This is a genomic window from Bacillus cereus group sp. BfR-BA-01331, from assembly GCF_022663915.1.
Classification (GTDB): Bacteria; Bacillota; Bacilli; order Bacillales; family Bacillaceae_G; genus Bacillus_A; species Bacillus_A mycoides.
Map to the genome: position 1 here is coordinate 1 of NZ_JAKUGJ010000003.1, position 57,197 is coordinate 57,197.

Below are 57,197 nucleotides of genomic sequence, written 5' to 3' on the forward strand. Positions count from 1 at the left end.
AAAGGAAGGGGACAATTTATGTCAATTTAATTAGGGATGGAAAGCTGTTCAAGACACTGGGGAATGTCTTATAAATTAGGGAGGAACAGCTCCGATACGTATACTATAAAAGGTAGATGTGATCCTCGTGTGAAAATGGAGTGAAAGAGAGAGGGAGTTTTAAATAAAAGATAGAGTTAAACAAAAAAATAAGACCATCACATATAGGATGGTCAAAGGAAGGGGACAATTTATGTCAATTTAATTAGGGATGGAAAGCTGTTCAAGACACTGGGGAATGTCTTATAAATTAGGGAGGAACAGCTTCGATACATATACTATAAAAGTTGGATGTGACCTTGGTGTGAACATAGAGTGAAAGAGAGAGGGAGTTTCAAATAAAAGATAGAAAGAATAAAAAAATAAGACCATCACATATAGGATGGTCAAGGGAAGGGGACAATTTATGTCAATTTAATTAGGGATGGAAGCTATTCAAAGACACTGGGGAATGTCTTATAAATTAGGGAGGAACAGCTTCGATACATATACTATAAAAGGTGGATGTGATCCTCTTGTGAACATGGAGTGAAAGATATGGGAATTTGAAAAGGGATAAAATAGTTGTTGTAAGAGTCATAGTATAAGTGGAGATATAATAGAAAATATTCTTTTGTAAAACGATAGGAGTCTGAATATAAATAAAAGTTGAAATCTATGAAAAAAAGGATTATGCTCAACTATATTATAAGAATATAAGGTTTATCCCGCTACTTGTAGGCTCTTAAAGAGTCTTTATTTATGAGGGGATAAAAGCTTCACTTGATAAAGGGAGTTAGTGATATGGAAGTAGCAAAAAAACAAGGGTTGTATAATCGTTTTATACGATTGAATCCACCACAAATTTTAGCATTAGGCTTTTTTTGTTTAATTGTGGCCGGAGGATTGTTATTAAAGTTACCGTTTGCAACGAAAGTACATATTAGTTGGGTAGATGCTTTCTTTACAGCTACGTCGGCAGCGACTGTAACCGGTTTAGGTGTTGTAGATACTGCGAGTACGTTTACGATGTTTGGTGAAATTGTTATTATGTTTTTAATTCAAACGGGTGGTCTCGGTCTTATGACGATAGCCATTTTAATTGTTTGGGTATTAGGGAAAAAAATTGGTTTACGCCACCGATTATTAATTGGAGAAGCATTTAATCAAACAAATATTGGTGGTCTTGTGAAATTAGTAAAACGTGTTTTTATTTTTTCTATTTGTATTGAGCTAATTGGAGTTATCTTTTTATCGATTCGCTTTATTCCAGAGTTTGGTTTTGGAAAAGGTTTATACTATAGTATTTTTCACGTTATTGCGTCATATAATAATGCCGGCTTTGCGCTTTGGCCAGATAATTTAACAAGATATGTAGGAGATCCTATTATTAATATTGGGATTTGTTCTTTAATTGTAATAGGAGGGTTAGGGTTTACGGTATTAATTGATATATGGTATAGCCGTAGTTTCCGAAAATTATCACTGCACTCCAAAATCATGATTGTTGGAACGATAGCACTTAATGTTATTGCGATGATTGTGATTTTTGTATTGGAATATAATAATGTGAAGACTTTGGGGCACTTATCTTTAAATGAAAAATTATGGGCTTCGTTCTTCCAAGGAATTACACCTCGTACAGCTGGTTTTAACACGGTAGATTATGGGGGGATGGAAGAGTCATCGATACTATTTACAATGGTATTAATGTTTATTGGTGCGGGAAGTGTATCGACAGGCGGTGGAATTAAGTTAACGACATTCGTTATTTTAATTACGTCAGTTCTTTCTTTCTTTAGAAAGAAAGAGGATTTTGTTTTGTTTCAGCGTACGATTAAAATGTCGACAGTAACGAGAGCGTTAGCAATTGTCGTTGCTAGTCAAATACTTATTTTTACAGCGGTATTTGTATTAATGCTTACAGAAGACTTCAGTTTTATTCAGTTATTATTTGAGACAATTTCGGCGTTTGGTACAGTAGGGTTAACAATGGGGATTACTGCGAAGCTATCGGCGTTTGGAAAATGTATTATTATGTTTGTTATGTTTTGTGGATTAATCGGACCGTTAACACTTGTGTTCTCTTTGGCACGACCAGCAAAACAAAAAATTAAATATCCATCAGAAGATGTATTTACAGGATAAGGTATCCCGCATAAAGCGAGATACCTTTTTCTTTTTAAAAAAGAGAGAATAATAAACCAATAAGCGCCACTCGGAATAAAATCGCAATGAGTGCAGCGATACCACCCACAATGGCAGCGGTACCGCCAGTTACAGTAGCCCCGCGATTATAAGCGTAAATACCAAGTAGAACAGACACAAGACCAAATAGTGTTGGGAATGTGAATAATGATAATATTGCTAAGGCAAGAGCAATGAAACCAGCAGTCGATCCAGCTGCAGACGATCTTACATCATCGTTATCTTTATCATCATAATCGATACGCTGTGGTGCAACTTCAGCTGCGTATTCTTCTTTATAATCACTATCTATTCGATCTCTTTTTTTATATTCATCAAATTTCTCAGTCAAAGTAAGGACTCCTTTCATAACAAGGTTCAATAGTAGTATGTTTCTCTTTTTCCTTTTTATCCGAGCATGTACAGGGAGTAATATCCAATTGGAAAGTGGAAAATGTTTTTTCAAAATAGGAAAACTTAGTATGACTTCCTCTATTTTGGAAAGTATAAAAAAGAATAATGAGGAAAGGGTGTAGTACATAATGGAACATCCAATTGAAAATTTAATGAAAACAGCAATGACAAATTTAAAAGAGATGGTAGATGTAAATACGATTGTTGGAAGTCCGGTTTCAACAGCTGACGGAAATGTAGTATTAACAGTATCTCAAGTGGCTTTTGGTTTTGGAGCTGGTGGAAGTGACTTTAAAGGTGATTTTATTTCCGAAAAACATAACGGCGGACAAGGGCAGCATAAAGAGAACAAGCAAAGTCATCCATTCGGAGGCGGAAGCGGGGCTGGGGTTTCTATTAGCCCAGTTGCTTTTTTAGTAGTTGGTTCTAACGGTGTGCAAGTGTTGCATCTCAATAGTAGTACACATTTAATTGAAAAAGCGTTAAATACTGTGCCAAGCACTGTGGATAAATTTGTGAATGGTCGCCAAAAGTGAACTTGCATTTTTTAGGAATTATGATATATTAGAAAAAGTGCGCTTTATGACGATCGGAATAATTGAACTGTAAATATATATGATGTGTGGAATAAGGGAGAGGAATTTATGATTAATATCAAAAACTTAGTAGTTGGCTTATGTATGTTAGTAAGCGGTTTTGTTGTATATGTAATAAAAGAAAAAGCTCCATTCTAAAACAGACAAACCGTTAATGTCTGTTTTTAATTTGTAAAAAATGTTGACAAGTTATTGTATTGGTGTTAGAATTTTAATTCGTGTCTCGGTTAAAGCTAGTGTAAAGTAAATAAATCTTATGAATATAATACGAAAAGTTTGCGAAAGATCGGGTAGTCTTACCAACAACTTTTGTGAACAAACCCTATAAATTGTATATGTAAGCTTTATATGTATACTAGTGAATCAAGGAGCGGTCAGTGGAACCGTAATGATGAGAGAGAGGTAGGGCTTTCATCCAGTATATGTTACTTTCCCGTTAGGTGAATATAAAAAAGAGGGCTCCTTTTGAAAAGGAGCCCTCTTTCTATAAATAAATTGAAACTATAATCAGTGGGACCATTCCATTCCCTTTACATGTTAGCTCACAAATAATGTGATAAAAATGATTAAGTGCGGTTTTCAACTTGCTGACAAATTTCATCTGTTGTTAAACCATGTGCTTTAATTACAGATCCTTTTATCGATGTATCTGCAATGCCCATCATATTAGAATCTTGCCCGGTTACAACGCAACAATCACACCCATGTGCATCATTTTCAGAGTTAAGTGAAACGACTTCATGTCCTTGTTGCTGAAGAGCTTGTTGAACATCTGTTAAAGAGTTCTCAACACCAATTCTAGCCATAATTTTCACCTCCTACCATCTAGTTGCTAGTATGCTCAAGTCCATAGCATATATTTATGAAAAAATGGTAGGAAGAGAATATTTGTTTAGTCGTTATATACACCAGTAAGCATTTGACTAACGAATTGATCATTTAATGTATCTTGTGCTGAGCTGTTATTAGACTGAATATCGATTGAAGCTGTGTAGTTGTTATGTTTCCTACTATTTGGTTCTACTTCAACGTAATTATTGAATTTACAAAATCCTTTCGTATCCATTAGATCAAATAGTTGTAGCATTTCTACTACCTCTTGTCTCGTTCCTTTAATTTGTACACACGCCATTGTTATTTCCTCCTTCAATTTGACAAATTGTTTTTTAAAAATAGGATTATGATTACTAAATGAAAAATATGAATGTTATTTTTAGACAGCGTTATTTTTGTTATTTTCCCCCTTTTTCACCAAAAGTCGTTGTATATTCCCGGATTTATAAAATCGGACGTCCGTTTATTGAATACAATAGATTCGTATCAATTGGCGAAAACCCTTCTTTTAAACAAATATTTTTTTAGTAGAATTTGACGAAAAAATTTTTTGACTTTTTGTAAACGTTAACAATGTTATTAAATCAATATAAACAAAGATGTACGTACGATTAAAAATTAAAAATTTTCTAAAAATTCACTTGATTTATTTGAAAAGGAGAGTAGACTAGGAAACAATAAAAAACTCATAGAACATAGGGGGCGCTTTCAAGTGAACGAGCAGTGGATTTTCTTAAATGGAGAATTTGTTCCAAAAGACGAAGCAAAGGTTTCAGTATATGATCATGGCTATTTATATGGCGATGGAGTGTTCGAAGGAATTAGGGTATATAGCGGTAATGTTTTCCGTTTGAGAGAGCATCTTGTCCGGTTATATGAATCAGCGAAATCCATCATGTTAGAAATTCCATATACGTTAGAAGAAGCAACGAAAATCGTTGTTGAAACGATTCGACAAAACAAACTATCTAATGGATATATCCGCCTCGTTGTATCAAGAGGACCTGGGAACTTGGGATTAGACCCCGATTCTTGTACGAAACCAAATGTAGTAGTAATTGCAGAGCAATTATCTTTATTTCCACAAGAATATTATGAAAAAGGGATTCCGATTATAACAGTTGCAACGCGTCGCAATCGCCCGGATGTTTTATCGCCCCAAGTAAAATCTTTAAATTACTTAAATAATATTTTAGTTCGCATTGAGGCGAAATTAGCTGGAGTACAAGAAGCACTTATGTTAAATGACCAAGGATATGTAGCTGAAGGCTCTGGAGATAATGTATTTATTGTGAAGGGAAATAAATTAATTACACCACCAAGTTCTGCTGGAGCGTTAGAAGGTATTACACGAAACGCGATTTTAGAAATCGGCGAAAAACTTGGATATGACGTAAGAGAAGAATTATTTACAAGGCATGATGTATATGTAGCTGATGAAGTGTTTTTAACAGGAACAGCTGCTGAAGTAATTGCTGTTACGACAGTAGATGGAAGAACGATTGGTTTAGGTAGAACAGGGCCACATACGAATCGTTTATTAGAAGAATTCCGTAAATTAGTTGTAGAAGATGGAGAGAAAATTTACGAAGAAAATAAAGTTGGATAATAGCTCTTATGACATGATAAAGCGTTGATAGGGAGGAGTAGTTGACTGTGAAGCCTCACAGAGAGTCGGTGGTTGCTGGAAACCGATGGTTCACGTCGACGAACATCACCCTTGAGTGCTAAGCTGAAACGTTTGTTTAGGCTTAGACGGTAGCTCCGTTATTAGCTAGACTCATATCCCGAGTCACTGAGGCAAGAGTAATCTTGCAAAGAAGGGTGGTACCGCGAAATCTTTCGTCCCTTCAGCACATAGCTGGAGTGTGGACGTAGGATTTTTTTATTTTATAAATGTTTTAAAAAAGGGGGCTTATAAGAAAAATGTCTTCAAAAACGGAAGAGAAACTGGCAACTGGTGCACAGCTATTGTTAGAAGCGCTAGAAAAGGAAGGAGTAGAGGTGATTTTTGGTTATCCAGGTGGTGCGGTTTTACCTCTATATGATGCGCTTTATGATTGTGAAATTCCGCATATTTTAACGAGGCATGAGCAAGGTGCAATTCATGCTGCTGAAGGATATGCAAGAATTACAGGAAATCCAGGAGTGGTAATTGCAACAAGTGGACCGGGTGCTACAAATGTTATTACTGGTCTAGCTGACGCGATGATTGATTCATTGCCACTTGTTGTATTTACAGGGCAAGTAGCAACAACGTTAATCGGGAGTGATGCTTTCCAAGAGGCTGATATTATGGGGCTTACGATGCCGGTGACAAAACATAATTATCAAGTACGAAAAGCATCGGATTTACCCCGAATTATTAAAGAAGCATTTCATATCGCTAGAACAGGAAGACCAGGCCCAGTCGTAATTGACCTTCCGAAAGATATGGTAGTAGAGAAAGGTGAGCGATGTAGTGATGTACAAATGGATTTACCAGGATACCAGCCTAATTACGAACCGAATCTACTACAAATAAACAAATTATTACAAGCGATTGCGACTTCAAAAAAACCGTTAATTTTAGCTGGAGCAGGTGTATTGCATGCGAAAGCATCGAAAGAATTAACAAGTTTTGCTCGCAAATATCATATTCCAGTTGTTCATACATTACTTGGTCTTGGTGGGTTTCCGCCAGATGATGAACTATTTCTAGGGATGGGAGGAATGCACGGTTCATACACCGCAAATATGGCGTTATACGAATGTGACTTACTTATTAATATAGGTGCAAGGTTTGATGATCGTCTTACTGGAAATTTAGCTTATTTTGCTAAAGAGGCGATTGTCGCACATATAGATATTGATCCAGCGGAAATTGGGAAAAATGTGCCGACTGAAATCCCTATTGTTGCGAGTGCAAAGCAAGCATTAGAAGCTCTACTCAACTTTAAAGAAGGGGAAGTACATCACAATGATTGGCTTTCGTTATTGAATAGTAGAAAAGAAAAATACCCTCTTTCTTACAAAGAACATGCAGAGCGTATTAAACCTCAATATGCAATTGATATGCTATACGAAATTACGAAAGGGGAAGCGATTGTAACGACAGATGTTGGGCAACATCAAATGTGGGCAGCTCAATATTATCCGCTGAAAAATCCAGATAAATGGGTAACTTCTGGAGGCTTAGGAACAATGGGCTTCGGATTTCCAGCAGCAATAGGTGCACAAATCGCAAAGCCTGAAGAACTAGTTATTGCAATTGTCGGTGATGCTGGATTTCAAATGACCCTGCAAGAACTTAGTGTGTTAAAAGAGCATTCTTTACCAGTTAAAGTTTTTATTTTAAATAATGAAGCTTTAGGGATGGTAAGACAATGGCAAGAGGAATTTTATAATGGGCGATATTCGCACTCCTTACTTTCATGCCAACCAGATTTTGTTGCGCTTGCCAATGCTTATGGCATAAAAGGTGTTCGTATTGAAGACCCACTTCTTGCAAAGCAACAATTACAGTATGCAATTGAGTTAAGAGAGCCTGTTGTAATTGATTGCCGCGTACTTCAATCCGAAAAGGTAATGCCGATGGTTGCCCCAGGAAAAGGCGTTCATCAAATGGAGGGAGTGGAGAAAAGGTGAAGAGAATTGTAACAGCGACAGTTCGAAATCAAAGCGGTGTGTTAAATCGAATTACAGGTGTTATGACACGTAGACATTTTAATATTGAAAGTATTTCAGTAGGTCATACGGAATCATCGGATATTTCGAGAATGACGATTGTTGTACACGTTGAAAATGAACAGCAAGTTGAGCAGTTAATTAAACAACTTCATAAGCAAATCGATGTACTGAAAGTATCAGATATTACAGAAGAAGCGATGATCGCTAGAGAACTTGCACTTATTAAAGTAGCAACGTCTGTAGCAAGAGCAGAATTATATAGTTTAATTGAACCGTTCCGAGCCGCTGTAATAGACGTTGGGAAGGATTCCATAGTGGTGCAAGTAACAGGTACCCAGGAGAAAGTAGAAGCGTTAATTGAATTACTTCGTCCATATGGTTTGAAAGAAATTGCTAGAACAGGTGTAACAGCATTTACACGTAGTATGAAAAAACAAGATAAACAAGTTATGTTAATTCAATAATTATTTAAAAAATAGGGGGAAATGAAAATGGCGAAAGTTTATTATGAAAAAGACGTAACGGTAAATGTATTAAAGGAAAAGAAAGTAGCAATCATCGGATATGGATCGCAAGGCCATGCGCATGCGCAAAACTTACGTGATAACGGATTTGATGTGGTAGTAGGACTGAGGAAAGGGAAGTCATGGGATAAGGCGAAAGAAGACGGTTTTTCTGTATATACAGTAGCGGAAGCAGCAGAAAAAGCAGATGTAGTAATGATTCTACTACCTGATGAATTACAGCCGGAAGTATATGAAGCTGAAATTGCACCAAACTTACAAGGCGGCAATTCTCTCGTTTTCGCGCATGGATTTAATGTTCACTTTGATCAAGTAAAACCGCCAGTTAATGTAGATGTATTTCTAGTAGCACCGAAAGGTCCAGGACATCTAGTACGTCGTACGTTTGCGGAAGGGGGAGCTGTTCCTGCATTATTTGCAGTATATCAAGATGCAACAGGAGTTGCGACTGAAAAGGCACTTTCATATGCAGATGGAATTGGGGCGACGAGAGCAGGTGTATTAGAAACAACGTTTAAAGAAGAAACAGAAACAGATTTATTTGGAGAGCAAGCTGTACTTTGCGGCGGAGTAACTGCACTAGTAAAAGCTGGGTTTGAAACGTTAGTTGATGCTGGTTATCAACCGGAAGTTGCATATTTTGAATGTTTACATGAACTAAAACTAATCGTTGACCTTATGTATGAAGGCGGACTTGAAAATATGAGATATTCAGTTTCAGATACAGCGCAGTGGGGCGACTTCGTATCAGGACCACGCGTTGTAACGGAAGATACGAAGAGAGCGATGGGTGCAGTGCTAGCAGAAATTCAAGATGGTACATTTGCAAGAGGCTGGATTGCAGAGCATAAAGCAGGAAAACCAAATTTCCATGCGACAAATGAGAAAGAAAATGAACATGAAATCGAAGTAGTTGGACGTAAATTACGTGAAATGATGCCTTTCGTACAGCCCCGAGTAAAGGCAGGGGTCAAATAATATGAAGCAAATTTTGTTCATGGATACGACGCTACGTGATGGCGAACAATCACCAGGAGTTAATTTAAATGAACAAGAGAAATTACAGATTGCGAGGCAACTAGAGAGACTTGGTATTAATGTAATGGAAGCTGGATTCGCAGCAGCTTCTGAAGGTGATTTTCAATCGGTAAAACGTATCGCAAATACCATTCAAAATGCTACGGTTATGAGTTTAGCTAGAGCGAAAGAAAGTGATATTCGAAGAGCCTATGAAGCTGTGAAAGGCGCTGTCTCTCCTCGTTTACACGTATTTTTAGCTACGAGTGACATTCATATGAAATATAAGCTTTGTATGTCAAAAGAAGATGTATTAGATAGCATACATCGCTCGGTTACGCTCGGGAAATCACTATTTCCAACAGTTCAATTTTCAGCAGAAGATGCAACAAGAACATCGAGAGCATTTTTAGCGGAAGCAGTAGAAGTCGCGATTCGCGCAGGAGCGAATGTAATCAATATTCCTGATACAGTTGGATATACGAATCCAGAAGAATATTATTCTCTCTTTAAATACTTACAAGAATCCGTTCCGTCGTATGAAAAAGTAATTTTCTCTTGTCATTGTCACGATGATCTTGGGATGGCAGTAGCGAATTCGTTAGCTGCGGTTGAAGGCGGAGCGTTACAAGTAGAAGGAACGATTAATGGAATTGGAGAAAGAGCGGGGAATGCGGCGCTAGAAGAAGTCGCGGTTGCTCTCCATATTAGAAAAGATTTCTATGAAGCAGAATCCTCTATGACATTAAAAGAAATTAAAGCGACGAGTACGTTAGTAAGTCGGTTAACGGGTATGGTTGTACCGAAAAATAAGGCGATTGTTGGAGCAAATGCTTTTGCTCACGAATCAGGTATTCATCAAGACGGTGTATTAAAAGAAGTAACGACGTATGAAATTATTGAACCATCACTAATTGGAGAGTCACAAAATTTATTTGTATTAGGAAAGCATTCCGGGCGCCATGCGTTTACTGAAAAAATGAAAGAACTTGGTTATGAGTTTACAAAAGAAGAACGAGATGTGGTGTTTGAAGCATTTAAAAACTTGGCTGACCGTAAAAAAGAAATTACAGAAGAAGATTTACGTGCGCTTATGCTTGGTGAAGCAGCATTTGCGGCCCAGCAATATAGCATTACTCAATTGCAAGTACATTTCGTATCAAATAGTACACAGTGTGCAACGGTTGTACTAAAAGATGAGGAAGGAAATATGTACGAAGATGCAGCAACTGGTTCTGGAAGTATTGAAGCGATCTATAATGCAATTCAAAGAATTTTAGGATTAGAATGTGACTTAGCGGATTATCGCATACAATCTATAACGCAAGGTCAAGATGCACTTGCACATGTTCATGTTGAATTAAAAGAAGGAACTCATCAAGTATCAGGTTTTGGTGTTGCGCAAGACGTATTAGAAGCATCGGCGAGAGCGTATGTTCATGCGGCCGGAAAATTAAAATCTTTTATTACTCTTGTGAAATAACTGTTTGATAAGTGAGGGGATCGTCCCTTACTTATCAAAATATATTTCTGGAAATTCAGATAAAAAGGAGTGTTTTAATTGGAAAAACGTATCGTTTGTTTAGCGGGTGATGGTGTTGGTCCGGAAATTATGGAAAGCGCGAAGGAAGTATTGCATATGGTAGAGAGGCTATATGGACATCACTTTCATTTACAAGATGAGTACTTTGGCGGAGCGGCTATCGATTTAAATGGGCAACCATTACCACAGCGAACACTTGCCGCTTGTTTAGCTAGTGATGCGGTTTTACTTGGAGCGGTTGGTGGACCGCGGTGGGATGATGCGAAAGAAAGGCCAGAGAAAGGATTATTAGCTTTAAGAAAAGGACTTGGTGTATTTGCGAACGTTCGTCCTGTAACAGTAGAAAGCGCAACTGCACATTTATCGCCATTAAAAAACGCAGATGAAATTGACTTCGTTGTCGTTCGTGAACTAACAGGCGGTATTTATTTCTCTTATCCGAAAGAAAGAACGGAAGAATCGGCAACTGATACACTTACGTACCATCGTCATGAAATTGAACGTATCGTGTCGTATGCTTTTCAATTAGCGAGTAAGAGAGAGAAAAAAGTAACCTCTATTGATAAAGCGAATGTTTTAGAATCTAGTAAATTGTGGAGAGCTGTTACGGAAGAAGTAGCTCTTCGTTATCCTAATGTTGAATTAGAGCACATTTTAGTAGATGCAGCTGCTATGGAGTTAATTCGAAACCCAAGGAGATTTGACGTTATCGTAACAGAAAATTTATTTGGTGATATTTTGAGCGACGAGGCTTCTGTATTAGCAGGGTCATTAGGAATGCTTCCATCAGCGAGCCATGCGGAAAACGGGCCGTCTTTATATGAGCCTATTCACGGATCAGCGCCAGATATTGCAGGTAAAAATAAAGCGAATCCAATTGCGATGATGCGTTCAGTAGCGATGATGCTTGGGCAATCATTTGGATTAACGAGAGAAGGGTATGCGATTGAAGAGGCAATTTCTGCAGTTCTTCAATCTGGGAAATGTACAGCTGATATTGGGGGAAATGAGACGACAACTTCATTTACGAGGGCAGTTATTCAAGAAATGGAAGAGCAGGCACTAGTAGGGAGAGGAAGATAATGGGGAAAAGGTTACTAGATAAGCTTTGGGAAAGACATGTAGTTGTAACGAATGAAAATGGATTGGATTTATTATATATCGATCTTCATCTCGTTCATGAAGTAACGTCACCGCAAGCCTTTGAAGGCTTGCGGCTTGCAAATCGAACTGTTCGGAGACCGGAATTAACGTTTGCAACGATGGATCATAATATTCCAACGAAAGATGTTTGGAATATTACCGATCGCATTGCGAAGCAGCAATTGGATACACTTCGTGACAATTGTAAACAATTTAAGGTGCGATTAGCTGATATTGGTGATGAAGAGCAAGGAATCGTTCACGTTATAGGACCAGAACTTGGGCTCACACAACCGGGGAAAACGATTGTATGCGGTGATAGCCATACAGCGACCCACGGTGCTTTCGGTGCTTTAGCGTTTGGTATTGGTACGAGTGAAGTAGAACATGTATTAGCAACTCAAACGCTGTGGCAACGAAAACCGAAAGCGATGGGGATTGAATTAAAAGGAAAGTTACCGAAAGGCGTTTATGCAAAGGATATTATTTTGCATCTTCTCTCAAAGTACGGTGTAGCGGTTGGAACGGGGCATGTAATGGAATTCTACGGAGAGACGATTCGGGATATGGGTATGGAAGAGAGAATGACACTTTGCAATATGGCAATTGAAGGGGGGGCGAAAGCTGGCATCATTGCACCAGACGAGAAAACATTTTCTTATGTAAAAGGGCGTGAATATGCACCGAAAGACTATGAAACGTTTACGAGAAAATGGTCGGAGCTTTATACAGATTCAGATGCAATTTATGATTTACATATTTTGGTGGATGTTACGGATTTAGCACCGTATGTCACTTGGGGAACAAATCCTAGTATGGGTGTTCCTATTGATGAAAAATTACCAGAGAAGCATAACGAAAATGATGAAAGAGCATTTTCATATATGGGATTGAGCCCTGGGCAAAGTACGTTTGAAATTCCTGTTAAGCATGTCTTCATTGGTTCTTGTACAAATTCACGTTTATCTGACTTAGAAATTGCTGCATCTGTTGTAAAAGGGAAAAAGGTAAAAGAAGGTGTGCGAGCACTCGTTGTACCAGGATCAAAAAGTGTGAGAGAGCGGGCGATGCAAAAAGGCTTACATCGCATATTTGAAGAAGCGGGATTTGAATGGAGAGAGCCTGGATGTTCAATGTGTCTTGGGATGAATCCAGATCAAGTACCTGAAGGAGAACATTGTGCTTCTACTTCAAATCGTAATTTTGAAGGAAGGCAAGGGAAAGGAGCACGAACACATTTAGTAAGTCCAGCTATGGCTGCAGCAGCTGCGTTATATGGTCATTTTGTTGATATTAGAAAGGAGAGTTACGATGGAACCATTTCATATTCATAAAGGTACTGCCGCAGTACTTATGAATGATAACATTGATACAGATCAAATTATTCCGAAGCAATATTTGAAGAGAATTGAAAGGACGGGATTTGGAAAATATTTATTTGATGAGTGGCGTTACGATAATGAGCGCCATGAAAATCCTAATTTCCCCCTTAATGCACAAGAACGAAAAGGAGCAAGTATATTAATTACAGGTGATAATTTTGGATGTGGTTCTTCAAGAGAACATGCTCCGTGGGCGCTTGCGGATTATGGTTTCCGCGTTATTATCGCCGGAGGATTTGCAGATATTTTTTATATGAATTGTATGAAGAATGGTATGTTACCGATTGTAATGGATAAAGAGATGCGTGAACAACTTGCCAAAACGAATGCGAGAGATCAAATGGAAGTTGATTTAGAGAATGAAGTAATTATTACGAATACGCACAGGTTTCATTTTACAATCGAGAAAATGTGGAAAGAAAAATTATTAAATGGTCTAGATGAAATCAGCATTACAATGCAATATGAACAAGAAATTGAAGAGTATGAAAGAAAAGTAGCTTCACATTAACTAAAAGTAGAATATTCGAAATGTATTTACATTCAGAATTAACTGTTATATAATATGTAAAAAATCAGAGGAGAAAGGGAGTAAGTATTATGAATATCGTGCAATCTATTAAAATGCTTACAAAACTACATCATCATACATGAAACCCTTGAACCTAACGTGAAAACGTGTAGGCACAAGGGTTATTCCCGTTGTACCTACACTCTACTAAAGAGCCTTGTAGGTATTTTGTCTACAAGGCTCTTTTTATTTTCTGTTTGTGTGGATGGAATGGGCATAAATTAAAGAGGGAAGGGTGTGTGAATTCAGATGACAAAGTGGAAACGGGCAAATCCGAATGGAACGAGAGATTACTTATTCGAAGAATGTACGTTAATTGAAGAAGTGGAACAAAAATTAAGACGGACCTTTTTAGAGAGAGGTTATGAAGAAATAAGGACACCTACAATTGAATTTTATGATGTTTTTGCATTTCAAAACAGGCCGATAGATGAAGAAAAGATGTATAAATTTTTCGATGAAAAAGGACGGATTATCGTTTTACGCCCAGATATGACAATTCCTTTAGCAAGAGTAATTGGAACACAGAGAGGAGATATTCCTCTTAAAGTAACTTATAGCGGGAATGTATTTCGGGCGAATGAGTCCCTTACTGGGAAATATAATGAAATAGTGCAAAGTGGTATTGAAATTATCGGGATTGAAAATGTAAGGGCTGAAATTGAATGTGTGATAAGCGTAATTCAAGCACTTCAAAAATTAAAGGTGCAATCTTTCACAATTGAGATTGGGCAAGTGCAGTTATATAAATGTATCGTAAAAAAGCTCCCCATTAATGATGAAGAAGAGAAGTTACTTAGAACGTATATTGAAAGTAAAAATTATGCCGCACTCTCACACTTTATAGAAGAAAAGAAATTAAATCGGTGTGATGAAACAGTAAGGTTACTTGAGAAACTACCAAGGTTATTCGGGAGTTTAGATGTTGTTGAGGAAGCAGAAAAACTCGCCTCAAGTAATGAAATGAAAATGGCCATTGCGAGAGTGAAAGAAATATATGAAACAATTGAACAGTTAGGATATGGCTCTTACATATCAATTGATTTAGGTATGGTTCAACATTTGGATTATTATACGGGTGTTATTTTCAAAGGGTATATATATGAAATTGGAGAAGAGATTGTTAGTGGCGGAAGATATGATGAGTTAATTGGAAATTTTGGAGAGATGATGCCAGCGGTTGGGCTCGCGGTGCAAGTAAATCAAATAGTTAAGGCACTTCAAGAGCAGCAAGAACCATATAAACGAAAGAGAATAGATATTATGATTCATTATGAGTTAAATAGATTAGCAGAAGCGGAAAGGTTACGAAATTTACTTCAAAAGGACGGGAAGAATGCCCAGTTATCTTTATTCTCTAATTTAAACGATACTTTTCAATTTGCAAACAAGAATAAAATAATGACAGTCGTTGAGGCGAAGAGTGAGTCACTAGTGGAATATGTATGGAGAGAGAAATGGATCATCCAGAAAGAAGGGGAGGCTTCATGCGTAACATTCAAATTGCGTTAACGAAAGGAAGATTAGAAAAGCATGTTATTCCACTGTTTGAAAAAATTGGAATTGATTGTTCAGAGCTCAAAGATAAAGGAAGAAAACTTGTGTTTAAAAGTAAAAACACAAACATTTCATTTATTTTAGTGAAAGCGGTAGATGTTGCTACTTATGTAGAACATGGCGTAGCTGATATTGGAGTCGTTGGAAAAGATATATTAATGGAATTTGAGAAAGATATATATGAGATGGTCGATTTAGGAGTGGGCGTGTGTAAATTTTGTGTCGCTTCTATTCCTACGTATAATCCCAAGAGCTATCGAAAAAAACGAATTGCTACGAAATATCCGCACATTACTTCTACATATTTTCATGATAAAGGGGAGGATGTAGAAATTATTAAAATAGAAGGATCTGTAGAGATTGCTCCACTTCTAGGTTTGGCAGATGCCATTGTTGATATTGTTGAAACAGGAAAAACATTACAAGAAAACGGGTTAATTGTATTTGAGGAAATGTGCTCTATATCAGCTCGAATGATTGTGAATAAGGCTGCATTGAAAACTAAAAAAGACGAAATATTCTGTATTATAAATATGATGGAACAAGAAATTTTGTCAGGGAAATAGGGGGACTTTAAATGGAGATAGTTTTTGAAGATTTCCAAGAGGCTTTATCGAAAATAAAATCGCTACGAGAAAGCGCTAATATAATAGAAGAAACTGTTCAAAGAAGTGTAAGTGAAATTGTTCAAAACGTAAGGAAGAGTAAAGATGAGGCTTTATCGTTCTATACAAAAAAGTTTGATGGTGTAGAGACAAAAGATTTTCGTGTAAGTGAGGAAGAAATAAAACAAGCAAGTAAGTTTGTAGAACAAGCTTTTTTAGAAGCGTTAAAAGAGGCGAAGAAAAATATTATCTCGTATCACGAAAAGCAAAAAAGACAATCTATGTTTGATTGCGTGAGTGAAGGGGTAATTAGAGGGCAGCTTATTCGTCCGTTAGAAAATGTAGGTGTATATGTGCCGGGCGGGACTGCTTCGTATCCTTCATCAGTATTAATGAATGTATTGCCAGCAAAACTCGCAGGAGTGAAAAAAATTGTAATGGTAACACCGCCGAAGCAAGGAGGAATTGATCCGCATATTTTAGCTGCTGCAAGTCTTGCAGGTGTAGATGAAATATATATGGCCGGTGGTGCTCAAGTAATTGCTGCTCTAGCATATGGAACGGAATCGATTCCTAAAGTAGATAAAATAGTTGGGCCAGGGAATTTATATGTCGCGCTAGCGAAGAGAGAAGTATATGGGATAGTCAATATCGATATGATTGCTGGACCATCAGAAATTGTAGTTATCGCAGATGAAACAGGAAATGCCGAATATATTGCTGCTGATTTATTATCACAGGCAGAACATGACGAGAGGGCAACAGCTATTTGTATTACAACAAATATAAAGCTTGCTAAAGAAGTAGAAAGAGAAATAGAAAGGCAGCTAGAGACGTTGCCTAGAAGTGAAATCGCTCGTGAATCCATAAAAAGAAATGGAGCAATTTTTATTGTCCCTTCTTTAGAAGAGGCGTTTCATTTATCAAATGAAATCGCTCCAGAACATTTAGAGTTACACATAAAAGAGCCAATGAATGCTCTAGCTTATGTAAAGCATGCTGGATCAATTTTTCTTGGTCCATATGCACCTGAACCGCTCGGAGATTATTTGGCGGGGCCGAATCACGTATTACCGACAAGTGGAACGGCAAGATTTTTTTCTCCGTTATCCGTCGATGATTTCGTAAAAAAATCAAGCTTCGTTTCGTATACGGAAGAAGCGTTAAGAAGTGTACAGCATCATATTGTAGAACTTGCAAATAAAGAAGGTTTACATGCACACGCAAGAGCAATCCAAATTAGGTTTAAGGAGGAAGAATAATGCGCGAGTCTAGTCAAGTACGTGAGACGATGGAAACAAAAATTAAATTAAGTTTGCAACTTGATGAAAGTACGAATGTTTCTGTGCAAACAGGAGTTGGATTTTTTGATCATATGCTAACTTTATTTGCTAGACACGGAAGATTTGGTTTGCAAATTGAAGCTGAAGGTGATGTATTCGTTGATGCTCATCATACGGTTGAAGATGTTGGAATTGTACTCGGAACTTGCTTGAAAGAATCATTGCAAAATAAAGAAGGGATTAACCGTTACGGCTCAGCGTATGTACCGATGGATGAATCTTTAGGATTTGTCGCGATTGATATAAGCGGGCGCTCATATATTGTATTTCAAGGTGAATTAACAAATCCGAAGCTAGGGGATTTTGACACAGAATTAACGGAAGAATTTTTTAGAGCAGTTGCTCATGCTGCAAATATTACGTTACATGCTCGCGTTTTATACGGAAGCAATACACATCACAAAATTGAAGCTTTATTTAAAGCGTTCGGTCGAGCGCTTAGAGAGGCAGTCGATAAAAATGCCAATATTAATGGTGTAAATTCAACGAAAGGGATGTTGTAATTGATTGCAATTATAGATTATGGAATGGGAAATATTCGTAGTGTGGAACAAGCATTAAAATATATTGGAACAGAGTACATCATAACGGATGATAAAAAAGAAATATTGAGAAGTGATGGAGTTATTTTACCAGGAGTAGGCACATTTCCGAAAGCGATGGGCGTTTTAGAAGAAAAAGATTTAGTATGTGTGCTAAAAGAAGTTGGGAGCTTAGGAAAACCGCTTCTGGGTATTTGCTTAGGAATGCAGCTTTTATTTGAAAAAAGTGAGGAACTACAAAATTGTAACGGATTAAATTTATTGCCAGGTGTTATTCGAAAGTTAAAAGTTCCTTATAAAATTCCACATATGGGGTGGAATGAATTAAAAAAAGAAGGAGAAATATCGCTTTGGAATGGAGTAGAGGACGGTTCTTTCGTATATTATGTCCACTCTTATTATGCAGATTGTCCGAATGAAATTGTGTATGGGGCAAGTGAATATGGAGTGAAAGTACCTGGTTTTGTAGCAAAAGGAAATATATTTGGCGCACAGTTTCATCCTGAAAAAAGTGGGGAAATTGGGATGCGAATGTTAAAAAATTTCAAAGGGGTGGTAGAAGCATGGAAATCTTCCCAGCTATCGATTTAAAAGAAGGACGATGCGTCAGGCTTTATCAAGGAGAGTTTAGTAAAGAAACGGTGATGAATGAAGATCCAGTCGCACAAGCAATCATATTTGAAAAACTTGGAGCGAAAATACTACACGTTGTTGATTTAGATGGAGCAATTGTTGGGGAGTCAGTAAATTTACCTGTCATTGAAAAAATATGCAAGGCGGTACGTATTCCGGTGCAAATTGGAGGAGGAGTTCGGTCACTCGCGGCAGTGGAGAAGTTGTTGTCAGTAGGTGTAGAAAAAGTGATATTAGGAACGGCTGCCCTTTACGATAAATCATTTTTAGAAGAAGCGGTTCGTTTATATAAGGAGCAAATCATAGTTGGAATTGATGCGAAAAATGGTTTCGTAGCAACGAGGGGCTGGTTAGATGTGTCTGAAATTTCGTACATCGATTTAGCGAAGCAAATGGAAAGTGTAGGTGTTCAAACGATTGTGTTTACGGACATTTCAAAAGATGGGACACTTGCAGGACCAAATTTTGAGCAATTAGAGTTACTGCAAAAAAGCGTGGGTATTCGTGTGATTGCATCTGGAGGTGTCGCATCTATTCAACAGGTGAAAAGATTAAATGATATGAACATATATGGCGTCATTATTGGGAAGGCACTTTACGAGAAAACGATTGATTTAGAAAAAGTGTTACAGGTAACAAAACTATGTTAGCAAAACGAATTATTCCATGTCTAGATGTGAAAGAAGGGCGGGTAGTAAAGGGTGTGAATTTTATAGGGTTACAAGACGTCGGTGATCCTGTTGAAATAGCCGCATTATATAATGATGCGGGAGCAGATGAAATCGTATTTTTAGACATTACTGCGACGCATGAAGGGCGAAAAACGATTATAGATGTTGTAGAAAAAACTGCTTCAAAAGTATTCATACCTCTCACAGTTGGCGGGGGGATTTCAAGTGTTAAAGATATGTACAATTTACTAAGAGCTGGAGCAGATAAAGTTTCAATAAACTCAGCGGCAGTGAGAAATCCGAAGTTAATCCAGGAAGGTGCGGAACATTTTGGCTCACAATGTATTGTCGTAGCAATTGATGCTAGAAAAGTAGAGGAAGATAAATGGAATGTATACGTGAACGGCGGAAGAGTCGATACAGGGATGGATGCAATCGAATGGGCGAGACGCGTTGCCCAGCTCGGGGCAGGAGAAATTTTGTTGACGAGTATGGATGCAGATGGAACGAAAAACGGATATGATCTTCGTTTAACAGGAGCAATTTCAAACAGCGTTTCTGTTCCAGTAATCGCATCAGGTGGATGTGGTCATGTGGATCACATTATAGAAGTATTTCAAAAGACAACAGTTGATGCAGCATTAGCGGCATCAATCTTTCATTATGGTGAAGCGACTGTACAAGATGTAAAGAGAAAATTAAGAGAAGCAAACGTTGAGGTGCGGTTATGAAACCTAATTTTGCAAAAGGATTGATACCAGCTGTTGTTATCGAGGAAGATACGAAAGAAGTTTTAATGTTAGCTTATATGAATGAAGAAGCGTATGACAAGACGCTGGAAACGAAAAGAACATGGTTTTATTCCCGTTCGAGACAATCGTTATGGAATAAAGGAGGTACATCGGGAAATGTCCAATATGTGCAATCACTTTATTTAGACTGTGATCAAGATGCAATCGTTGTTGTCGTAAAGCAAGTAGGGCCTGCTTGCCATACGGGAGAAAAAACGTGTTTTCACTACAAAATTATATAGGGGGATACATATGGAAGATATCCTTAAGTTATTATTTGAAACAATTGAAGAACGAAAGAAAAATCCACTCTCTGAATCATATACGAATTATTTATTTTCAAAAGGTGAAGATAAAATTTTAAAGAAAATTGGTGAGGAGTGCACCGAAGTAATTATTGCGTCTAAAAATAATGATAAAGAAGAAATAGTAAAAGAAATGGTTGATGTGTTCTATCACTGTTTTGTTCTATTAGCCGAAAAAAATATTCCATTAGAAGATGTCATGCAAGAAGTGAAAGAAAGAAATGGAAAGCTTTCGCGAGTAGGGGACAGAAGAGAAATAGATACATTATAAGGGGGAATATGGATGAAAGTGGACTATCACATTCATTTAGAAGAAGGACCATATTCAATAGGGTGGCTAGCTAAAATAAATGATGCGCTACAATATTTTGAACCGCTTAAAGAAGAAAAACATTCTATGGAATGGCTTATGAAAACACAAGAACGCCTGCAAAGACGTGTGAAGGAAGGTCCATTTACAGCGAAATGGATTGATTTATATTTAGAAGAAGCTGTGCGAAAAGGTATAAAAGAAGTTGGTATTGTCGATCATTTATATCGTTTTCATGAAGCGAAAGGATATTATGAAAAGTATGTAGATATTAGTGATTCTAAGCTTGGTCGCCTGCAAAAAGAATGGTTAGATCAAGTAAGAGTAACGTCTATTTATGATTTTACAAAGGCGATTGAAGAGGCAAAAGAGCGATGGAGTAAACGAGGGATAACGCTCAAACTTGGAATTGAAGCGGATTATTTTATCGGGGGTGAACAAGAGTTAAAAGGTTTACTAGCATTAGGAGACTTTGATTATGTAATCGGTTCGGTCCATTTTATAGATGGATGGGGATTTGATAATCCAGATACGAAAGAGTATTTTGGTACGCATGAGTTACATACTTTATATCACACGTTTTTCGCTACAGTTGAAAGTGCTGTTCGTTCCGAGCTTTTTGATATTATAGCTCACCTCGATAACATAAAAGTATTTAATTACCGGTTAGATGAGAATGAACAGCTTTCTTATTATAAGGAAATTGCTCGTGCGTTAGTGAAAACAAATACAGCAACAGAAATAAATGCGGGATTGTACTATCGATATCCTGTGCGCGAAATGTGCCCAAGTCCGCTTTATTTACAAGTATTAGCTAAGCATGGAGTTCCGATTACTCTATCCTCAGATGCCCATTATCCGAATGATTTAGGAAAGTATGTGGAAGAGAATATAAAGACATTACGCAATCATGATATTTCTCACATAGCTACATTTACGAAACGAGTAAGAACGATGAGATTGCTTGAAGAAGAAGTAATAATTTCAAAATGAAACACGATTTTTTGATGAAAATCACCCTTTTTGTTCAAAATAAGAAAGAATGAAAAGGAGGATGAAAAATGGTGAAACAACAAAATAAACAAAACGTACAAGCGGCAGATCAAGCCTATACTTCTGAAACAAATAATACTGTTAACTCAGTTATTGAGGAACAAATTAGCGATACAGTTGCAGAAGGAACAATCGATGCGAAGCTTGGGAAAGAATCGCAAGAAAAAGCGTAAAAAGAGGGGAGAGTTGCATCTCCTCTTTTTTTATGGAAAAGTGTCGATTTTCAAAACTATAATCAAATTCCTTGGTTTTTATATGTAGATTTCTTACAATGAAATATAAGAGATATCATATTTTGTATAGAAGAGGTGTTAGTAGTGGCGAAAATATTAGTAGCAGGGAAAATTCCAGAAATCGGATTAGAATTATTGAAAAATCATGATGTAGAAATGTACAATAAAGAAGAATTAATTAGTGTAGAAGAGTTAGCAGAACGTGTAAAAGATAAAGATGCACTTTTAAGCTTACTTTCTACGAAGGTATCGAAAGAGGTTATTGACGCAGCACCAAACTTGAAAATTATCGCAAATTATGGTGCTGGTTACGATAATATTGATTACACATATGCTGGAGAAAAGGGTATTGCTGTTACAAATACGCCGAAAGTATCTACAGAGGCAACAGCAGAATTAACGTTTGCACTGCTTTTAGCAGCGGCACGTAGAATTCCTGAAGGTGATACGTTATGTCGTACAACTGGATTTAACGGATGGGCACCGTTATTCTTCTTGGGCCGCGAAGTACACGGTAAGACAATCGGAATTATTGGCCTTGGAGAAATCGGGAAGGCAGTTGCAAAGCGTGCGAGAGCATTTGGAATGAATGTTATATATACAGGACCAAATCGAAAGCCTGAAGCTGAAAGTGAGCTGGAAGCGACATACGTAACGTTGGAAGAATTATTACAAACAGCGGACTTTATTACAATTAACTGTGCTTATAATCCGAAATTACATCATATGATTGATGAAGAACAGTTTAAAATGATGAAGAAAACAGCATATATTATAAATGCTTCACGTGGACCAATTATGAATGAATCAGCACTTGCTCATGCACTAAAAACGAATGAAATTGAAGGTGCAGCTCTTGACGTATTTGAATTTGAACCGAAAATTACAGAAGAGCTAAAAGGATTAAAGAATGTAGTACTTGCTCCTCACGTAGGAAATGCAACATTCGAAACACGTGATGCAATGGCTGAAATGGCAGTAAGAAATATTTTAGCTGTATTAAATGGTGAAGAACCTGTAACACCTGTAAATCAAAAAGTATTAGTTACAAAATAAAAAAGAAACCTTCCGAAATACGGAAGGTTTTTTTATTTTTCTTTATTCGCTTTTTTAGAAGGTCTTTGTCTAATAAATTGAGATAACATATACAAAATGTATAGTGGAATGGCAATGAATAAGAAAACAGAAATGTTGCCAAAACTTGTTTGGTACATTGTGATAATAATTCCAACTAAAAATAGTGTAATAATTATGCTATATCGTGGAATTGGTACATCTTTTAAACTTGGGATACGAACACGGCTCACCATTAAAAATGCGAACGTTACAAATACGGTAATGAGAACGATTTTTGGAATGGTATGTGAAAATAATGTTAAGAAAGCAACAAGCCCTCCTGCTGCAGTAATCGGAACTCCAGTGAAATATTTCATAGAAGTAGAAGATGGTGTTACATTAAATCGTGCTAAGCGATATGCTCCGAACAGAGGGAATAATCCCGCTATGTATAGTCCAATGATTCCGTAGTTGGAAAAAGATGTGTAATACATTAAAACAGCAGGTGCTGCGCCAAATGTTACAACATCCGCGAGTGAATCAAGCTCTTTTCCCATTTGTGAATCAACGCGTAATAAACGAGCGACACGACCATCAAGACTATCTAACATCATCCCGATCAGTACTAAAATAGCAGCTGATTTATAATATCCTAAAGATGCATAGCCGATTGACAAAAATCCGCTATATAAATTCCCGAGCGTAAATAAGTTTGGAATAGCTGCTCTATACAAAATCTGATCCCTTGCTTTCTGTTATAAATTCTTAATTAGTGTATGAAAGTTTACTTATTTTATCATACCATAAATTTCTTTCTCAAACGAAAAAAATTCCCAATTTGTGAAAGATTTGAAGTGTAAGTAAAAAAGAAGCAACTTTTCACAAAGTTGCTTCTAACATTATTCAAATTTCGTTGTCATCGTTCCAGTTTTATATCGATTGTTAGGATCGAACCGTAATAAATCTCCATAAATCAGTTTGTCAGAGAGTTTTAAATCTGTTTTTGCTTTTTCAATATACGGCTGACATAGCGCTACATCTGCCTCTTCACCGGAGCTTTTTTTGTAGCACATATTTTTTGTGTACACATAATCCTCTGTTACAAAACTACCATCGCGCATTACCATAAGAGGATCTTTTTCTTTTATAAATAAGTCAGTTCCAAATTCAACTGATTGATTCGTTTTAATACCAAGTAAATGAAGTAACGTTGGTTTAATATCAATTTGACCAGATACTTTAGAGATGACCTTTCCCTCTTGGCCAGGCACATGAATAATGAGAGGGACGCGTTGTAATTGCATAGAATCAAACGGTGTAATAGCGTCTTTCCCAAGGAACTGAGCCATAGCTGCATTATGGTTTTCAGAAATGCCGTAATGATCACCATAAATGACAATAACGGAATTATCATATAGTCCTTCGTCTTTCAATTGTTTAATAAATAATTTAAGAGCTTCATCCGTGTAACGAACGGTTGGGAAGTAGCGATTTAAAACACCACTTTCGGAATTAAATTCATCAACATATTGATCTTCTGGATTTAGAAGAAATGGAAAATGGTTTGTTAAAGTAATAAATTTCGTATAGAACGGTTGTGGTAAAGATTTTAATTTTGGAATAGATTGTTCAAAGAACTCTTTATCTTTTAATCCCCAACCGACAGACATTTGTTCAGTGCCTGCGTAATCATTTAAATTAAAGTAACGATCATATCCAAGCGCTGGATACATTACGTCACGATTCCAAAACGTTTTATCGTTTGAATGGAAGACAGCAGAAGAATATCCGTATTTCTTTAATTGTTCTGGTGTGGCAGTGTATTCATTTGTTGCATGAGTAAAGAATACAGAACCACGGTCTAACGGATAAAGGGAATTTTCAACGATAAATTCAGCATCAGAAGTTTTACCTTGTCCCGTTTGATGATAGAAGTTATCGAAATAAAAACTATCTTTTATAAACTCATTTAAAAATGGAGTAATCTCTTTTCCATTTATTTTTTTATTAATAACAAAACTTTGTGTAGATTCCATTGAAATTAAAATTACATTTTTACCCTTTGCAGCTCCAAATAAGTTTTTATCAACTTGTTTATCTTTTGAGTCTGTATAGTTTTTAATTTCAGAGAACCCGTCTCCACTTGCAAATACACGCTCAGCTGAAGACTTAGATTGAAGTGTAATATCAAATAGATGATATGTGTATAACCCTAAATTTTTCACGACAGTTTGACGATCAAATGAGCGTGAGAACATTTGTGGTTTATATATAACTGAAACAACAATTTGTAGTGCTAATAATACTGTTACACCGCTAAAGAAAGTTCGCTTCTCAGAGCGAGAAAGGGGTGTTTTATCACCAAATGATGGGAATTTACGCGAAATAAACATTAAAATAATTGCGTCTGCAAATAAAAGTAATGTTTTATACGTAAAGAGTTCTTTTATACTCGTCCCTAAGTCAGCCATATTATTTGTTTGGAATAAAACAGGGAAAGTAACAAAATCGTTATAGAACCCGTAAAACATTGCATTTCCAAATAAAATAAATGACAGTATAAAACTAATTACAATAATAATTCGGTTTCGGTACTTAGATGCAAGTAAAGCGAAACCAAAAAATAAAAGTAACGAAGCTAGTGGATTAATAAAAAGCATAAACTCTTCAAAGAAGTTATCAATTCTAATATCAAATGCTAGCTTGTACACAATATATGTTTTTATCCATAATAAAACGACTGCAACTAGTGCAAATCGCAGTTTTGGAAACAGATTTTGTAGCATAATATACTCCTCTCCTAAAAGCATGACGGTTCTTGTGAGCCGGTTTGATTAGCGCCTCATTTTATATATACGAACAGTCCTTTGTTATTATGTTTATTATACTATGAGTATCATTATACGAAAATAAAAGAGAGTTGTGGGCTTTTTTATAATAATTGAGTAGAAAAAGGGCAGTGGGAGACAATAAAACGGAGTTTCTATGTATGATAATTATCGTGCGCAAAAAGAATCGAGTAATAAAACGGAGGTTATAATGCGAAAATTATTATATTTTATAGTATGCAGTAGTGTTATACTTTTTGCTTCACCGAGTGTGTCGGTAGCACAATATGATGCACCCCTTATGGAAGATGCCCTTTATTCTGTTTTATTTCCAAAAATAAATAAGGCAATTGAAAAACAATATGGGAGCTTGAAGCCTTATCAATGTCCTAAAATTATTAGTTTAAAAAAAGTGTATAGTGGTACATATTTATTTCAAGCGAGTATTGAAGTAACGAAGTATGAACAGGTTGGTGGGAAAATTGTTCCACCATTTGAGAAGGTAACGATTACATTTAATAACGAAGAGGGCGAATGGGAAGTGACAAAGGTTTCAGTAAAGCGCTTACCAAATGATACAAAATTAAACTGTAAAAAAACAATATAAAAAATTGTTTGACAAATAAAATGGTCCTTTGGTATTGTTAATAGCAACAATTAGATGTTTGAAAATTAAATAGACTTACCTCATCTACTCTCAAAGGTAGAGGCCGCGATAGGAAAGAGTAAGCTATGGGAGATTTAGTGGAATCTGTGATCATAGGTTGAAAGGGACTATTGCCGAAATATAAGAATAACCATCTTATTCATATATTGGGACTGCATTGAATAAATGTAGTACTGTCATAAGATTTATTTTATGAAGAGCTATTTGGAGATGTTGATGCGGTTTCTTATTTTGAGAAGATAACAACTCGTTTATTTTTTCAATATATATTTTTCCTAATAAGAAACGCGTGTGAACATTGTTCCGCGCGTTTTTTGTCTATCTAAAAGCGTGCTGCAATGAATAGAAGATTGGGGTTATGAGTTTTAGAGGAAATAAGGGAGGAATTTAAATGTATTTACACGGCACAAGCCGAATCAATGGGCAAGGACACTTAGAAATTGGTGGGTGCGATACGACGCAGCTAGCAAAACAATACGGAACACCACTTTATGTATACGATGAAGAGTCTATTCGAGGAAAGTGCCGCGCGTTTCATCGTGCTTTTAAAGAAAGTGGTTTCTCTTATCAAGTAGCATATGCAAGCAAGGCGTTCTTGTGCATGGAGATGTGCCGAGTAGCTCGTGAAGAGAATATGTCTTTAGATGTTGTTTCTGGAGGAGAATTATATACTGCGCTCCAAGCTGGTTTTCCGGCATCGCGTATTCATTTTCACGGAAATAATAAAACAGAAGAAGAAATGATTATGGCTCTTCAGGCGAATATCGGTTGTTTTGTAGTAGATAATTTCTTAGAATTAGAAATCTTGCACGATTTAGCAATGCAACATGGGAAATTTGTGAACATATTAATCCGTGTAACGCCTGGAGTAGAGGCACATACACACGAATATATAACAACAGGTCAAGAGGATTCGAAATTTGGATTTGGTGTTTCAAATGGTCAAGCGATGCAAGCAATTGAGCTTGCCTTGCAAAAATCAAATTATAATGTGCTAGGAATTCACTCGCACATCGGATCACAAATATTTGAAACGGCTGGATTTGTTCGAGCAATTGAAGTACTCCGCCAATTTTTAGAAGAAGTGAGAGAGCGAACACATTATGTGATGAAAGTATTAAATGTGGGCGGAGGTTTCGGTATACGTTATACGGATTCAGATACACCGTTAACACTTGAAACGTATGTGCACGCTGTAACAAGTACGATAAGAGAACAATTTACATTATGTGAATATCCGCTTCCAGAAGTATGGATTGAACCAGGTCGTAGTATTGTAGGTGATGCGGGAACAACCCTTTATACAGTCGGAGCGGTGAAAGAGATTCCTGGCATTCGGAAATATGTTTCAGTCGATGGTGGAATGACAGATAATTTAAGACCAGCTCTATACGGAGCCCGTTATGAGGCGATGTTGGCGAATCGAGGGAATGATGAGAATGAGGAACTCGTTTCGATTGCTGGGAAATGCTGTGAAAGTGGAGATATGCTGATTTGGGATATTAACTTACCGCAAGTTGCTTCTTCTGATTTACTAGCAATTTCTTGTACGGGGGCATATGGGTACTCGATGGCGAATAATTATAATCGTATTCGTAGACCAGCTGTCGTCTTTGCAAAAGGCGGGACGTCACAAATTGTCGTAGAACGTGAAACATATGAAAATATCATTGGGAACGATCGCATACGTATTAAAGAGCTGGTGTGAATGAGAAAGAAGGAGTTGTCTAGTAAAGGCAACTCCTTTTAAAAAAAGAAAAATAATTAAATATATCGGAAAACTAGGATTGAAAAAAATCAGAATTGTGATAAAATACAAATACAAAGCTTATCAAGAGAAGCTGAGGGAACTGGCCCTACGAAGCTCGGCAACCTGCTTATAGAAAGCAAGGTGCTAAATCCAGCAAAATGGAATCCATTTTGAAAGATAAGGTAAAATATATTACCGAACAGTCTTTTCGAAATGGGAAAGATTTTTTTTATGAATAAAAAGGGGGGGCTGTTTGCGTGAGCGTACGGGAGCATTTTGATGAAGTATCTGAGAAAATTCAAGCGATGCTTGCTGATATGAAATATGGTTCCATTACAATTGTTGTGCAAGATGGAAAAGTGATTCAATTAGAAAAAAGTGAAAAGGTTCGTTTAAAGTAAAAAGCGCTGACTAGAAAAACTAGAGGCGGTTTTAATCTATTTTTAATAGGTTAAAGCCGTCTTTTTGCTTTTACAGGGGGAAAAAACATGTTGACGTACGAAACGTGGAAAGAAAATAGTGTTTCATTTTCTGAAGAAGATGAAACGAAAGGCGCGCTATCAGTATTAAGTTGGGCTTATAACGAATATAAAGATGAAATTGTATATGCATGTAGCTTTGGGGTGGAGGGAATGGCTTTATTACATCTTATAAACCAAGTAAATCCATCTGCTAAAGTTGTATTTTTGGATACAAATGTTCATTTTCAAGAAACGTACGAATTAATTAAGAAGGTACGCGAGAGATTTCCTTCATTAAATATTATAGAAAAACAGCCAGAACTTACACTCGATGAACAAGCGAAGCTTCATGGAGAGAAGTTATGGGAAAGTAATCCGAATCTTTGCTGTAGTATTAGAAAAATTTTACCGTTAGAAAAATCATTAGCAGCGGAAAAAGCGTGGATATCAGGCTTAAGAAGGGAACAATCAGAAACGCGTAAGCATACACAGTTTATAAATCAAGATCGTCGTTTTCAATCTATTAAAGTTTGTCCGCTCATTCATTGGACTTGGAAAGAAGTTTGGCGATATGTATATAAACATAGTTTGCCGTATAACCCATTGCATGATGTTGGCTATCCGAGTATTGGGTGTGAGAAATGTACATTACCTGTAGGTGATGGTGGCAACTCAAGAGATGGAAGATGGGCTGGGAAAATGAAGACGGAATGTGGCCTTCACTTTCAATGAGATAGATTTTGAAATAAAGCTAAGAAGGGATATAAGAAGATGAGTACAACAAATGAATTAGTAAACCGCATTGATGAAACATATGAAATATCGAACATTGTAAAGGAAATCGAGATAGACAAAATTGCACTTAGTGATTTAGAACTTTTGGCGACAGGAGGATATAGCCCTCTTACAGGATTTTTAGGGGAGAGAGATTATGATTCAGTAGTAGAAACGCTTCGTTTAGCAAATGGTAGCGTATGGAGTATACCGATTACACTACCGGTAACAGAAGAAGTAGCGGAGAAACTGCAGGTTGGAGAGGAAGTAAAACTTGTCAACGCCGGAAATGTATATGGTGTTATTCAAATAGAAGATATTTTTGTACCAGATAAAGAAAAAGAAGCGTTACTTGTATATAAAACGACGGATGAAGCACATCCAGGGGTGAAAAAATTATATGAACGACCAAATGTTTACGTTGGAGGAGCTATTATTCTTACAAAACGCTTTGGAAATAATCCGTTTCCTTCTTATCATTTAGATCCAATTGAAACGAGAGAAGAATTTAAAAAACGCGCTTGGAAAACAGTAGTTGGATTTCAAACGAGAAACCCAGTACATCGTGCCCATGAGTATATTCAAAAATCTGCCCTTGAAATTGTAGATGGTCTCTTTTTAAATCCGCTCGTTGGGGAAACGAAGTCAGATGATATTCCTGCTGATGTAAGGATGGAAAGCTATGAAGTATTACTTCAAAACTATTATCCGAAAGATCGTGTCTTTTTAGGTGTATTTCCTGCAGCAATGCGTTACGCAGGACCAAGGGAAGCGATATTTCATGCACTAGTAAGAAAGAACTTTGGTTGTACCCACTTTATTGTAGGGCGTGATCATGCTGGGGTAGGAGACTATTACGGAACATATGAAGCGCAGGAAATCTTTACGAATTTTACAGTAGAAGAGTTAGGGATTACGCCGTTATTTTTTGAACATAGTTTTTACTGCACGAAATGTGAAGCAATGGCTTCAACGAAAACATGTCCGCATGGAAAAGAAGACCGTGTCATCTTATCGGGTACGAAAGTACGAGAAATGTTAAGGAATGGTGAGATTCCGCCAAGTACATTTAGTCGTAAAGAAGTAGTGGAAGTGCTAATTAAAGGTTTGAAAAAAGAAGTAGTAACAGAATAGGGAGAGAATGAGATGGATACGAATATTACTTGGCATACAGCTTCTGTTTCAAAAGATGAGAGAAGAGTGAAGAATGGGCATCACAGTTTTGTAGTTTGGTTTACTGGTTTATCAGCTTCGGGTAAATCTACAGTAGCGAATGCGGTTGCTCGCAAACTGTTTGAAAAGAATATCGGAAATTATGTGCTAGATGGGGATAATATTCGCCAAGGTTTAAATAAAGATTTAGGTTTTTCTGAAAGTGATCGCATGGAAAATATAAGACGTATTGGTGAAGTGGCGAAGTTATTTGTAGATCAAGGAACTGTTGTCCTTACAGCGTTTATTTCACCATTTCGAGTAGACCGAAAACAAGTTAGGGAACTATTAGCTGCAGATGAGTTTATAGAAGTGTTTGTAAAATGTCCAATTGAAGAGTGTGAGAAACGTGATCCGAAAGGACTTTATAAAAAGGCGAGAAAAGGTGATATTAAAGAGTTTACAGGTATCGATTCACCGTATGAGGAACCAAAACAAGCAGAATTAATTGTAGAAACGCACAAGTATTCTATTGAAGAATGTGCAGAGCAAATTGTGAAGTACTTACAAGAGCGTAGTTTCATATAGGGGGATAAAAGATGAGTTATGAAAAAGTGTGGGCTAATAATGAAAAATTAAATCAAACAGAGAAAAAGAAATTAGAGAAAGACGGATTAGAAATCTTTAATGATATTCCTTACTATGCGGAGAATGGATTTGAATCTATTCCGAAAGAAGAGTGGGACGCTTTTAAATGGGCGGGATTGTATTTGCAAAGACCGAAAGAAGCGGGCTATTTTATGATGCGTGTCAACATTCCTTCTGGAATTATTACAAATGCGCAGGCAGAGGTGCTGGCTTCCATTGCTGAAGATTATGGGCGTGATGTGTTAGATATTACGACAAGACAGGCGATTCAGTTTCATTGGTTAGAAATTGGGCAAATTCCGGATATTTTTAAGAGGTTAGCTAGAGTTGGTTTATCTTCAGCAGGGGCATGCGGTGATATTACGCGTAATATTACAGGAAATCCACTTGCTGGAATTGATGCGAATGAACTATTTGATACAACATCGATTGTTAAAGAAATATACGATTACTTCCAACGTAATGAAGAGTTTTCTAATCTACCACGTAAATTCAAAATGTCTATTAGTTCTAACATTTATAATTCAGCAAATGCAGAGATTAACTGTGTGGCGTTTACACCTGCTACGAAAGAAATAAATGGTGAGGAAAAGGTTGGGTTTCATATAAAAATAGGCGGAGGATTATCAGCTCGTCCATACTTAGCGGAAGAATTAGATGTATTCGTTTTACCAGAAGAAGTGAAGGCAGTGTCGATTGCAATTGCTACTATATTCCGTGATTTTGGATATCGTGAAAAACGCCACTTAGCACGTTTGAAATTTCTTGTCGCTGACTGGGGCGTTGAGAAATTTAAAGAGAAACTAGTAGAATACACAGGCCCATTGCAAAGTAAAGGGGAAAGTGCTCTCAAAGGATGGAATGCAGGATACTTTTATGGCGTTCAAGATCAAAAACAAGCAGGATTAAAGTATGTCGGCTTTAATGTACCAGTAGGGCGTTTACACGCAGAGGAAATGTTTGAGATTGCAAGAATTGCAAAGAAATATGGAAACGGGCAAATTCGAACTTGTAACTCACAAAACTTCATTATTCCGAATGTTCCGCCAGAAAATGTTGCAGGATTATTAAGTGAACCGTTGTTTGAAGCAATTTCAGCAAATCCGAAATCGTTTATCGGTCATGCGGTTTCATGTACTGGCATTGAGTATTGTAATCTTGCGCTAGTAGAAACGAAAGAAAGATTACGCAAAATCGCAGAGTACTTAGATACACAAATTGCACTCGATGTTCCAGTTCGAATTCATATGGTAGGATGCCCGAACTCATGTGGTCAACGTCAAATTGCTGATATTGGTTTGCAAGGGATAAAACTGAAAACGAAGGAAAAGGGAATCGTTGAGGCGTTTGAAATATATGTGGGCGGAACACTATTAGACGGAGGAGCATATAACGAAAAGTTAAAAGGGAAAATAGATGGAGAAGATTTGCCGGATGTTCTCGTGTCCTTTTTAAGTTATTTCCAAAAGAATAAATTACTAGCCGAAACGTTTTATGATTTCGTAGGACGTGTTGGAGTGGAAGAATTACAAATTGTACTAAATCGTGTATTAGAAGAAGTAATAGCATCTTAGGAGGGGCAATATGGACTTATATCGATTTGAAGCTGTATTAGTAAATAGTATTGTTCCAATTGTTGTCGTTGCTCAGAGTGAAGAACAGGCATTTAAGCTTGCGGAAATTGAGCTTGAAAAACATTTTTTACCGTTACCAGAAGTGAAAGAGATTTCTTTGTTTGAAAAAAAGAAGATTCGAAAAGGGGCGGCATTTGTTATTCATGAGTAGAGAACATGTAATACGAAATAATAGTAACTTCCATTCGTGATTAGGAGTGGAAGTTTCATTTTATAGTAGAAATGAGGAGAGATTATGGGGAAGGTTTATATCGTCGGGGCGGGTCCTGGTGATCCGGATTTAATTACTGTTAAAGGGTTGAGATGCATCGAGAAGGCTGATGTTATATTGTACGACCGTCTCGTAAATAAAGAATTGCTTTCTCATGCAAAGCCTGAAGCGGATTTAATTTATTGCGGGAAACTCCCAAATTATCACACGATGAAGCAAGAGACAATTAACACATTTCTTATTAAATATGCGAAAAAAGGAAAAGTTGTAACGAGACTTAAGGGCGGAGATCCATTTGTATTTGGAAGAGGTGGAGAAGAAGCTGAAGCGTTAGCGAAGCAAAGTATCCCATTTGAAATTATTCCTGGTATTTCAGCTGGTATAGCTGCTCCTGCTTATGCTGGAATTCCAGTAACGCATCGCGATGCAAGTGCAAGTTTTGCTGTTGTGACAGGGCACCGGAAAGAAGGGGCTGAAGAGGAAGTGAAGTGGGAAAGTTTAGCGAAAGGTGTAGATACATTAGCGGTCTATATGGGGGTTAGTAATTTACCTTACATATGTGAACAACTAATAAAACATGGAAAAGATCAAAGTACACCTGCCGCTATCATTGAGTGGGGAACGACATCTATGCAACGTACTGTTACAGCGACGTTAGGAACAATTGTAGATGTTGCCAAAAAAGAACGAATTCAAAATCCAAGTATGATTGTTATTGGAGAAGTTGTCCGTTTTAGAGAAAAGATACATTGGTTTGAGAAACAAACGGAAAATGCATATCAAGTAAGCGGAGTATTGTAAAATGAAGGCTGTTATATATATATGTCATGGAAGCCGTTTGAAAGCAGCAAAAGAAGAAGCGGTTGCATTTATTACGTCATGTATGAACCGTGTAGAGGCAAATATTCAAGAAATTTGTTTTTTAGAGCTAGCGAATCCTTCTATTGAAGAAGGATTTCGTACATGTGTGAAGCGTGGTGCTACAGAGATTGTCGCTATTCCTGTTTTTTTATTAGCGGCAGGACATGTAAAGAAAGATATTCCGTTTGAATTACGAAAGTTAAACGAGGAATATCCGGATATCAAAATAGTGTATGGTAATCCATTTGGTGTATCAGAAGTGCTTGTAAAAGCGGTATATAACGGAAGTGGTATTAAAGACTATAAAGAAGAAGTAACACTTTTGCTCGTTGCAAGAGGGAGTAGTGATCCGGAAACTTTACAAGACATAAAGTGGATTTCTTCTTTATTTCAAAAAGAAGAGAACATTAAAGAGGTGGAAGTTTGTTATTTAGCAGCCGCGGAGCCGAAGTTTGATGAGAGGTTGAAAGAAATTGTAGAACAAAAAGAACGGAACATTGTTGTGTTACCTTACTTATTATTTACAGGCTTACTCATGAAACATGTTGAGAAAGAAGTGCGTCAATATGAGTCGGAAGAGATAAAAATAAGTCCCTATTTAGGAAAGAATGTAGCGTTTCGAGAGATGTTAATTCAGAAAACAGAGGAAATATTGAAGGGAGATCAATATGTATCCACTTACAGTGCGAGTTGATAAGAAACGTGTTGTTGTCATTGGTGGAGGGAAAGTAGCGGGGTTTAAAATTATTCCTTTACTAAAACAAGGTGCGGATATTGTTGTAGTAAGTACAGAATTAGATGCAAATTTAGTGAAACTTGTAGAAGAAAAGCAAATTCGTTGGTATCAAAGAGAGTATGAGAAAATTGATATTAAAGATGCTTTTTTAGTAGTTGCAGCGACTAGTGATTCGGTACTAAATGAACAAATTGCTGAAGATGCCGCAGTGAATCAATTGGTAAATGTTATTACGAATCCGGAAAGTGGAAATGTTCATTTTCCGGCGGCAATTCATCGTGGATTGCTTAATGTAGCTGTTTCTACTGGAGGGGCAAGTCCGAAACTTGCAAAAAAAATTCGTGATGATATCGCAAATAAATATGATGAGAAGTATGAATCGTATCTTGATTTTTTATATGAAGTTAGACTAAAAGTGAAAGAATTACAAGTAGAGAAAAGGCAAAAAAATATATTGTTACAAGAAGTATTAAAGTCGATATATGTTCAAAGTGAACAAAAAAGAGAGCTTTTTTTACAAGAATTAGAGAGGGGAATTTATATAGGATAGTGAGTGAATTGTGCTTTACAAATATAAAAATATAATTTATAATCACAAGTAACTTCAAAAGATGAAATCGATGAGCAAGAAGAGTACGTATATTTGATGCGTTCAGAGAGCTGGGGTAAGGTGTGAGCCCGGTACGATAAAATATACAGAATGGGCTTGCGAGAGGTATGCTGAACATTGCAGTAGGCAACCCGGGTTCCGCCGTTAAAAGGATAGGGTATCGGAATTTTCCTGTACCTGAACAAGTGGGATTTATTGATCCAATTGAGGTGGTACCACGGTATTCTATTACATATATCGTCCTCTACATGCATATTTGCGTGTAGGGGACTTTTTTATTTTCTAAAGGAGGTGTGCGAGTATGAAATGAAAGTGTATAATTGATAAAAGTTATAATATTCAGAAAAGGAGAATTTATGATGAAAGAAACACAGCAATGGACGTCGAAAATTGGCTTTGTACTCGCAGCAGCCGGAGCCGCAGTAGGTCTTGGTGCAATATGGAAGTTTCCATATGTTGCAGGTAATGGTGGGGGAGGCGCATTCTTCCTTGTATTCTTACTATTAACTTTATTTATTGGTATGCCTCTTCTTTTAGCTGAATTTGTTATTGGCCGTAGTACTCAAAAAGAGGCCGTTACAGCTTATAAAGTATTAGTACCGAATAGCAAGTTATATCCTTGGATTGGTCGTATGGGGGTTGTTACTTGTTTTAGCGTACTATCTTTTTATAGTGTTGTAGGTGGATGGATTTTACTTTATTTATACTATAGTGTCACAGGTAGTTTTTGGAACGGAGTAGTCGATTATGGACAATTGTTTGCTGAAACAATTTCAAATCCAGTAAGTGCGATTGGGGCGCAATTCATCTTTATGCTTTGTACCATTTTTGTTGTTAGTAAAGGTGTGGAAAAAGGCATAGAAAAAGCAAGTAAGTACATGATGCCGTTATTATTCATTTTATTTATTGCTATCATTATTCGTGCATTAACACTTGATGGTGCTATGGCTGGGGTAGAGTTCTTCTTAAAACCAGATTTTTCAAAGCTTACAGCAGATACGATTTTATATGCGATGGGGCAATCTTTCTTCTCACTAACGGTAGGTGCCTCGGTAATGGTAACGTATAGTTCGTATTTAAAGAAAGAAGAGCATTTAGCTAAATCAGCAACATCTATTGTAAGTTTAACTGTATTTATTACAGTACTTGCAGGGTTAGCGATTTTCCCAGCGATTTTCGCATTAGGAGTTAAACCGACAGAAGGACCAGGGCTACTGTTTATCGTTCTTCCTGCTGTCTTTGCAAAAATTCCATTTGGACAATTTTTCTTCATTATGTTTTTAGTTTTATTCTTCTTTGCGACTTTAACATCTGCGATTTCAATGCTTGAAATTGTAGTAGCATCTGTTGCGAAAGATAATGAGAAGAAGCGTCCGTCAGCTTCGTTATTAATTGGTATTCTTATTTTTGCAGTTGGAATTCCATCAGCGTTATCGTTTGGAATTATGAGTGATGTGAAAATATTTGGTAAGACATTCTTTGATTTCGTCGATTTTTCGGTAAGTAATGTATTACTGCCACTCGGAGTACTAGCCATTTCGCTATTTGTACCAAATAAAATGAGTAAAGAGCTATTAATGAAGGAATTAGAAGTTACGGAAACGAAAGGGAAAACATTGTTTAATATTTGGTTCTTCTTGCTTCGTTATGTTATTCCGGTAACTGTAATTATCGTATTTTTAAATGCGGTAGGCGTATTTAAAATATTTGCATAATAAAAAGACGGAGATTTCTCCGTCTTTTTATTATGTTGTAGAAGTATTTAATAAGCGATTATATGCTTTATAAGCTGTGACAACTGCGATAAATGATCCAATTAAAAATAACGCTGAGCCGCCGAATGTAAATAACCGGCCGATGTATGTTTCTCTAGCTTCTTCTATTTCTTCTTGTAATTGTGTATTCATATTTATCACCCCGCAAAATATAGGCATTTAGTTGTAGTTTATGTAAAATGCCTAAAAAGTGTGAAGTAGTAAAAAAAACTCGGTATGCACCGAGTTTTTTATAATCCGATATAAGGAGATGGATCAACTGCGTTTGTCTTACCGACATTCCATTCCCCAAGGTGAAGTTCGAAGTGTAAATGTTGTCCGTATGATTGGCCAGTGTTCCCCATAAATCCAAGTTGAGTGCCTTGTTTTACAGTTTGTCCATTAGATACAGAACGGCTACTCATATGTGCATATACAGTTGTATATGTTTTTCCGTTTATACGGTGAGATAAGTATACAACATTTCCGTAACTAGATGATAATTCTGAACGGATAACGACGCCATCTGCAGCAGCTACGATTGGCACTGTTCCTGAAGCTGCGATATCGATTCCTTTATGGTTATCTAAAGAACGTGTACCAAATCCTGAAGTTTTCGATCCAGCGGCAGGTTTAATAAATCCACCTTTGTTCGTATCTTGCGGTGTTGGTGCGGATTGTGTGCTTTCTTTAGCAGAAGCGGCTACCTGTTTTTTTGCTTCCTCAGCCTTACGTGCCTCTTCAGCCTTACGTGCCTCTTCAGCTTTCCGCGCTTCTTCTGCACGTTTTTCTTCTTCAATTGCTTTTTGAACAGCTTGACGCTGGTTTTCTAAAATGCCTTTTGATTCTTCTAACCCTTCAATCTCTGAATCTACTTTTGCTACTTTCGTATGTAGATCGTTAATAAAAGTTTGTTGCTGTTGTTGGTTACTTTGTAATTCTTGCTGTTTTTGTTCTAATTTTTGCTCGGATTCTTTCAATTGCTGCTCTTTTTTCTCAACAGCTTCTTTTTCTGTCGTAACAGCATTCTGATCACTTGTTTGCTTTTTCACAATATCTGTATCGTTATTTAAAATTAAACTTACAGAATACATATTATCAACAAGATCGGCAATATTTGCAGAACTTGTTATTACTTCTGTAATGATACTCGTACGAGGCTTTTCTTGCATAGATTGTAGTCGTTGTTTAATAACTTCCTGTCGTGTATCTATGTTCGTTTGTAATTGCTCTATATGTTTCTTTTTTTCAGTAATAACTTGCTGTGTGTTGCTAATTTCTTTTTTTGTATCGTTTAATTCAGCTTCGTTTTTATTAATAGAAGTAGTTAATTCGTCGATTTTCTTTTGTAATTCCTGGATTTCTTTTTCTATTTGTTCTTTCTCAGCTGATTTATTTTGTAAGTCATTTTGTTTGCCTTCTAATTCGGATTGAATATTAGATAATTTATTCTCATTCGTTTCAGCGTATACGGGTGAAAGTAACGGGGAAACGAAAATCGTTCCAGCTGCTAAAACACTAAATGCTGCAAATTTCTTTTTCATGGTTGTCTTGCTCCTTTCCCTATGAATGTTATATATCATAAGAAGAAGAGTGTCTATCGTTGTAATCATAATGTAAAGAAAATTTTATAATTTTGCTAAGTTTTGTCGGAATTTAGTATCTTTTCGTAGTGTTTGTCATAAATTTAAAATTCTTGAATGTATAGAAAAAGATATCAATTTCTATATTTTTTTAAAAAAACATGGGAAATGATGGAGTTTTCCATAATGAAACAGTATTTTAAAAACCTATCAATCACTAGTGAGGAATCGATTTCATGTGAGGTTTTCTGACATGAGGTTTGTTTTTGTCAAGAAAATTATTTGCATTCGTGCAAACTTATTTTGTTGTCAGATTTTAAATTTTGATTTATGATTTTCAACAGGGACAAAATGTAGTGAATTGTCGAATAATATGTAATACTCTTAATTTCAAGTTTTATAGAGATAGAATGAGAGATAGAGTGACACATCGAAGAGGGGGTTACCACAAGTATGAAAAGAATAGGACTTGCATGGCAAATTTTAATAGGACTTGCGCTTGGTATTGCAGTTGGGGCGATTTTCTTTGGCAATCCGGAAGTGGTGAAGTACTTACAACCAATTGGTGATATTTTCATCCGATTAATTAAGATGATTGTTGTACCGATTGTTGTAGCGAGTATTGTTGTTGGGGTTGCTGGTGTTGGCGATGTTAAAAAGTTAGGTCGACTAGGCGGAAAAACAATTATTTACTTTGAAATTATTACAACGATTGCAATTGCTGTCGGTCTATTAATAGCAAACATTTTCCAACCTGGAAAAGGCGTTGATATGGATAAGTTAACAAAAACAGATATTTCTAAATATACACATACGACAGAGCAAGTACAAAGTCATTCGTTCGCAGATACGTTTGTAAATATTGTTCCGACGAACATTATGAAATCATTAGCTGAAGGTGATATGCTTGCTATTATCTTCTTCTCAGTATTATTTGGTTTAGGTGTAGCAGCAGTTGGTGAGCGTGGCAAACCAGTTCTACAATTTTTCCAAGGTGTAGCAGATGCAATGTTTTATGTAACGAACCAAGTTATGAAGTTTGCACCATTTGGTGTATTCGCATTAATTGGTGTTACAGTTTCTACATTCGGATTAGCTTCATTAATTCCATTAGGGAAATTACTCATTGTAGTATATGGGGCAATGATCTTCTTCGTTGTAGTTGTATTAGGACTTACAGCGAAAATCTTTGGAATAAACATTTTCCAATTCTTTAAGATTTTAAAAGACGAGCTGATCTTAGCGTATTCTACAGCAAGTTCAGAAACGGTTTTACCGAAAATTATGGAGAAAATGGAAAAGTTCGGTTGTCCGAAAGCAATTACATCTTTCGTTATTCCAACAGGTTATTCATTTAACTTAGATGGATCAACTTTATATCAAGCAATTGCGGCAATTTTCTTAGCTCAAATGTACGGTATTGAATTATCCATTACACAACAAATTACGTTATTACTTGTATTAATGGTTACATCAAAAGGTATCGCGGGTGTACCGGGCGTATCATTCGTTGTATTATTAGCAACACTTGGTACAGTAGGTATTCCAGCTGAAGGTTTAGCGTTTATTGCAGGTATTGACCGTATTCTTGATATGGCTCGTACAGCAGTTAACGTTGTAGGTAACTCTTTAGCGGCTGTAGTTATGTCTAAGTGGGAAGGTCAATATGACGCTGAAAAAGGACAAGCCTATTTAAAAGAGATATCTGAAAAGGGTCAAGCAGCTTAATTATAATATGAACAAGCTCTCACATAATATGTGGGGGCTTTTCTATATATAGAAGAGGAGCGGACGTAATGAAACGTAAATATGGTGACGGTTCTTCGTGGAAGCGACTAATAGAGAAGGATTATAGGGTTAAGCAAGTAGAGGATGGAATGTTAGGAATGCTGGACATAAAAAAAGTGAGAGAACCTAGTCATAAAGAATACAATGGTAAACAGCTTTGCATTGCAGGTGATGGGTATACATGGATGCAATATTTTATAAACGGGAAAAACTTTGCAATTACAGCTATGTTAGACAATCAAAAACAATTAGTACAATATTATATCGACGTGACGAAAGAATATAAAATAGACGAGCGTGGTTTACCTTATTTTGATGATTTATATTTAGATGTAGTATTGTTACCGAACGGTGAGATCTATGTACTGGATGAAGACGAGTTAGAGGATGCCTATAAAATTGGTGATGTTACAAAAGAAGAATATGAGTTAGCATGGAATACAACAAAATGGATTATCGCGACGATAAAAAATAGAAAATTTTATTGGATTTCAATATTGGATAAAGAAATCGAAAAGTTAAAATGATTGGTTTATTCATATTTTTGTATAATTACCAAAAAAATCTATACAAAAAATAATTGACTTTTGTTTTGTAAGCGAGTAAAGTTAGGAAAGAAATTATTATTAAAAAATAAATATGAAACCTTCTTATAAAGAGAGGCGGAGGGACTGGCCCTACGATGCCTCGGCAGCGGACTCGATTTCAGAGTGCTGTGCCAAATCCAGCAAGCGTGTGCTTGAAAGATGAGAAGAGCGTTTCTTATAGATGTATAAGACCTCTTCTCATCGGAAGAGGTCTTTTGTTATTCATTAGAAAAGGTTGAAAACTAGGGAGAGATGATACTTTGAAAGAAACGAGCGGAAATGGTTTAGCTTTATTACCACTTGGAGTATTTTTGGCGCTATTTATTGGTTCTGGAATTATTACAGGTGATTTCTATAAATTGCCGATACTCGTAGCAATTTCAATTGCTGTAGGAATTGCTTTAGTGATGAATCGTAAGGAAAGCTTTAATGTGAAAGTAGAACGATTTGCTAAAGGTGCAGGAAATCCTGATATTATGATCATGGTTCTGATTTTTGTACTTGCAGGGGCGTTTTCTGAAACAGCAAAAGGAATGGGCGGAGTTGATTCCACTGTTAACTTAGCGTTATCTATTTTGCCACCAGGATTTATCGTTGCTGGAATTTTTGTTATAGGGGCATTTATTTCATTAGCGATGGGAACTTCAATGGGAACAATTGCAGCACTAGCACCAATTGCTGTAGGGATTAGTGGGCAAACTGATATCTCAATAGCACTTGCGATGGCTACTGTTGTGGGCGGAGCGATGTTTGGTGATAATTTATCATTTATTTCAGATACAACAATTGCTGCTGTTCGTTCACAAGGAACAGAAATGAAAGATAAGTTTAAAACGAACTTTTTAATTGTATTACCAGCCGCTATTATTACAATTGTACTATTAGTAATAATTACTTTAGGAAGTGATACACAAGTTAAAGCCCATAGTTTTGACTGGATAAAGATTTTACCGTATGCAGGAGTACTTATTACAGCACTACTTGGCTGGAATGTACTTATTGTGTTAACGGGTGGAACAATATTATCAGGTGCTATCGGCCTTATAGATGGAAGTTACACGTTAGAGAGTTTCTTTAAAAGTGTAACGACTGGAATGGGCGGTATGATGGAGCTAGTACTACTTGCTATATTAATCGGTGGTATGGTTGAACTTATCCAATATAATGGTGGCATTCAATATTTAATGAATCTTTTAACACGTAATATTCGTTCGAAAAAAGGAGCAGAGTTTGGTATTGCTGGCTTAGTGAGTATGACGAATATGTGTACAGCAAATAATACAATCTCTATCATTTTTACAGGTCCGCTTGCGAAAAATATTGCGGATCAGTATGAAATTGATCCCCGTAAATCAGCGAGTGTACTGGATCTTTTCTCTTGCTGTGTACAGGGGTTAATCCCATATGGTGCTCAAATGTTAACAGCGGCAGGATTTGCTGCGTTATCTCCGGTCGAATTGTTACCATATGCATTTTATCCAATTTTAGTTGGAGTATGTGGAATCATTTCTATATTAATTGGTTTCCCGAGATTTTCTAAAGTGGCGGAAAAAAAAGAGTATCATAAAACTGCATAACATAAAGAGACATTTATTATTAGCAGTTGAAAACGCTCGGAGAACATTCTCTGAGCGTTTTTTATTATTTATAAATCATTTTTCAAATAGTAGTGTTTATAATCTCTTCCTACGTTATCGAGGATACCATACTCTTTATAACCATATTTTTTATAGAAATCTAATGCTTGAAAGCTTAAAGTGTCAACTTTTATAAAATCACAATTTCTTTCTAAAGCGATTTTTTCTACTTCTAATAACAGTTTAGTTCCATACCCTAATGCACGTATATCTTCATCGATGATAAAAGAGTGAATCTCTAACCAATTCCAACAGACTTCACCTAATATTCCCCCGCATATTTTACCATTTTCATCTTTAAGAAATAAATGAATCTCTAAGTATCTGTCTCTTAAATCAGATGGAAAGTGCTTTAAATTATATTCATAAAGCTGATTGTTTATATAGTTTTTAGCGGCGGTATTGATTTCTTTCGTAATGTGTAAATTCATGATATATCCCCTTTAATTTAAATGTAGCCTTCTGATTTATTTTAACATAATTTTCTTAATAATATATTTAATGTAATTTAATAAACGTTTGTATGTATTGCTAATTTTTTGGACGCGCAAGTTGAGATTTTCATCCGTTATTGAATAAGAATTTTTCTGTATCTATACGCATCGCATACATGTTCGTTTTGCAAAAGGCTGAATTTAACTCAGTCTTAAGTCTGAGTTAAAAACGGTTCTTAAGCTCGTTATGAAAAAATGAAAAAATAGTTAAGATAAGAGTATCAAATCGAAGGGAGGCAAGCACAAGATGAAACAATTTCTAGCGTTTATCGCAGCCGGTATTTTGGCTTTAATTGCTCTTGGTAGTCTTGCTGGTATTGTAGGATTCGCCATTGGAGCAGGAGTTGTGTACTGGAGCTATAAATCATTTGTGCGAGCTAAATCATTCTTTGGAAAGTTAGCTTGGGGTATTGTTGGTTTAATCGGTTTGTCCATTGCACTTTCTCATTCCCCAGCATTAATCGGTATCGCAGCATTAGTAGTTTTATACTACGGATACCGTGAGTGGAAAAAAGGAAAAAATGTAGTTGTTGATTCTGCTCCAGAAAGTGCTAAACCATATAGCAACTTTGAAGATGAGTGGAACAAGTTAATGAAAAACTAATATAAAATAAATCAAATTATAAAGTAGAAGAGAGGAAGATTATAATGAAACAATCTTTATTCGGACGTGTACGCGATGCAATTTTAGCTGATTTTCATAATGTGTTAGATGAGAAAGAAAGAAAAAATCCAATTGCTATGTTAAACCAATATTTACGCGATAGTGAGCGTGAAATAACAAAAATTGAGAAGTTAATTCAGCGTCATAAAACATTAAAATCTAACTTCGCTCGTGAGCTTGAGCAAGCACGTTATTTCGTTAATAAAAGATCAAAGCAAGCTATCATCGCACAAGAAGCAGGCGAATTGCAATTGCATGAACGTGCATTAGAAGAAGTAGCGTATTATGAAGGGCAAGTAACTCGCTTAGAAGAAATGTATGCTGGTGTTGTAGAGCAAATTGATGAGTTAGAGCGTCGTCTTTCAGAAATGAAAAATAAATTAAAAGAAATGAACGCAAAGCGTATGGAATTAATGGCACGTGAAAATATGGCGCATGCAAACCGCCGTATGAATACTGCTATGCATAAAATGGATGAAAATAATCCGTTCTTACGATTCGAAGAAATTGAAGATCACATTCGTGACATAGAGCTTCGTATAAATGAAGAGCATGAGCGTGATACATTTGATATGAAAATTGCAAAACTAGAGAGTGAAATGAAAGAGAAAAATGAAGTATCGTTAACGAAAGAAGTAACAAAATAATTGTAGTATATAATAAAACAGGCTTATGATATAGTGATAGGAGAAAAGGTGTTGGAAAGCAATGCCTTTTCTTCTATGTATATGTGACAAGGAGGGGGGAGCTGAAATGAAGAAGCAATTTTCAAAAACACAATTTATGGGGATGCTCCTCATCATATTTGGATTCGGTCTTTTTCTTGATATGATACTTGGACATTTTGAACCAGGTGGTCTAATATTTGCATTTATTATGATTATGTTTGGAAGACATTATCGAAAGAAGAACCGTTATGTAAGAGGGAATGTATTTTTATTTGTCGGTGGTATTGTCTTCTTATTCTTCTTATTTTCATCAGCGGCATTCGTACTTGTTGTGTTTGCTTGTTTAGCTTTAATTGGTTATCAACTTATTCAACAAGGACATCGGCAAAAAGCAATGAAAGTTGAAATTAAAGAACAGGGATATATAAATGAAGAAAAACAAATATATCGTACAGAACCGTATATAAAAAATATGTTTGTAGGTAATGTACGAATGATGGATCATATTTATGAAATAGAGGATATTAACGTCCAATATGGTGCTTGTGACGTCGAGATTGATTTAACAACTGCTATGATTCCAGAGGGAGAAACGGTTATTGTGATTCGGGGCGTCATTGGTAATATTCGCTTATATGTACCATATGATATTGAATTGTCTTTAAATCATTCTGTTATTGTTGGGCGAGTGCTCCTGCCAGGACACGAAGAAACTGGATTTAACCGTAATGTTACGTTTAGAACAGAACAGTATAAAGAAGCCCCTCGTCGTATTAAAATTATTTCTTCGCTTGTCGTAGGCGATACGGAAGTGAGGAAAGTATAATGAAAAAACAAAGGAATATTTCGTGGATGTATATTCGTTATTCTATGTTGTCCTCTGTGAGTATCGCACTTATTTGTACAATTGTATATGTATGGAAAAGCGAGCAACAAGTTTATGATTTACTCTGGAAAGAATCCATTGCTTCTGTTCCAATTGGCTTGTTTATTATGAGTACGAGTCTTCTTATCGGAGGAATTGTAGGATATGCAATCGGTTATTATATAGAACAGCGTATACAAGGATTAAATACTTTTCTATTTGAAGTAGAGCGAGGGAATTTTCCGAGTGATGTTTCATTTACTGCGGACGATGAATTTCATGAAGTGGAACGAAAAGTAATTGGTCTTGCTCGTCGCTTAGAGGAGCAAGCTGGGCTATTTCAAAAAGTAACGAATGAACGAGCCCATTGGAATGAAGAGATGAGACAAGAAGCGATTTCTCAAGAAAGGCATCGATTAGCGAGAGAGCTACATGATTCTGTAAGTCAGCAGCTTTTTGCAATGTCGATGATGATGTCAGCCATTAATGAGCAAGCAGCTGAAATTCCAGACACGACGAAAAAACAGTTGCAGCTTGTTGAGAATATGGTTGTAAATGCACAATCAGAAATGAGAGCATTGCTCCTTCATTTACGCCCAGTGCAGTTAGAAGGTAAGAAACTAACTGAGGGTATAGAAGAATTATTAACAGAACTGTCTAGAAAGCAACATATGAAAATTGAATGGTTAATTGAACCGATTCAATTAAAAAAAGGTGTAGAGGATCATTTATTCCGTATTGTACAAGAGGCGCTGTCTAATACTTTACGGCATGCGAAGGCAAAGAAAACCGAAGTACGCCTTCGGAAAATTGATCAATATGCGATTTTGAAAATTATTGATGACGGTGTTGGGTTTAAAGTTGGTGTTAATAAGGCTGGTTCATACGGTTTAAGGTCAATGCAAGAGCGAGTTCATGAAATTGGTGGTACATTAAAAGTTCTTAGTTTTCCGAATAAAGGTACGCAAATAGAAGTGAAAGTACCTATTATGATTGAGAGAGGGGGAGAATCATGATAAAAGTATTACTAGTTGATGATCATGAAATGGTTCGAATGGGTGTATCAGCATATTTATCAACGCAGCCAGATATTGAAGTAGTTGGAGAAGCTGAAAATGGAAGAAAAGGTTCAGAGTTAGCTTTGCAATTAAGACCGGATATTATTTTAATGGACCTTGTTATGGATGAGATGGATGGGGTTGAAGCGACACGTGCTATTATTCAAGAATGGCCAGAAGCGAAAATTGTAGTTGTCACGAGCTTTTTAGATGATGAAAAGTTATATCCTGTTATTGAGGCGGGGGCGACAAGTTATTTATTAAAAACATCAAGAGCGAGTGATATTGCAGATGCTGTAAGAGCTACTTATGATGGGGAAACGGTATTAGAGCCGAAAGTTACTGGCAAAATGATGTCTCGTATGCGTCAGAAGAAAGAACAACCTTTGCATGAGGAGTTAACAGAAAGAGAGTCTGAAATTTTGTTATTAATTGCAGAGGGGAAAAGTAATCAAGAGATTGCAGATGAGTTGTTTATTGCCCTTAAAACAGTAAAGACACATGTGAGTAATATATTAAATAAGCTAAATGTAAGTGACCGGACACAGGCGGTTATTTATGCGTTTAGACACCAATTGACGAAATAAGAAGGAAGCTTTGACTATATATGGTCAAAGCTTTTTATTGACGGTTATTTATGTAAGCGTTATCATTAAGGTGTTAACAGTACATACAAAGGGGAGAGAGTGTATGTTAGTTCAAACGATATTTGGAATGGATGAAACGAAAAAATTAGGTAACTATGTGAATGCGTTGCAAGCACTTTGTGAACAATATGATATTGAAACAGATCGTATTGCAATTATTGAGGCAACAGAAGAATATTATTTATTTCTAGTGAAGCAAGAAGATTGCTATGATGTTGTAAAAGTAGAAACAGTGGATACGAATATTGATTACTATACGAAAGCTTATAAAGTAAGTAGCTTTAATCATACTTCTTATCAAATGTAAAAAACTCCCGAAATGGGAGTTTTTTTATGATACTTTCGATTCAGGTGAATGCTCCGCTAATGGTACTGTTTTTGCACCACTTAATTTTGCGATAGCAAAACCGATAATAGCCCCAACTAACGCTGGTACTAACCAGCCAATTCCTTCATTATATAATGGAATAAACTCAAAATAAGATGTGATAAATGAAACAGGAATATTCCCTTGTTTTAATCCGTCAAAAACGCTAACAACTGCTGTTCCGATTAAAGCACATACATAAACAGATCGATAGCCACCGAAATATTTATGAAGTAATGATAATAACACGAGTACAATTGCAACTGGATATACAACAAGTAAAATAGGAACAGAGATGGCGATAATTTTTGTTAAACCTAAGTTGGCAACTAATAATCCTAACAAGCAAATGACACTTGCTAACATTTTGTATGAAAATTTTGTCAATAATGTTGAGAAGTATTGACTGCACGCAGATACAAGTCCAACGCATGTTGTTAGGCAAGCAAGTGTAACGATAAGAGATAACAGAATTAGACCATATGGACCGAATAATTGTTGTACGATAACGGTAAGTAGCTGTCCTCCATTTTTTGCGTATCCGAGAGAGACACTAGTTGTACCGAGCCAGCCAAGTGCACCATATACAAGTACGAGACCAGTAGCGGCAATAAGTCCTGCTTTTGCTGTAGCGATGGCAATTGATTTACGATCACTCACACCTTTTGAGCGAATTGCATTTACAACGATAATCCCAAATGCAAGTGCTGAAATGGTATCCATCGTTAAGTATCCTTCCATAAAACCTTTGAAAATTGGAGAAGTTTGATACTCTTGCATGGCTGGTCCAGATTGCCCGAGGGGTGTAAATACACTCTTAACGAATAATAAAAAAATAGAGAGTAATAAAATAGGTGTTAATACACTTCCGATACGATCGACGAGCTTAGAAGGGTTTAAACTAAGCCAAAATACGATAGAAAAGAAGATGACTGTGTATAAAAATAGCACCAGGCTGCTAGAGCGAATAGTTTCTGGTAAGAAAGAACTAACCCCCATTTCATAAGCGACATTAGCAACACGTGGGATGCCCATAGATGGACCGATTGCAATGTATACAACTACCGTAAAGAATATTCCGAATAATGGGTGAACATGACTTGCAAGTTGTTGCATTCCATTTCCTGATAGAGAAATAGCGATAACAGTAAGTAGTGGTAAGCCGACTCCTGTTAGTAAAAAACCAATCATTGCTGGCCAAAAGTTTTCACCAGCATTTTGTCCAAGCATTGGAGGGAAAATTAAATTTCCTGCCCCAAAAAATAAAGAAAATAGCATAAGGCCTGTGAAAAAAACATGTTTTTTTGATACAGTGTTCATTGTTTTTCCTCCTTTTTGTAAATTCATTGTAAGAACACAAAAAACTCGTCCCTAAAGAAAGGGACGAGTTATATTTACCCGCGATACCACCCTAATTTATACATGTAGAAATAAATCTATATGTATACGGCTTTGCAACGTACAACATGATACGTGTTCCTTGTAACGGGGGACATCCGGTAAGAACTTACTTTAGCATTCGGTTCTACTTCTCGGAGATGATTTTCGGTTAAGCACTGAACGTTGGCTTTCAGCAAATCGCCAACTCTCTGGGGAACAGTCCTATAACGTACTCGTTCTCGTCAATGAATTTTAATTCAAGTATTCTGACAGTATTTTCACACGTTTTTTTTAGAAAGTCAACATATTTTTTGGGAAATACACTTTCCTGTAGAAATATAGCTGAGAATATAAGGGTTAATACTATTTGTAAAAATGCTGTAAAACATTATAGAGAATTGTAAAGATTATGGAGAAAATCGATATTTATAGGAGTAAGGAAGGAATTGTTTGAATTTGCAGAGAATAATACAACAATCCACTTGCTGGAAAGAACAAACCAAAAGAGGTGACTGAAATGCTTGCGATGGGAGTATTATTTGGCATTATTGCTATAATTGGTTTTATGTGGTTATATTATTCGCGTTCGTTTAAACAAGCAGAAGTTTTACTCTTTCAAAAAGGTAGTTTGTTGACAAATCAGTCTAGATATTTAGTATGTCCGAAGTGTGGAAGTGCACAGGCCAGGAGTGGAGGATATCAAGAGTGTTGCAAAATTAGATTATGAAAGAAGGAAGCCTCACATTACTTTGTGAGGCTTCCTTCCTTACAATTTTTTCGCGCTCCAAATTGTCCAACGATCTCTTTCGATGATAGGAGAGACGTTTTGTAATGCCGTTTGGATATGATGTAGAAGTTGAGAAAGTTCATTATCTGTTAGTTCATATAGAATGGATCGGCCTGTTCGAGGAGATAAATCTTGTAGCAAAGCCTCTACAGAATCATGTACTTTTCGTACTTCCCATTGTGTTTGTATGGGGAACGCTTGAAGAGAATATTGTTGTAATTCTTGCTGAATAGTAGTGGTTTTTGGTCTTCTTTTCGCTTCTGTTTCAATGAGTTTTGGAAAGACAGAGAAAAAATATCCACGAAGGTGTTCAGGACTTCCTGGAATTGTACAATCTTCAATAGTTCGGTCTTGTAAAATAAGTATACCGTCTTTTTTTAATATGCGAGAAGCCTCTCGTATAAATGTGGGAATATCATGTAAATGATGAATGACTGCACGAGAAATGACAAGGTCGAATGTTTCATTAGGGAATGAGATATTATGTGCATCACCGTGAATGAATGAAATGTTTGGGAAGTCGTTACAATTTTCTTTTGCAGCTTGTAATATTTCTTTTGAAAAATCAAGCCCAACAACACTTTTGGCTCCCATAAGAGCAAGTTCTTTCGTGTAAATGCCGCCACCACAACCTATATCAATTACTTGTTTATTTTGCACATCTACAATATTGTTTATTGTTTCCTGCCATGAAATATGTGCGTTACGACTTGCATACGTATACTTATTATTTGCATCATGAAAATTAATGGACATTGTAAAATCCTCCCTTCATTGTATAGTATAGCTCATTCTATATAATGTAACGTTTTTGTTTTATGTATGAGGATTATAAGAATTTCTTATTGGAAAAGGAGAATCGATTTGAAAGGAAAATATTTAATGGTTTTATGTGTTATTTTACTCGCGTCGTGTGGTCAAGCAGAGCAAAAGAAAGAATCGAAACAAGTAGAGGAGACAGTGAATGAAGTGAAAGAACCATTACAAATAACTGTTATACAAAAAGGTACAGAAGAAAAAAAATTAAAGAAAATGGATGCGGAGTTAGTGGTGGATATTATAAGCAAAGCAGAAAAACAAGAAGTAACAGGTAGCTTTGGTAAACCAGAATATGAAATACAAATTAGTAGAGAGGGGAAAATAGAAACGTATTATGCATGGTTAAGAGGAGAAGATCGACGGGGATGGGTGCAATATAAAAAAGCTATGTATATGCTGAACGAAAAAGATACTGAAAAACTTTTGGCTATATTTCCAAAGATTCCAGAACAAAAAGAAGATGAGATGCAGGTAGGGCCTTTAACGGAAATAACGAAAAAAGATTTGCAGATTACTGCGTTTCATATTAAAGCGGGTGATCAAAAAATGAATTATACAGTACGTTATACGATTTCACAATCACTATATAATAAGTTAGCGAAGGAACAAGAATATTATTTGCAATTAATTTTCCCGGAAAAGGTTCAAAAATTAATTGGCGCAAAAGAGAGTGAAATAATTTCAGCTGAAAAAGTAAAGGAAGGGTATAAACAGTATGAGTTGAATGTTACTGTTCCGATAAAAGATGCTTCAGAATCACAATTAAAATCACTAGAAACCTATTATGATAATCACGATTTACAAATATTAAATAGTAAGAAAGAAAAAGTAGGAGCATTTCAAAACATTATTCAAATTGTTAAAGAGTATGGTGAAAAAATGAATTTACAAAGATAAAGTGAAATTTTAATCAGTGGGGGCATCCCCCGCTGATTCTTACTGCCCGTAAATAGAGGGTAGTAAGAATCATAAAGTCTATATGGCCTTTCCTAGGAAATGATAATAGAGGGGAAAGATCCCCTCTATTATTTTGCTTTTGCAGATGGCTCATTCATTGATTTTCGTGTAATTAGAAAGGAAATCATAAGAGCGGAAAGAATAATAAGGGCTATAAATAAGTGATTTGGCAACCAATCTAATAATAATACGTAGCTGACGGTATAAAAAATAAGAGTTGAAGCTAAAAACGATAGAGCGCCTATCATAAGAGATTGTAATTTCATTTGTATTTACCTCCTTTTATTTTTATTTTTGGCTAAAAATGGATGGAATAAACATTATTTCTAACAATAGAAAAAAATATGTCATAATAGAGAAAAAGAATAAGTTTTGATGAGTGTATATGGCTCAATAAAGCGAGATAAAGGAGAGGAATATGAAAAATAATAAAAAAGGATTATGGGGAGTTATAGTTGCAATAGGGTTATTTTTACTATCTAAGTTAAAATGGGTATTTGCAATTTTTAAGTTAGCAAAATTTTCAACAGTATTTAGTATGTTTTTATCGCTTGGTGCATACGCAGTCATATATGGTTGGAAGTTTGGGGTAGCACTCGTATATTTATTGTTTGTACATGAGATGGGGCATTTATGGGCAGCGAGAAAGAAAGGGATACCAACATCGCCAGCAATCTTCATACCATTTATGGGAGCTCTTATTGGGATGAAAGAGATGCCGAAAAATGCAAAAGATGAAGCTTACATTGCATATATGGGACCTCTTTTCGGGTTGCTTTCATTTTTACCCGCGATCCCACTGTATATAATCACGAAAGAGCCGTTTTGGGCGCTTATTATTTTACTTGGAAGTATGATTAATTTCTTTAACTTAATTCCAGTTTCTCCATTAGATGGTGGACGAATAATTTCAGTTGTAAGCACGAAAATTTGGGGAGCAGGGCTAGTTTTACTACTCGGCTATTCTATTTACTTCAAAAGTATTTTAGGAGGATTTATTTTTATTATCGGCTGTATGGAACTATATAGAGTAATAAAGAGAGATGAGCCGATTAAGGAATTAGGATATAAAATCGATGGAATGAAAGAATATGCTGCTAGGCTTGAAGAGGAATTAAAAGAAACTGGTGCGGTGCATCGAACGATTTATATGATTCACCATGAAATGAATGTATTAAGACAAAGAGAACGTGAAAAAGAATTAAAAACAGGAGAACTTCAAAAGATTGAAGTGCTAGAGTACCTTTTACCAAAATTTGAGCCACTTGATTATATCCCATATGAAGATGAAAAAGAAATGCATACAATTCATATAAGAGAAGCATTTGAAATGTCAGAAAGAAAATTAAATGAATGGGAAACAGAAAAGGAACAACAAGAAAATTATTATAAAGTCGATACGAAAACGAAATGGACAGTATTTGCTTGTTATATCGGATTAATGGCTATACTCGGTTATACAGCTTATGAAGGTTATGTTGTTTTACAAGAGCATTTACCAAGGAGAAGTTTGTAGAAAAATAGTGTCGAAATGAAAAGGAGGATTTAAACAGGAATTACATTTCTACGAGAGAATGTTACAAGTGTAACAGTACATTGTAATATTCATAGTAGAAAAGGGGTTCTGTATATGAAGAAATTGTTAAGTGTATTGGTAACTATTACTGTGATGGCAATAGCGAGCTATAGTCTTATGAAAGTACTATTATATTATGCGAATCAGTCTGCTGGAGTAAATACAGTAGCACAAATAGAAGAGGTGCAAGAGAAGAAGAAGACACTCGATTTTGTTCGTACGACACATGAAAGTTATAATAATTTCTTGAATTATGGCAAGGCAGAGAAATATACAGATGGGGATTGGAAACATTTTAAACAATGGTTTCAAGAGCAAGAAGCCTCTTTAAAAAATATACATAAAGAAATAAAAAATGAAAAAATAAAACGCGATGTGAATAGAAGTTATGAAATTGTAAAAAAAGGTGTGGAGCTTCAAAATATGGAGTATGTAATCTATGCTCATCGCGTATATCATGACTTGGATATACTTGTAAATAAATATAAAGGTGAGACGAATGTATGGGGGTATACCGAGTTTGGAGATGGGCAGAATATAAGAGTAATTGAACAAGCAATACAAACGAAGTAGTAGGCTAGCTAGAATTCTAGTTAGCTTTTTTTTGAGCACTATTAATGATGGCTAATTAAAATTTACTTAATATGTGCATTGTTCATATATTTTTCACAAAAACACCATGTTAATAGTGATTAAAATCACAATATGTATTATACAATTCAGTTAAACTAAAAACAGTTAAGGAAATAGAGGAGTGGGATACAATGTTAAGTGCAAAAACAATTGAAATCGTAAAGTCAACAGTACCGTTATTACAAGAAAAAGGCGTTGAGATTACAACGAGATTTTATCAAATTTTATTTTCGGAACATCCGGAGTTATTGAATATTTTCAACCATACGAACCAGAAAAAAGGAAGACAACAACAAGCATTAGCAAATGCTGTTTATGCAGCTGCAATGTACATTGATAATTTAGAAGCTATTATTCCAGTTGTAAAACAAATTGGTCATAAGCATAGAAGTTTAGGTATTAAAGCAGAGCATTATCCAATAGTAGGTACATGCTTACTACGAGCGATTAAAGAGGTCGCAGGCGCACCTGATGAAGTTTTAAATGCATGGGGAGAAGCGTATGGCGTCATTGCTGATGCATTCATTAGCATTGAAGCGGGTATGTATGAAGAAGCTGCACATAAAGAAGGTGGATGGAAAGATTTCCGCAACTTTGTGATTGTTAAAAAAGTGAAGGAAAGCGACGTTATTACATCATTTTATTTAAAACCTGAAGATGGCGGGAAAGTTTCTTCATTCATCCCAGGACAATATGTAACGATTCAAATAAATATTAAAGGTGAGACATATACACATAATCGTCAATATAGCTTGTCTGATGCTCCAGGAAAAGAATATTATCGTATTAGTGTAAAGAAAGAAAAAGGTGTAGATACACCAGATGGTAAAGTATCTAATTACTTACATGATCATGTAGGGGAAGGGGATGTCTTACCAGTAAGTGCACCAGCGGGAGATTTCGTATTAAATATGGAGTCAACATTACCTGTTGTACTAATTAGTGGTGGAGTAGGTATTACACCGATGATGAGTATGTTAAATACGTTAATTGAACAAGAATCAAAGCGTAATGTATGCTTTGTTCATGCGGCGATAAATAGTAATACACATGCGATGAAAGAGCATGTTGAGACAGTAGAAAAAGAGTATGAACAAGTTAAAGCATATACTTGCTATTCTTCACCGACAGAGCAAGATGTGGAAATGAAGAATTTTGATAAAGAAGGATTCATTGAACGTGAATGGTTACAAACTATTATTCCAACAACTGAAGCAGAATTTTATTTTTGCGGTCCAGTACCATTTATGAAGCATATAAATGCTGCATTAATTGATTTGGGTGTTAAACAAGAGAACATTCATTATGAATTTTTCGGTCCCGCAGCAAGCTTACAATAGGTTAACGTTGCCAAGCAAAAAACGAGGTATTATTTTACCTCGTTTTTTGCTTGTTCTCTAAGTAAGCGATTTACTGTTTCGCGGCGTACACCTATGAGCTGACCAATTTCAGTTTGTGTTAATATTTCATAAATAGGGATGTCACCTAAATAAAAGGTGAACCACTCTTGTAAACGATGAAGGCGCTCTTTAGGAGAGACAGTTGTCAATTGATCGATACGCTGTTGCATCATTCTTAACTTCGATTGTAATTGTATAGCGATATTTTCATATGATGCAGGATTTGCCTGAAGTTTGTCGTACCATTCATTGCTAATTATAGGCTCCACTTCTGTTTTCATTAAAGCAATAGCTGTACCGTGATATTCCTTCGGTGAAATTAAAGAATGGTGAGGTATCGTTTCACCAGGAACGATAATATTAAATAAAAATGGTGTTCCGTCTTCTTCTAACCGAATAACTTTTAATAAACCTGTTTTTATAAAATATAATGGACCGTCCTCACCTTGACGGAATAATACATCTCCCTTATGTAGAATCAATGTTAGCCCCCCATTAAAACATTTCTATTTCTTATATTTTAGCGTATATGTATAAAGACAATATGCTTTTTAAACAGCAATTTCATTGACGAAATGTATGCTATTACAGTAGTATACTATTTAGTGTGTAATAGTACTAGCAATGAATACGCTGTAGGGGGTTTAGTATATTGTTAGATGCGATGAAGATGACGGATATGAGAATTCCGGCGAATGCTATCATTCATGTGGAAGAGATGAAAGGTGGAGTCGTTTTATCCGTTGAAATAGACGGCCAAATTATTTATACGATGGCTTATGATGAAGAAACAGATAGTTATGCTGAATTATATGATCGAAAGGATAAGAGGGCGTGCCAAGTACATGAAGACTTTATGGGATGGTCACTTCTTCACTAAAAAGATGTCAATATGACATCTTTTTTTATTGAATCGATAGATTATACAAAGAAATGAAATATAAGGATAAAATTTGTAATAAATGATTTTGCATTGTTAGCGCTTTGTAACTGTAAGATAACTGTTTTTTCGCTATCATAAAGATAACAGTCATAGCTATAGGAGTGATCAACTTGAAGAAATTACATATTTCAAATTTTATGCTATTAAGTGTTTGTTTAGTTTTATTTGTTCTCCTAGGAGCCTTTTTATATTCATGTGTATAAGAAAAAACGCATTCTAGAAAGAACGCGTTATAAAAATGAAGTAATGATTAATCTAGTTCCAAGAATAATTAATGTGATACGTAATAAATTAATTACTGCATTACCGCTTAATTTTGTGTTAATATAAGCCCCGATTTTTCCGCCAATCCATGCACCAGGAATAAGAATTAATGCATAAGCCCAGCTGACATTTCCTAGAGAGATGTGAGTTAAAGAACTTACAATTGCTGAGAGAAATACGATAAACATTGAAGTTGCTACAGCAATGTGTGCTGGGAACGCAAAAAGGAGCATCATCGCTGGCACAAGTAAGGCACCACCACCGATTCCAAATAATCCGGATATAAATCCAACTATAAAGGCAATAAAGATAGCGAGAAATGGTGGAAATTGATAGTCTACAGTATTTCCTTCGTTATCTGTAAAAGATCGCTTAATTACAGTCATATTTGATAGGGAAAGAGGTTTCAATTTGTCTCGTAGTATAAGAAGAATGGAGACGAATATAAGAAAAATCCCAAAGTATAAAGAAAATGTATCTTGGTTTAAAAATTTGTTTGCCCATGATCCGATAATACCACCAGGGCCACTCCCGATAAATAAAATAAGTCCACTTTTATAATCTACCCGTTTATGTTTCATATAAGTAAGGGTAGAAGCCAGCCCTGTAAAAACGACTGTTACCATAGAAGTTCCTACTGCGAGTTGTGGTGATAAACTGTGTAATCCAATTAATAACGGAACGATAATAATTCCGCCTCCAAGTCCGACTAGGCTCCCGACTGTCCCGGCGATTAATCCGATGAAAAGTAACATGATGTATTCCAAAATTGCCAACTCCTCTATATAACTTATCCATCAATCATTATACACGCTTTTTAATAAGAAATAGGCTTGTTCACAAAAAAGTCGTCTTCCTAGAAAAATAAGGAAGACGACTTTTGATTAAAAGATTAAGTGTAATAAGTAGTAAAATAATGCAGCTAAAGAAGCTGAAATAGGAAGTGTAATAACCCATGTAATTAACATGCGTTTTGCAGTTCCCCATTTTACACCTT

The 57,197-nt window shown here is 36.1% G+C and carries 64 protein-coding genes, 3 riboswitches and 3 other annotated features (1 of these 70 running past the window's edge); of the genes, 50 read left to right on the forward strand and 14 right to left on the reverse strand.

The annotated features are described in order from the left end of the window. Positions 1–822: 822 nt before the first annotated feature. Entirely contained in the window at positions 823–2,166 is a 1,344-nt protein-coding gene (locus MR155_RS06710) for a TrkH family potassium uptake protein (protein WP_242308950.1), read from the forward strand. Between the two features lie 34 nt (positions 2,167–2,200). Here MR155_RS06710 and MR155_RS06715 read toward each other — a convergent pair whose 3' ends face one another. Next, on the reverse strand, positions 2,201–2,575 hold the full coding sequence (locus tag MR155_RS06715) for a hypothetical protein (RefSeq protein WP_002011728.1): 375 nt from the start codon (positions 2,573–2,575) through the stop codon (positions 2,201–2,203). 172 nt (positions 2,576–2,747) lie between these two features. Here MR155_RS06715 and ytfJ point away from each other — a divergent pair, with 172 nt between their 5' ends. Together ytfJ and MR155_RS06725 are read left to right on the forward strand one after the other, a co-directional pair. Continuing rightward, a complete protein-coding gene (gene ytfJ, locus MR155_RS06720; protein ID WP_002030645.1) occupies positions 2,748–3,155 on the forward strand; it encodes a GerW family sporulation protein in 408 nt (135 codons plus the stop codon). Positions 3,156–3,263: 108 nt separating this feature from the next. Further along, on the forward strand, positions 3,264–3,353 hold the full coding sequence (locus MR155_RS06725; RefSeq protein WP_000608225.1) for a hypothetical protein: 90 nt from the start codon (positions 3,264–3,266) through the stop codon (positions 3,351–3,353). Between the two features lie 428 nt (positions 3,354–3,781). Here MR155_RS06725 and MR155_RS06730 read toward each other — a convergent pair whose 3' ends face one another. Both MR155_RS06730 and MR155_RS06735 read right to left on the reverse strand, forming a co-directional pair. Next, the gene (locus MR155_RS06730; protein ID WP_002011725.1) at positions 3,782–4,021 is read right to left on the reverse strand and encodes a YkuS family protein; all 240 of its coding nucleotides are present in this window, start codon (positions 4,019–4,021) and stop codon (positions 3,782–3,784) included. A gap of 86 nt (positions 4,022–4,107) precedes the next feature. Next, on the reverse strand, positions 4,108–4,347 hold the full coding sequence (locus MR155_RS06735; protein ID WP_002140966.1) for a DUF3911 family protein: 240 nt from the start codon (positions 4,345–4,347) through the stop codon (positions 4,108–4,110). 414 nt (positions 4,348–4,761) lie between these two features. Here MR155_RS06735 and ilvE point away from each other — a divergent pair, with 414 nt between their 5' ends. The 20 genes from ilvE to MR155_RS06835 all read left to right on the forward strand — a co-directional run bounded on the left by ilvE (position 4,762) and on the right by MR155_RS06835 (position 22,997). Further along, complete coding sequence (ilvE, locus tag MR155_RS06740; protein WP_002011723.1) at positions 4,762–5,658, forward strand: branched-chain-amino-acid transaminase; 897 nt, start codon at positions 4,762–4,764, stop codon at positions 5,656–5,658. A gap of 15 nt (positions 5,659–5,673) precedes the next feature. Next, positions 5,674–5,902, forward strand: a binding site (T-box leader). Positions 5,903–5,975: 73 nt separating this feature from the next. Next, positions 5,976–7,676, forward strand: a complete 1,701-nt coding sequence (gene ilvB / locus MR155_RS06745; protein ID WP_002140967.1) for an acetolactate synthase large subunit — start codon at positions 5,976–5,978, stop codon at positions 7,674–7,676. Then, positions 7,673–8,182, forward strand: coding sequence for an acetolactate synthase small subunit (gene ilvN / locus MR155_RS06750; RefSeq protein ID WP_000822948.1), 510 nt, complete (start codon positions 7,673–7,675; stop codon positions 8,180–8,182). The genes ilvB and ilvN overlap by 4 nt, the downstream gene beginning before the upstream one ends. A 27-nt stretch (positions 8,183–8,209) precedes the next feature. Next, entirely contained in the window at positions 8,210–9,220 is a 1,011-nt protein-coding gene (gene ilvC, locus MR155_RS06755) for a ketol-acid reductoisomerase (RefSeq protein ID WP_242308959.1), read from the forward strand. A gap of 1 nt (position 9,221) precedes the next feature. After that, on the forward strand, positions 9,222–10,742 hold the full coding sequence (gene leuA / locus MR155_RS06760) for a 2-isopropylmalate synthase (protein WP_242308961.1): 1,521 nt from the start codon (positions 9,222–9,224) through the stop codon (positions 10,740–10,742). Between the two features lie 78 nt (positions 10,743–10,820). After that, entirely contained in the window at positions 10,821–11,885 is a 1,065-nt protein-coding gene (gene leuB, locus MR155_RS06765) for a 3-isopropylmalate dehydrogenase (RefSeq protein WP_002011718.1), read from the forward strand. Beyond that, the gene (gene leuC / locus MR155_RS06770; protein ID WP_088039032.1) at positions 11,885–13,279 is read left to right on the forward strand and encodes a 3-isopropylmalate dehydratase large subunit; all 1,395 of its coding nucleotides are present in this window, start codon (positions 11,885–11,887) and stop codon (positions 13,277–13,279) included. The genes leuB and leuC overlap by 1 nt, the downstream gene beginning before the upstream one ends. Continuing rightward, on the forward strand, positions 13,257–13,838 hold the full coding sequence (gene leuD / locus MR155_RS06775) for a 3-isopropylmalate dehydratase small subunit (RefSeq protein ID WP_002126281.1): 582 nt from the start codon (positions 13,257–13,259) through the stop codon (positions 13,836–13,838). Before leuC ends, leuD begins: the two co-directional genes overlap by 23 nt. Before the next feature lie 309 nt (positions 13,839–14,147). Further along, positions 14,148–15,410 (forward strand): ATP phosphoribosyltransferase regulatory subunit, encoded by a 1,263-nt coding sequence (locus MR155_RS06780; RefSeq protein WP_002140970.1) that lies wholly within the window; start codon positions 14,148–14,150, stop codon positions 15,408–15,410. Continuing rightward, complete coding sequence (gene hisG / locus MR155_RS06785) at positions 15,386–16,021, forward strand: ATP phosphoribosyltransferase (RefSeq protein WP_033708301.1); 636 nt, start codon at positions 15,386–15,388, stop codon at positions 16,019–16,021. Before MR155_RS06780 ends, hisG begins: the two co-directional genes overlap by 25 nt. Positions 16,022–16,032: 11 nt before the next feature. Beyond that, positions 16,033–17,322, forward strand: a complete 1,290-nt coding sequence (gene hisD, locus MR155_RS06790; RefSeq protein WP_061675104.1) for a histidinol dehydrogenase — start codon at positions 16,033–16,035, stop codon at positions 17,320–17,322. After that, positions 17,322–17,906, forward strand: a complete 585-nt coding sequence (hisB, locus tag MR155_RS06795) for an imidazoleglycerol-phosphate dehydratase HisB (RefSeq protein ID WP_242308962.1) — start codon at positions 17,322–17,324, stop codon at positions 17,904–17,906. The genes hisD and hisB overlap by 1 nt, the downstream gene beginning before the upstream one ends. Beyond that, positions 17,907–18,536, forward strand: coding sequence for an imidazole glycerol phosphate synthase subunit HisH (gene hisH / locus MR155_RS06800; RefSeq protein WP_002011707.1), 630 nt, complete (start codon positions 17,907–17,909; stop codon positions 18,534–18,536). Continuing rightward, on the forward strand, positions 18,509–19,228 hold the full coding sequence (gene hisA / locus MR155_RS06805) for a 1-(5-phosphoribosyl)-5-[(5-phosphoribosylamino)methylideneamino]imidazole-4-carboxamide isomerase (protein WP_002140972.1): 720 nt from the start codon (positions 18,509–18,511) through the stop codon (positions 19,226–19,228). Before hisH ends, hisA begins: the two co-directional genes overlap by 28 nt. Continuing rightward, positions 19,222–19,980 (forward strand): imidazole glycerol phosphate synthase subunit HisF, encoded by a 759-nt coding sequence (gene hisF, locus MR155_RS06810; protein WP_242308964.1) that lies wholly within the window; start codon positions 19,222–19,224, stop codon positions 19,978–19,980. Before hisA ends, hisF begins: the two co-directional genes overlap by 7 nt. Then, positions 19,977–20,282, forward strand: coding sequence for a phosphoribosyl-AMP cyclohydrolase (hisI, locus tag MR155_RS06815; protein WP_002086731.1), 306 nt, complete (start codon positions 19,977–19,979; stop codon positions 20,280–20,282). The genes hisF and hisI overlap by 4 nt, the downstream gene beginning before the upstream one ends. Positions 20,283–20,292: 10 nt before the next feature. Then, a complete protein-coding gene (gene hisE, locus MR155_RS06820; RefSeq protein ID WP_002011702.1) occupies positions 20,293–20,616 on the forward strand; it encodes a phosphoribosyl-ATP diphosphatase in 324 nt (107 codons plus the stop codon). 12 nt (positions 20,617–20,628) lie between these two features. Continuing rightward, a complete protein-coding gene (locus MR155_RS06825) occupies positions 20,629–21,648 on the forward strand; it encodes a histidinol phosphate phosphatase domain-containing protein (protein WP_242308966.1) in 1,020 nt (339 codons plus the stop codon). A gap of 68 nt (positions 21,649–21,716) precedes the next feature. Further along, positions 21,717–21,881, forward strand: coding sequence for a YozQ family protein (locus tag MR155_RS06830; RefSeq protein ID WP_242308969.1), 165 nt, complete (start codon positions 21,717–21,719; stop codon positions 21,879–21,881). A gap of 135 nt (positions 21,882–22,016) precedes the next feature. Continuing rightward, on the forward strand, positions 22,017–22,997 hold the full coding sequence (locus MR155_RS06835) for a 2-hydroxyacid dehydrogenase family protein (RefSeq protein WP_215588872.1): 981 nt from the start codon (positions 22,017–22,019) through the stop codon (positions 22,995–22,997). A gap of 32 nt (positions 22,998–23,029) precedes the next feature. Here MR155_RS06835 and pssA read toward each other — a convergent pair whose 3' ends face one another. Beyond that, entirely contained in the window at positions 23,030–23,731 is a 702-nt protein-coding gene (gene pssA, locus MR155_RS06840) for a CDP-diacylglycerol--serine O-phosphatidyltransferase (protein WP_002011698.1), read from the reverse strand. Between the two features lie 165 nt (positions 23,732–23,896). Then, complete coding sequence (locus tag MR155_RS06845) at positions 23,897–25,783, reverse strand: LTA synthase family protein (RefSeq protein ID WP_242308971.1); 1,887 nt, start codon at positions 25,781–25,783, stop codon at positions 23,897–23,899. A gap of 253 nt (positions 25,784–26,036) precedes the next feature. On the opposite strand from MR155_RS06845, the gene MR155_RS06850 reads away from it, so the two are divergent. The 12 genes from MR155_RS06850 to MR155_RS06905 all read left to right on the forward strand — a co-directional run bounded on the left by MR155_RS06850 (position 26,037) and on the right by MR155_RS06905 (position 37,044). Beyond that, positions 26,037–26,432 (forward strand): DUF3888 domain-containing protein, encoded by a 396-nt coding sequence (locus MR155_RS06850; RefSeq protein WP_016092994.1) that lies wholly within the window; start codon positions 26,037–26,039, stop codon positions 26,430–26,432. 89 nt (positions 26,433–26,521) lie between these two features. Then, positions 26,522–26,703, forward strand: a riboswitch (Lysine riboswitch). A 180-nt stretch (positions 26,704–26,883) separates the two neighbouring features. After that, entirely contained in the window at positions 26,884–28,200 is a 1,317-nt protein-coding gene (gene lysA, locus MR155_RS06855; protein ID WP_219301800.1) for a diaminopimelate decarboxylase, read from the forward strand. A gap of 117 nt (positions 28,201–28,317) precedes the next feature. Next, a riboswitch (SAM riboswitch) is annotated at positions 28,318–28,426 on the forward strand. A 73-nt stretch (positions 28,427–28,499) separates the two neighbouring features. After that, complete coding sequence (locus MR155_RS06860; RefSeq protein ID WP_000116159.1) at positions 28,500–28,643, forward strand: YezD family protein; 144 nt, start codon at positions 28,500–28,502, stop codon at positions 28,641–28,643. 87 nt (positions 28,644–28,730) lie between these two features. Next, positions 28,731–29,435 carry a phosphoadenylyl-sulfate reductase gene (locus MR155_RS06865; RefSeq protein ID WP_219301801.1) on the forward strand — a complete coding sequence of 235 codons (705 nt, stop codon included), beginning with the start codon at positions 28,731–28,733 and terminating at the stop codon, positions 29,433–29,435. 39 nt (positions 29,436–29,474) lie between these two features. Beyond that, on the forward strand, positions 29,475–30,611 hold the full coding sequence (gene sat, locus MR155_RS06870) for a sulfate adenylyltransferase (RefSeq protein WP_113937016.1): 1,137 nt from the start codon (positions 29,475–29,477) through the stop codon (positions 30,609–30,611). A 12-nt stretch (positions 30,612–30,623) separates the two neighbouring features. Continuing rightward, positions 30,624–31,217 carry an adenylyl-sulfate kinase gene (gene cysC, locus MR155_RS06875; RefSeq protein WP_002011691.1) on the forward strand — a complete coding sequence of 198 codons (594 nt, stop codon included), beginning with the start codon at positions 30,624–30,626 and terminating at the stop codon, positions 31,215–31,217. Between the two features lie 11 nt (positions 31,218–31,228). Then, positions 31,229–32,851, forward strand: coding sequence for a nitrite/sulfite reductase (locus MR155_RS06880; RefSeq protein ID WP_242308973.1), 1,623 nt, complete (start codon positions 31,229–31,231; stop codon positions 32,849–32,851). 10 nt (positions 32,852–32,861) lie between these two features. Continuing rightward, entirely contained in the window at positions 32,862–33,062 is a 201-nt protein-coding gene (locus MR155_RS06885; RefSeq protein WP_000366913.1) for a DUF3906 family protein, read from the forward strand. An 84-nt stretch (positions 33,063–33,146) separates the two neighbouring features. Beyond that, entirely contained in the window at positions 33,147–33,923 is a 777-nt protein-coding gene (gene cobA / locus MR155_RS06890) for a uroporphyrinogen-III C-methyltransferase (RefSeq protein ID WP_002030683.1), read from the forward strand. 1 nt (position 33,924) lies between these two features. After that, entirely contained in the window at positions 33,925–34,677 is a 753-nt protein-coding gene (locus tag MR155_RS06895; protein WP_002030685.1) for a sirohydrochlorin chelatase, read from the forward strand. Beyond that, the gene (locus MR155_RS06900; protein ID WP_242308974.1) at positions 34,652–35,269 is read left to right on the forward strand and encodes an NAD(P)-binding protein; all 618 of its coding nucleotides are present in this window, start codon (positions 34,652–34,654) and stop codon (positions 35,267–35,269) included. The genes MR155_RS06895 and MR155_RS06900 overlap by 26 nt, the downstream gene beginning before the upstream one ends. A 61-nt stretch (positions 35,270–35,330) precedes the next feature. Then, positions 35,331–35,577 (forward strand) — a binding site (T-box leader). 111 nt (positions 35,578–35,688) lie between these two features. Then, a complete protein-coding gene (locus MR155_RS06905; RefSeq protein ID WP_002086712.1) occupies positions 35,689–37,044 on the forward strand; it encodes a sodium-dependent transporter in 1,356 nt (451 codons plus the stop codon). A gap of 30 nt (positions 37,045–37,074) precedes the next feature. On the opposite strand, the gene MR155_RS06910 is transcribed toward MR155_RS06905, so the two are convergent. Both MR155_RS06910 and MR155_RS06915 read right to left on the reverse strand, forming a co-directional pair. After that, positions 37,075–37,236, reverse strand: a complete 162-nt coding sequence (locus MR155_RS06910; protein ID WP_002158647.1) for a hypothetical protein — start codon at positions 37,234–37,236, stop codon at positions 37,075–37,077. Between the two features lie 98 nt (positions 37,237–37,334). Next, positions 37,335–38,627, reverse strand: a complete 1,293-nt coding sequence (locus MR155_RS06915; protein WP_242308976.1) for a murein hydrolase activator EnvC family protein — start codon at positions 38,625–38,627, stop codon at positions 37,335–37,337. A 492-nt stretch (positions 38,628–39,119) separates the two neighbouring features. Here MR155_RS06915 and gltP point away from each other — a divergent pair, with 492 nt between their 5' ends. The 3 genes from gltP (at position 39,120) to MR155_RS06930 (ending at position 42,618) form a co-directional block, all read left to right on the forward strand. Continuing rightward, positions 39,120–40,394 carry a glutamate/aspartate:proton symporter GltP gene (gene gltP, locus MR155_RS06920; protein ID WP_002086711.1) on the forward strand — a complete coding sequence of 425 codons (1,275 nt, stop codon included), beginning with the start codon at positions 39,120–39,122 and terminating at the stop codon, positions 40,392–40,394. 68 nt (positions 40,395–40,462) lie between these two features. After that, entirely contained in the window at positions 40,463–40,981 is a 519-nt protein-coding gene (locus tag MR155_RS06925) for a ribonuclease FAU-1 family protein (RefSeq protein WP_012260619.1), read from the forward strand. Between the two features lie 120 nt (positions 40,982–41,101). Then, a riboswitch (SAM riboswitch) is annotated at positions 41,102–41,207 on the forward strand. A gap of 94 nt (positions 41,208–41,301) precedes the next feature. Beyond that, complete coding sequence (locus MR155_RS06930; protein WP_242308977.1) at positions 41,302–42,618, forward strand: Na+/H+ antiporter NhaC family protein; 1,317 nt, start codon at positions 41,302–41,304, stop codon at positions 42,616–42,618. Positions 42,619–42,686: 68 nt separating this feature from the next. Here the strand turns inward: MR155_RS06930 and MR155_RS06935 are convergent, their stop codons facing one another. Next, complete coding sequence (locus tag MR155_RS06935; protein WP_242308980.1) at positions 42,687–43,109, reverse strand: GNAT family N-acetyltransferase; 423 nt, start codon at positions 43,107–43,109, stop codon at positions 42,687–42,689. 310 nt (positions 43,110–43,419) lie between these two features. Between MR155_RS06935 and MR155_RS06940 the strand changes: the two genes are divergently transcribed. The 6 genes from MR155_RS06940 to MR155_RS06965 all read left to right on the forward strand — a co-directional run bounded on the left by MR155_RS06940 (position 43,420) and on the right by MR155_RS06965 (position 47,381). Next, on the forward strand, positions 43,420–43,776 hold the full coding sequence (locus MR155_RS06940; protein WP_002011676.1) for a lmo0954 family membrane protein: 357 nt from the start codon (positions 43,420–43,422) through the stop codon (positions 43,774–43,776). A 44-nt stretch (positions 43,777–43,820) separates the two neighbouring features. Next, on the forward strand, positions 43,821–44,483 hold the full coding sequence (locus tag MR155_RS06945; protein WP_002011675.1) for a PspA/IM30 family protein: 663 nt from the start codon (positions 43,821–43,823) through the stop codon (positions 44,481–44,483). A 106-nt stretch (positions 44,484–44,589) separates the two neighbouring features. Next, positions 44,590–45,330 carry a cell wall-active antibiotics response protein LiaF gene (liaF, locus tag MR155_RS06950; RefSeq protein WP_113937021.1) on the forward strand — a complete coding sequence of 247 codons (741 nt, stop codon included), beginning with the start codon at positions 44,590–44,592 and terminating at the stop codon, positions 45,328–45,330. Beyond that, the gene (locus MR155_RS06955) at positions 45,330–46,385 is read left to right on the forward strand and encodes a sensor histidine kinase (RefSeq protein ID WP_002011673.1); all 1,056 of its coding nucleotides are present in this window, start codon (positions 45,330–45,332) and stop codon (positions 46,383–46,385) included. Before liaF ends, MR155_RS06955 begins: the two co-directional genes overlap by 1 nt. Next, complete coding sequence (locus MR155_RS06960; RefSeq protein ID WP_000598709.1) at positions 46,382–47,014, forward strand: response regulator; 633 nt, start codon at positions 46,382–46,384, stop codon at positions 47,012–47,014. The genes MR155_RS06955 and MR155_RS06960 overlap by 4 nt, the downstream gene beginning before the upstream one ends. A gap of 10 nt (positions 47,015–47,024) precedes the next feature. Further along, entirely contained in the window at positions 47,025–47,381 is a 357-nt protein-coding gene (locus MR155_RS06965) for a DUF3992 domain-containing protein (RefSeq protein WP_002126339.1), read from the forward strand. A gap of 24 nt (positions 47,382–47,405) precedes the next feature. Here the strand turns inward: MR155_RS06965 and brnQ3 are convergent, their stop codons facing one another. Next, complete coding sequence (brnQ3, locus tag MR155_RS06970; protein ID WP_219301807.1) at positions 47,406–48,761, reverse strand: branched-chain amino acid transport system II carrier protein BrnQ3; 1,356 nt, start codon at positions 48,759–48,761, stop codon at positions 47,406–47,408. A 56-nt stretch (positions 48,762–48,817) separates the two neighbouring features. Further along, positions 48,818–49,076 (reverse strand) — a binding site (T-box leader). 262 nt (positions 49,077–49,338) lie between these two features. Here brnQ3 and MR155_RS06975 point away from each other — a divergent pair. Next, on the forward strand, positions 49,339–49,548 hold the full coding sequence (locus tag MR155_RS06975; RefSeq protein ID WP_000880630.1) for a hypothetical protein: 210 nt from the start codon (positions 49,339–49,341) through the stop codon (positions 49,546–49,548). Between the two features lie 39 nt (positions 49,549–49,587). Here the strand turns inward: MR155_RS06975 and MR155_RS06980 are convergent, their stop codons facing one another. Further along, positions 49,588–50,364: a class I SAM-dependent methyltransferase gene (locus MR155_RS06980; RefSeq protein ID WP_113937024.1), complete on the reverse strand. Its 777-nt coding sequence runs from the start codon at positions 50,362–50,364 to the stop codon at positions 49,588–49,590. Between the two features lie 108 nt (positions 50,365–50,472). Here MR155_RS06980 and MR155_RS06985 point away from each other — a divergent pair, with 108 nt between their 5' ends. Beyond that, positions 50,473–51,324 carry a YhfM domain-containing protein gene (locus tag MR155_RS06985; protein ID WP_113733923.1) on the forward strand — a complete coding sequence of 284 codons (852 nt, stop codon included), beginning with the start codon at positions 50,473–50,475 and terminating at the stop codon, positions 51,322–51,324. Positions 51,325–51,452: 128 nt separating this feature from the next. Here the strand turns inward: MR155_RS06985 and MR155_RS06990 are convergent, their stop codons facing one another. Then, entirely contained in the window at positions 51,453–51,650 is a 198-nt protein-coding gene (locus MR155_RS06990) for a hypothetical protein (protein ID WP_000776287.1), read from the reverse strand. Positions 51,651–51,802: 152 nt separating this feature from the next. On the opposite strand from MR155_RS06990, the gene MR155_RS06995 reads away from it, so the two are divergent. From MR155_RS06995 to hmpA, 3 genes are all read left to right on the forward strand, one after another. Beyond that, complete coding sequence (locus MR155_RS06995; RefSeq protein ID WP_002086697.1) at positions 51,803–52,900, forward strand: site-2 protease family protein; 1,098 nt, start codon at positions 51,803–51,805, stop codon at positions 52,898–52,900. 114 nt (positions 52,901–53,014) lie between these two features. Then, on the forward strand, positions 53,015–53,533 hold the full coding sequence (locus MR155_RS07000) for a hypothetical protein (RefSeq protein ID WP_088292789.1): 519 nt from the start codon (positions 53,015–53,017) through the stop codon (positions 53,531–53,533). A gap of 191 nt (positions 53,534–53,724) precedes the next feature. After that, complete coding sequence (gene hmpA / locus MR155_RS07005) at positions 53,725–54,933, forward strand: NO-inducible flavohemoprotein (protein ID WP_242308990.1); 1,209 nt, start codon at positions 53,725–53,727, stop codon at positions 54,931–54,933. 29 nt (positions 54,934–54,962) lie between these two features. Here hmpA and MR155_RS07010 read toward each other — a convergent pair whose 3' ends face one another. Beyond that, entirely contained in the window at positions 54,963–55,475 is a 513-nt protein-coding gene (locus MR155_RS07010) for a Crp/Fnr family transcriptional regulator (RefSeq protein WP_002086692.1), read from the reverse strand. Between the two features lie 170 nt (positions 55,476–55,645). On the opposite strand from MR155_RS07010, the gene MR155_RS07015 reads away from it, so the two are divergent. Next, positions 55,646–55,873 carry a hypothetical protein gene (locus tag MR155_RS07015; protein WP_002086691.1) on the forward strand — a complete coding sequence of 76 codons (228 nt, stop codon included), beginning with the start codon at positions 55,646–55,648 and terminating at the stop codon, positions 55,871–55,873. 293 nt (positions 55,874–56,166) lie between these two features. Here MR155_RS07015 and MR155_RS07020 read toward each other — a convergent pair whose 3' ends face one another. Beyond that, positions 56,167–56,967 carry a sulfite exporter TauE/SafE family protein gene (locus tag MR155_RS07020; RefSeq protein ID WP_002086690.1) on the reverse strand — a complete coding sequence of 267 codons (801 nt, stop codon included), beginning with the start codon at positions 56,965–56,967 and terminating at the stop codon, positions 56,167–56,169. A 117-nt stretch (positions 56,968–57,084) separates the two neighbouring features. After that, on the reverse strand, positions 57,085–57,197 hold the final stretch of the coding sequence (locus MR155_RS07025) for an inorganic phosphate transporter (RefSeq protein ID WP_002126356.1). The gene runs 886 nt beyond the window's last position; 113 of the gene's 999 nt are visible here — the last part of the coding sequence; the start codon falls outside the window, past its right edge; its stop codon occupies positions 57,085–57,087.

Excerpts from the sequence above, each read along its gene's own strand:
- ytfJ (WP_002030645.1), top strand. The coding sequence starts at position 2,748 with ATGGAACATCCAATTGAAAATTTAATGAAAACAGCAATGACAAATTTA.
- MR155_RS06780 (WP_002140970.1), top strand. The coding sequence starts at position 14,148 with ATGACAAAGTGGAAACGGGCAAATCCGAATGGAACGAGAGATTACTTA.
- hisG (WP_033708301.1), top strand. The coding sequence starts at position 15,386 with ATGCGTAACATTCAAATTGCGTTAACGAAAGGAAGATTAGAAAAGCAT.
- hisE (WP_002011702.1), top strand. The coding sequence starts at position 20,293 with ATGGAAGATATCCTTAAGTTATTATTTGAAACAATTGAAGAACGAAAG.
- lysA (WP_219301800.1), top strand. The coding sequence starts at position 26,884 with ATGTATTTACACGGCACAAGCCGAATCAATGGGCAAGGACACTTAGAA.
- MR155_RS06955 (WP_002011673.1), top strand. The coding sequence starts at position 45,330 with ATGAAAAAACAAAGGAATATTTCGTGGATGTATATTCGTTATTCTATG.
- MR155_RS06710 (WP_242308950.1), top strand. The coding sequence starts at position 823 with ATGGAAGTAGCAAAAAAACAAGGGTTGTATAATCGTTTTATACGATTG.
- liaF (WP_113937021.1), top strand. The coding sequence starts at position 44,590 with ATGAAGAAGCAATTTTCAAAAACACAATTTATGGGGATGCTCCTCATC.
- MR155_RS06880 (WP_242308973.1), top strand. The coding sequence starts at position 31,229 with ATGAGTTATGAAAAAGTGTGGGCTAATAATGAAAAATTAAATCAAACA.
- hisF (WP_242308964.1), top strand. The coding sequence starts at position 19,222 with ATGTTAGCAAAACGAATTATTCCATGTCTAGATGTGAAAGAAGGGCGG.
- cobA (WP_002030683.1), top strand. The coding sequence starts at position 33,147 with ATGGGGAAGGTTTATATCGTCGGGGCGGGTCCTGGTGATCCGGATTTA.
- MR155_RS06730 (WP_002011725.1), bottom strand. The coding sequence starts at position 4,021 with ATGGCTAGAATTGGTGTTGAGAACTCTTTAACAGATGTTCAACAAGCT.
- MR155_RS06975 (WP_000880630.1), top strand. The coding sequence starts at position 49,339 with ATGCTTGCGATGGGAGTATTATTTGGCATTATTGCTATAATTGGTTTT.
- ilvC (WP_242308959.1), top strand. The coding sequence starts at position 8,210 with ATGGCGAAAGTTTATTATGAAAAAGACGTAACGGTAAATGTATTAAAG.
- MR155_RS06900 (WP_242308974.1), top strand. The coding sequence starts at position 34,652 with ATGTATCCACTTACAGTGCGAGTTGATAAGAAACGTGTTGTTGTCATT.
- MR155_RS06825 (WP_242308966.1), top strand. The coding sequence starts at position 20,629 with ATGAAAGTGGACTATCACATTCATTTAGAAGAAGGACCATATTCAATA.
- MR155_RS07000 (WP_088292789.1), top strand. The coding sequence starts at position 53,015 with ATGAAGAAATTGTTAAGTGTATTGGTAACTATTACTGTGATGGCAATA.
- hisI (WP_002086731.1), top strand. The coding sequence starts at position 19,977 with ATGAAACCTAATTTTGCAAAAGGATTGATACCAGCTGTTGTTATCGAG.
- MR155_RS06960 (WP_000598709.1), top strand. The coding sequence starts at position 46,382 with ATGATAAAAGTATTACTAGTTGATGATCATGAAATGGTTCGAATGGGT.
- MR155_RS06895 (WP_002030685.1), top strand. The coding sequence starts at position 33,925 with ATGAAGGCTGTTATATATATATGTCATGGAAGCCGTTTGAAAGCAGCA.
- MR155_RS06945 (WP_002011675.1), top strand. The coding sequence starts at position 43,821 with ATGAAACAATCTTTATTCGGACGTGTACGCGATGCAATTTTAGCTGAT.
- MR155_RS06830 (WP_242308969.1), top strand. The coding sequence starts at position 21,717 with ATGGTGAAACAACAAAATAAACAAAACGTACAAGCGGCAGATCAAGCC.
- MR155_RS06995 (WP_002086697.1), top strand. The coding sequence starts at position 51,803 with ATGAAAAATAATAAAAAAGGATTATGGGGAGTTATAGTTGCAATAGGG.
- MR155_RS06845 (WP_242308971.1), bottom strand. The coding sequence starts at position 25,783 with ATGCTACAAAATCTGTTTCCAAAACTGCGATTTGCACTAGTTGCAGTC.
- MR155_RS06935 (WP_242308980.1), bottom strand. The coding sequence starts at position 43,109 with ATGAATTTACACATTACGAAAGAAATCAATACCGCCGCTAAAAACTAT.
- MR155_RS06940 (WP_002011676.1), top strand. The coding sequence starts at position 43,420 with ATGAAACAATTTCTAGCGTTTATCGCAGCCGGTATTTTGGCTTTAATT.
- MR155_RS06905 (WP_002086712.1), top strand. The coding sequence starts at position 35,689 with ATGAAAGAAACACAGCAATGGACGTCGAAAATTGGCTTTGTACTCGCA.
- leuA (WP_242308961.1), top strand. The coding sequence starts at position 9,222 with ATGAAGCAAATTTTGTTCATGGATACGACGCTACGTGATGGCGAACAA.
- hisB (WP_242308962.1), top strand. The coding sequence starts at position 17,322 with ATGCGCGAGTCTAGTCAAGTACGTGAGACGATGGAAACAAAAATTAAA.
- MR155_RS06850 (WP_016092994.1), top strand. The coding sequence starts at position 26,037 with ATGCGAAAATTATTATATTTTATAGTATGCAGTAGTGTTATACTTTTT.
- MR155_RS06915 (WP_242308976.1), bottom strand. The coding sequence starts at position 38,627 with ATGAAAAAGAAATTTGCAGCATTTAGTGTTTTAGCAGCTGGAACGATT.
- MR155_RS06990 (WP_000776287.1), bottom strand. The coding sequence starts at position 51,650 with ATGAAATTACAATCTCTTATGATAGGCGCTCTATCGTTTTTAGCTTCA.
- MR155_RS06865 (WP_219301801.1), top strand. The coding sequence starts at position 28,731 with ATGTTGACGTACGAAACGTGGAAAGAAAATAGTGTTTCATTTTCTGAA.
- MR155_RS06980 (WP_113937024.1), bottom strand. The coding sequence starts at position 50,364 with ATGTCCATTAATTTTCATGATGCAAATAATAAGTATACGTATGCAAGT.
- hmpA (WP_242308990.1), top strand. The coding sequence starts at position 53,725 with ATGTTAAGTGCAAAAACAATTGAAATCGTAAAGTCAACAGTACCGTTA.
- MR155_RS06925 (WP_012260619.1), top strand. The coding sequence starts at position 40,463 with ATGAAACGTAAATATGGTGACGGTTCTTCGTGGAAGCGACTAATAGAG.
- MR155_RS06910 (WP_002158647.1), bottom strand. The coding sequence starts at position 37,236 with ATGAATACACAATTACAAGAAGAAATAGAAGAAGCTAGAGAAACATAC.
- MR155_RS06725 (WP_000608225.1), top strand. The coding sequence starts at position 3,264 with ATGATTAATATCAAAAACTTAGTAGTTGGCTTATGTATGTTAGTAAGC.
- sat (WP_113937016.1), top strand. The coding sequence starts at position 29,475 with ATGAGTACAACAAATGAATTAGTAAACCGCATTGATGAAACATATGAA.
- ilvB (WP_002140967.1), top strand. The coding sequence starts at position 5,976 with ATGTCTTCAAAAACGGAAGAGAAACTGGCAACTGGTGCACAGCTATTG.
- MR155_RS06735 (WP_002140966.1), bottom strand. The coding sequence starts at position 4,347 with ATGGCGTGTGTACAAATTAAAGGAACGAGACAAGAGGTAGTAGAAATG.
- gltP (WP_002086711.1), top strand. The coding sequence starts at position 39,120 with ATGAAAAGAATAGGACTTGCATGGCAAATTTTAATAGGACTTGCGCTT.
- leuD (WP_002126281.1), top strand. The coding sequence starts at position 13,257 with ATGGAACCATTTCATATTCATAAAGGTACTGCCGCAGTACTTATGAAT.
- cysC (WP_002011691.1), top strand. The coding sequence starts at position 30,624 with ATGGATACGAATATTACTTGGCATACAGCTTCTGTTTCAAAAGATGAG.
- MR155_RS06715 (WP_002011728.1), bottom strand. The coding sequence starts at position 2,575 with ATGAAAGGAGTCCTTACTTTGACTGAGAAATTTGATGAATATAAAAAA.
- MR155_RS06885 (WP_000366913.1), top strand. The coding sequence starts at position 32,862 with ATGGACTTATATCGATTTGAAGCTGTATTAGTAAATAGTATTGTTCCA.
- brnQ3 (WP_219301807.1), bottom strand. The coding sequence starts at position 48,761 with ATGAACACTGTATCAAAAAAACATGTTTTTTTCACAGGCCTTATGCTA.
- leuC (WP_088039032.1), top strand. The coding sequence starts at position 11,885 with ATGGGGAAAAGGTTACTAGATAAGCTTTGGGAAAGACATGTAGTTGTA.
- hisD (WP_061675104.1), top strand. The coding sequence starts at position 16,033 with ATGGAGATAGTTTTTGAAGATTTCCAAGAGGCTTTATCGAAAATAAAA.
- hisA (WP_002140972.1), top strand. The coding sequence starts at position 18,509 with ATGGAAATCTTCCCAGCTATCGATTTAAAAGAAGGACGATGCGTCAGG.